General features: G+C 70.2%; 37 protein-coding genes and 1 pseudogene (1 of these 38 running past the window's edge). 15 read left to right on the plus strand and 23 right to left on the minus strand.

The features are described 5' to 3' along the window. From AB0395_RS18225 to AB0395_RS18245, 5 genes are all read right to left on the minus strand, one after another. A partial coding sequence (locus AB0395_RS18225; protein WP_366281921.1) for an SDR family NAD(P)-dependent oxidoreductase occupies window positions 1–7,535 on the minus strand: 7,535 nt, incomplete at its 3' end. A 79-nt stretch (window positions 7,536–7,614) separates the two neighbouring features. Then, a complete protein-coding gene (locus AB0395_RS18230) occupies window positions 7,615–17,955 on the minus strand; it encodes a type I polyketide synthase (RefSeq protein ID WP_366281922.1) in 10,341 nt (3,446 codons plus the stop codon). A gap of 37 nt (window positions 17,956–17,992) precedes the next feature. Then, window positions 17,993–19,135, minus strand: coding sequence for a cytochrome P450 (locus AB0395_RS18235; RefSeq protein WP_366281924.1), 1,143 nt, complete (start codon window positions 19,133–19,135; stop codon window positions 17,993–17,995). Between the two features lie 47 nt (window positions 19,136–19,182). Further along, a complete protein-coding gene (locus tag AB0395_RS18240; RefSeq protein ID WP_366281926.1) occupies window positions 19,183–20,361 on the minus strand; it encodes a cytochrome P450 in 1,179 nt (392 codons plus the stop codon). A gap of 445 nt (window positions 20,362–20,806) precedes the next feature. Further along, window positions 20,807–22,045, minus strand: a complete 1,239-nt coding sequence (locus tag AB0395_RS18245; protein WP_366281928.1) for an amidohydrolase family protein — start codon at window positions 22,043–22,045, stop codon at window positions 20,807–20,809. Between the two features lie 117 nt (window positions 22,046–22,162). Between AB0395_RS18245 and AB0395_RS18250 the strand changes: the two genes are divergently transcribed. Next, window positions 22,163–22,666, plus strand: coding sequence for a MarR family winged helix-turn-helix transcriptional regulator (locus tag AB0395_RS18250; RefSeq protein ID WP_366281930.1), 504 nt, complete (start codon window positions 22,163–22,165; stop codon window positions 22,664–22,666). Between the two features lie 154 nt (window positions 22,667–22,820). On the opposite strand, the gene AB0395_RS18255 is transcribed toward AB0395_RS18250, so the two are convergent. Then, the gene (locus AB0395_RS18255) at window positions 22,821–23,840 is read right to left on the minus strand and encodes a DUF4037 domain-containing protein (protein WP_366281931.1); all 1,020 of its coding nucleotides are present in this window, start codon (window positions 23,838–23,840) and stop codon (window positions 22,821–22,823) included. A gap of 182 nt (window positions 23,841–24,022) precedes the next feature. Here AB0395_RS18255 and chrA point away from each other — a divergent pair, with 182 nt between their 5' ends. Then, window positions 24,023–25,195 (plus strand): chromate efflux transporter, encoded by a 1,173-nt coding sequence (gene chrA / locus AB0395_RS18260; RefSeq protein WP_366281932.1) that lies wholly within the window; start codon window positions 24,023–24,025, stop codon window positions 25,193–25,195. Window positions 25,196–25,254: 59 nt separating this feature from the next. Here chrA and AB0395_RS18265 read toward each other — a convergent pair whose 3' ends face one another. After that, complete coding sequence (locus AB0395_RS18265; RefSeq protein ID WP_366281934.1) at window positions 25,255–26,349, minus strand: winged helix DNA-binding domain-containing protein; 1,095 nt, start codon at window positions 26,347–26,349, stop codon at window positions 25,255–25,257. 125 nt (window positions 26,350–26,474) lie between these two features. Here AB0395_RS18265 and AB0395_RS18270 point away from each other — a divergent pair, with 125 nt between their 5' ends. After that, complete coding sequence (locus tag AB0395_RS18270) at window positions 26,475–27,065, plus strand: TetR family transcriptional regulator C-terminal domain-containing protein (RefSeq protein ID WP_366281936.1); 591 nt, start codon at window positions 26,475–26,477, stop codon at window positions 27,063–27,065. Window positions 27,066–27,108: 43 nt separating this feature from the next. Beyond that, on the plus strand, window positions 27,109–28,002 hold the full coding sequence (locus AB0395_RS18275) for a haloalkane dehalogenase (protein ID WP_366281938.1): 894 nt from the start codon (window positions 27,109–27,111) through the stop codon (window positions 28,000–28,002). Between the two features lie 15 nt (window positions 28,003–28,017). On the opposite strand, the gene AB0395_RS18280 is transcribed toward AB0395_RS18275, so the two are convergent. The 3 genes and pseudogenes from AB0395_RS18280 to AB0395_RS18290 all read right to left on the minus strand — a co-directional run bounded on the left by AB0395_RS18280 (window position 28,018) and on the right by AB0395_RS18290 (window position 29,377). Further along, window positions 28,018–28,359: a hypothetical protein gene (locus AB0395_RS18280; RefSeq protein WP_366281939.1), complete on the minus strand. Its 342-nt coding sequence runs from the start codon at window positions 28,357–28,359 to the stop codon at window positions 28,018–28,020. A gap of 139 nt (window positions 28,360–28,498) precedes the next feature. Beyond that, window positions 28,499–28,612: pseudogene (locus AB0395_RS18285) on the minus strand (FAD-dependent monooxygenase); the annotation flags it as partial. A 42-nt stretch (window positions 28,613–28,654) separates the two neighbouring features. After that, a complete protein-coding gene (locus AB0395_RS18290) occupies window positions 28,655–29,377 on the minus strand; it encodes a TetR/AcrR family transcriptional regulator (RefSeq protein ID WP_366281941.1) in 723 nt (240 codons plus the stop codon). A 355-nt stretch (window positions 29,378–29,732) separates the two neighbouring features. On the opposite strand from AB0395_RS18290, the gene AB0395_RS18295 reads away from it, so the two are divergent. Continuing rightward, entirely contained in the window at window positions 29,733–30,959 is a 1,227-nt protein-coding gene (locus AB0395_RS18295; protein WP_366281943.1) for an epoxide hydrolase, read from the plus strand. A gap of 25 nt (window positions 30,960–30,984) precedes the next feature. On the opposite strand, the gene AB0395_RS18300 is transcribed toward AB0395_RS18295, so the two are convergent. Then, window positions 30,985–31,971, minus strand: a complete 987-nt coding sequence (locus AB0395_RS18300) for an AraC family transcriptional regulator (protein WP_366281945.1) — start codon at window positions 31,969–31,971, stop codon at window positions 30,985–30,987. Window positions 31,972–32,048: 77 nt separating this feature from the next. Between AB0395_RS18300 and AB0395_RS18305 the strand changes: the two genes are divergently transcribed. Next, on the plus strand, window positions 32,049–32,930 hold the full coding sequence (locus tag AB0395_RS18305; RefSeq protein WP_366281947.1) for an NAD-dependent epimerase/dehydratase family protein: 882 nt from the start codon (window positions 32,049–32,051) through the stop codon (window positions 32,928–32,930). Window positions 32,931–33,085: 155 nt separating this feature from the next. Then, entirely contained in the window at window positions 33,086–34,444 is a 1,359-nt protein-coding gene (locus AB0395_RS18310) for a serine hydrolase domain-containing protein (protein ID WP_366281949.1), read from the plus strand. Window positions 34,445–34,463: 19 nt separating this feature from the next. On the opposite strand, the gene AB0395_RS18315 is transcribed toward AB0395_RS18310, so the two are convergent. The 3 genes from AB0395_RS18315 to AB0395_RS18325 all read right to left on the minus strand — a co-directional run bounded on the left by AB0395_RS18315 (window position 34,464) and on the right by AB0395_RS18325 (window position 38,770). Then, complete coding sequence (locus AB0395_RS18315) at window positions 34,464–36,707, minus strand: ATP-dependent RecD-like DNA helicase (RefSeq protein WP_366281951.1); 2,244 nt, start codon at window positions 36,705–36,707, stop codon at window positions 34,464–34,466. Between the two features lie 127 nt (window positions 36,708–36,834). Beyond that, complete coding sequence (locus AB0395_RS18320) at window positions 36,835–37,578, minus strand: hypothetical protein (protein WP_366281953.1); 744 nt, start codon at window positions 37,576–37,578, stop codon at window positions 36,835–36,837. Between the two features lie 259 nt (window positions 37,579–37,837). Continuing rightward, window positions 37,838–38,770, minus strand: a complete 933-nt coding sequence (locus AB0395_RS18325; protein WP_366281955.1) for a DUF5996 family protein — start codon at window positions 38,768–38,770, stop codon at window positions 37,838–37,840. Between the two features lie 267 nt (window positions 38,771–39,037). Here AB0395_RS18325 and AB0395_RS18330 point away from each other — a divergent pair, with 267 nt between their 5' ends. After that, a complete protein-coding gene (locus AB0395_RS18330) occupies window positions 39,038–40,393 on the plus strand; it encodes a serine hydrolase domain-containing protein (protein ID WP_366281957.1) in 1,356 nt (451 codons plus the stop codon). On the opposite strand, the gene AB0395_RS18335 is transcribed toward AB0395_RS18330, so the two are convergent. Next, complete coding sequence (locus AB0395_RS18335; RefSeq protein WP_366281960.1) at window positions 40,336–41,220, minus strand: LysR family transcriptional regulator; 885 nt, start codon at window positions 41,218–41,220, stop codon at window positions 40,336–40,338. The two genes, AB0395_RS18330 and AB0395_RS18335, sit on opposite strands and share 58 nt — an antisense overlap. Before the next feature lie 76 nt (window positions 41,221–41,296). On the opposite strand from AB0395_RS18335, the gene AB0395_RS18340 reads away from it, so the two are divergent. From AB0395_RS18340 to AB0395_RS18355, 4 genes are all read left to right on the plus strand, one after another. Then, entirely contained in the window at window positions 41,297–42,004 is a 708-nt protein-coding gene (locus AB0395_RS18340; protein ID WP_366281962.1) for a hypothetical protein, read from the plus strand. Between the two features lie 208 nt (window positions 42,005–42,212). After that, window positions 42,213–43,475 (plus strand): MFS transporter, encoded by a 1,263-nt coding sequence (locus AB0395_RS18345; protein ID WP_366281963.1) that lies wholly within the window; start codon window positions 42,213–42,215, stop codon window positions 43,473–43,475. 191 nt (window positions 43,476–43,666) lie between these two features. After that, complete coding sequence (locus tag AB0395_RS18350; RefSeq protein ID WP_366281965.1) at window positions 43,667–44,320, plus strand: helix-turn-helix domain-containing protein; 654 nt, start codon at window positions 43,667–43,669, stop codon at window positions 44,318–44,320. 2 nt (window positions 44,321–44,322) lie between these two features. Continuing rightward, window positions 44,323–45,078 carry an SRPBCC domain-containing protein gene (locus AB0395_RS18355; RefSeq protein ID WP_366281967.1) on the plus strand — a complete coding sequence of 252 codons (756 nt, stop codon included), beginning with the start codon at window positions 44,323–44,325 and terminating at the stop codon, window positions 45,076–45,078. 45 nt (window positions 45,079–45,123) lie between these two features. Here AB0395_RS18355 and AB0395_RS18360 read toward each other — a convergent pair whose 3' ends face one another. Then, complete coding sequence (locus tag AB0395_RS18360) at window positions 45,124–45,861, minus strand: TetR/AcrR family transcriptional regulator C-terminal domain-containing protein (RefSeq protein WP_366281969.1); 738 nt, start codon at window positions 45,859–45,861, stop codon at window positions 45,124–45,126. 171 nt (window positions 45,862–46,032) lie between these two features. Between AB0395_RS18360 and AB0395_RS18365 the strand changes: the two genes are divergently transcribed. The 3 genes from AB0395_RS18365 (at window position 46,033) to AB0395_RS18375 (ending at window position 50,452) form a co-directional block, all read left to right on the plus strand. Next, window positions 46,033–47,199 (plus strand): NAD(P)/FAD-dependent oxidoreductase, encoded by a 1,167-nt coding sequence (locus tag AB0395_RS18365; protein ID WP_366281970.1) that lies wholly within the window; start codon window positions 46,033–46,035, stop codon window positions 47,197–47,199. Between the two features lie 133 nt (window positions 47,200–47,332). Next, the gene (locus AB0395_RS18370; RefSeq protein ID WP_366281972.1) at window positions 47,333–48,526 is read left to right on the plus strand and encodes a helix-turn-helix domain-containing protein; all 1,194 of its coding nucleotides are present in this window, start codon (window positions 47,333–47,335) and stop codon (window positions 48,524–48,526) included. A gap of 123 nt (window positions 48,527–48,649) precedes the next feature. Continuing rightward, a complete protein-coding gene (locus tag AB0395_RS18375; RefSeq protein ID WP_366281974.1) occupies window positions 48,650–50,452 on the plus strand; it encodes a long-chain fatty acid--CoA ligase in 1,803 nt (600 codons plus the stop codon). Window positions 50,453–50,490: 38 nt separating this feature from the next. Here the strand turns inward: AB0395_RS18375 and AB0395_RS18380 are convergent, their stop codons facing one another. From AB0395_RS18380 to AB0395_RS18410, 7 genes are all read right to left on the minus strand, one after another. Then, complete coding sequence (locus tag AB0395_RS18380; RefSeq protein WP_366281976.1) at window positions 50,491–51,165, minus strand: class I SAM-dependent methyltransferase; 675 nt, start codon at window positions 51,163–51,165, stop codon at window positions 50,491–50,493. Between the two features lie 28 nt (window positions 51,166–51,193). Further along, window positions 51,194–52,489 carry an MFS transporter gene (locus AB0395_RS18385; protein WP_366281978.1) on the minus strand — a complete coding sequence of 432 codons (1,296 nt, stop codon included), beginning with the start codon at window positions 52,487–52,489 and terminating at the stop codon, window positions 51,194–51,196. 56 nt (window positions 52,490–52,545) lie between these two features. After that, window positions 52,546–53,847: an aminotransferase class III-fold pyridoxal phosphate-dependent enzyme gene (locus AB0395_RS18390; protein WP_366281980.1), complete on the minus strand. Its 1,302-nt coding sequence runs from the start codon at window positions 53,845–53,847 to the stop codon at window positions 52,546–52,548. Beyond that, on the minus strand, window positions 53,844–54,932 hold the full coding sequence (locus tag AB0395_RS18395) for a methyltransferase (protein WP_366281982.1): 1,089 nt from the start codon (window positions 54,930–54,932) through the stop codon (window positions 53,844–53,846). The genes AB0395_RS18390 and AB0395_RS18395 overlap by 4 nt, the downstream gene beginning before the upstream one ends. Window position 54,933: 1 nt before the next feature. Beyond that, window positions 54,934–56,181: a cytochrome P450 gene (locus tag AB0395_RS18400; RefSeq protein ID WP_366281983.1), complete on the minus strand. Its 1,248-nt coding sequence runs from the start codon at window positions 56,179–56,181 to the stop codon at window positions 54,934–54,936. Window positions 56,182–56,505: 324 nt separating this feature from the next. Beyond that, a complete protein-coding gene (locus AB0395_RS18405; protein WP_366281985.1) occupies window positions 56,506–57,477 on the minus strand; it encodes an amidohydrolase family protein in 972 nt (323 codons plus the stop codon). Then, window positions 57,474–57,671 carry the end of an amidohydrolase family protein gene (locus tag AB0395_RS18410; protein ID WP_366281987.1) on the minus strand. The gene runs 774 nt beyond the window's last position, so 198 of the gene's 972 nt are visible here — the last part of the coding sequence; its start codon lies beyond the right edge, outside the window; it ends in the stop codon at window positions 57,474–57,476. Before AB0395_RS18410 ends, AB0395_RS18405 begins: the two co-directional genes overlap by 4 nt.

Below are 57,671 nucleotides of genomic sequence, written 5' to 3' on the forward strand. Positions count from 1 at the left end.
GCCATCCGCTCAGCGAACACCGGCGACGAGGCGAGCAGCTCACGCCCCATACCGATCCACTGCGCCCCCTGCCCAGGAAACACAAAAACCGGGCCACGAGTGCGGGATGCCGTGCCGAGTACGGTCGTGGGGTCCGGTTCGCCGAGAACCGTTGCGGTCAGTGAGTCGATCAGCTGAGCGGTGTCCTCGACGAGGTGGACGGAGCGGGACTCGAAGGCCGAGCGCTGGGCCAGTCCTCGTGCCACGTTCGCCACCGGCTGTTCCGGGTGCGCACGCAGGTGGGCGAGGAGTGCGCCGGTCAGTTCCAGTAGCGCCCGATCGGTCCGTGCGGACAGCGGAACGGGCACCGGCGCCGTCTCGCCCGGGCTCTGCGGCTGTTCGGGCTCGGGCCCCTGTTCGAGGACGATGTGCGCGTTGGTTCCACTGACGCCGAACGAGGACACGGCGGAGCGACGCGGACGGTCGGCCGACGGCCACGGGATCTGCTCGGTGGCCAGCATGACCTGTCCCGCATGCCAGTCGACCTGGGTGGTCGGCGAGTCGGCGTGCAGTGTGCGGGGCACGACGCCGTGCCGCATCGCCATCACCATCTTGATCACACCGCCGACCCCCGCGGCGGCCTGCGAATGCCCGATGTTCGACTTCAACGACCCCAGCCACAACGGACGATCACGATCCTGGCCATAGGTCGCCAGCAACGCCTGCGCCTCGATCGGATCACCAAGACGCGTGCCCGTGCCATGCGCCTCCACCACATCGACCTCCGAGGCGGACAGACCGGCATTCGCCAGCGCGGCGCGGATCACCCGCTGCTGCGACGGCCCGTTCGGCGCGGTCAGCCCGTTCGACGCGCCATCGGAGTTCACCGCGCTACCGCGCAGTACGGCCAGCACCGGATGACCGTTGCGCCGCGCGTCGGAAAGTCGCTCCAGCACGAGCACGCCCGCACCCTCGGACCATCCGGTGCCATCAGCGGCGTCCGAGAACGCCTTGCACCGGCCATCCGCGGACAGCCCGCCCTGGCGAGAGAACTCAACGAAGATCTCCGGGGTGGCCATCACGGTCACGCCGCCGGCGAGCGCGAGTGAGCACTCCCCCGACCGCAGCGCCTGCGCCGCCAGATGCATCGCCACCAGCGAGGACGAACACGCCGTGTCGACGGTCAAGGTGGGGCCTTCCAGACCGAACGTGTAGGCGATCCGCCCCGACAGCACGCTGGAGGCACGGCCGGTCCCCATGTGCCCGGCGAGCTCGGCCGGTGTTTCGAACTGCGTGCCGTACTCCTGCGCGAACGCGCCGACGAAGACACCGGCCGCCGAACCGCGCAGCGACGACGGATCGATCCCGCCCCGCTCCAACGCCTCCCACGCCACCTCAAGCAGCAACCGCTGCTGCGGATCCATCGCCAGCGCCTCACGCGGCGAGATCCCGAAGAACCCCGGGTCGAAGTCGGCGGCGTTGTGCAGGAAGCCGCCGAACCGGGTGACGCTGGTGTCGACGCGGTCCGGATCGGTGTTCGCCAGCCTCGTCAGGTCCCAGCCGCGGTCGGCCGGGAACGGCGTCACCGCGTCCACACCGTCACGTACCAACGCCCACAACTCCTCCGGCGACCCCACACCCCCGGGGAACCGGCACCCCATCGCCACAATCGCAACCGGCTCGTCCACCCGCGCCACCGGCGGCACGACCGCAGGCGGCGCCGCCGGGCTGGGAGCATCCAGCAGCGAGCCCACATGGTCGGCGACGGCGTGAGGAGTCGGGTGGTCGAAGACGGTCGTCGCGGGCAGCCGCAGGCCGGTGGCGGCGTCGAGACGGTTGCGCAGTTCCACCGCGGTCAGCGAGTCGAAGCCCAGTGAGCGGAACTCCCGTGCCGGATCGATGCCGCTCGCGTCCCGGTGCCCGAGCACCGTCGCGGTGATCTCCACGACCAGGTCGAGCAGAACCCTGTCCCGCTCAACCCGCGACATGGCCGGAAGCCTGCCCGCCAGGGACGTCGTGGTGGCGCGCTTGGCGCGCCGGTGGGCAGTGTGCGGCAGCGGCGAATCCTGAGCGGACCCGTCGATGACGATGGGCACCAGTACGGCCTCGTCGCGGCCAAACGCCTCGTCGAACAGCTCGAGTCCCTCTGCGGCGGACAGCGGGACGACACCGATGCGGGCCAGCCGCGCGCGGTCGGCGTCCGACAGCGAGCCCGCCATCGAGCCCTCGACGTCCCACGGTCCCCACGCGAGAGAGCGCGCCGGCAGCCCTTCGGCCCTGCGCCGCTGGGCGAGGGCGTCCAGCGCCGTGTTGGCCGCGGCGTAGTTGGCCTGGCCCGGGTTGCCGAGGATGCCGGATCCAGAGGAGAACAGCACGAACTGGGCCAGGTCCATGTTCGCGGTGAGGTCGTGCAGGTGCTGGGCCGCGGTCGCCTTCGGTGCGAGCACGTCGTGCAGACGCTGCGGTGTCAGCGATTCGACCAGCCCGTCGTCGACGATGCCTGCGGCGTGCACCACGGCGGTGAGCGGGTGTACGGCCGGGACGCGCGCGAGTACGGCCTTGAGCGCTTCGCGGTCGGTGACGTCACACGCGACGACGTCGACCTCGGCGCCGGGCAGCTCCAGCGGGTGTCCGCCCCGGCTGAGCAGCAGCAGCCTGCGCACCCCGTGCTCGGCGACCAGGTGCCGGGCCAGCAGGCCGCCGAGCGCGCCGGTACCGCCGGTGATGAGCACGGTGCCGTCCGGGTCGAGCGGGGCGGGCACGGTCAGCACGACCTTGCCGATGTGTTTCGCCTGGCTGAGGTGGCGGAACGCGGCGGGTGCGCGCCGGATGTCCCAGGTGGTGATCGGAAGCGGCGTGAGCGCGCCGGACTCGAACAGTCCGACGAGCTCGGTGAGCATCACGGCTACGCGGTCGGGCCCGGTTTCGGTGAGGTCGAACGACTGGTAGCGGACGCCGGGATGGGTGCGGACGACCTCCTGCGGGTCGCGCAGGTCGGTCTTGCCCATCTCGATGAACCGGCCGCCATGCGGCAGTAGGCGCAGCGAGGCGTCAACGAACTCTCCGGCCAGCGCGTCCAGCACGACGTCGACACCGTGGCTGAACCGCTGCTCGAACTCCAAGGTGCGCGATGAGGCGATCCGATCGGCGGGTACGCCCAGCGCACGTACCGCGTCCCACTTGGCCGGGCTGGCGGTGGCGTACACCTGGGCGCCGATGTGGCCGGCCAGCTGCACCGCGGCCATGCCGACCCCACCGGCCGCGGCGTGGATCAGTATGGACTCCCCGCGGCGCAGGCCGGCCAGCCCGAGCAGCGCGTGGTGGGCGGTCAGAAAGGCGATCGGCACGGACGCGGCCTTCGCGAACGACCAGCCGCACGGGACGCGGGCCAGCATCCGCCGATCCGCCACCGCGCTGGGACCGAACGCGCCGGGCACGATGCCGAACACCCGGTCGCCGACGGCCAGGTCCGACACTTCGGGGCCGATCTCGGTGACCACCCCGGCCGCTTCGTTGCCCATCTCGGCGGCGCCAGGGTAGACGTCCAGCGCGATCAACACGTCACGGAAGTTCAGCCCGGCCGCGCGGACCGCGATCCGCACCTGGCCGGTCCCGAGGGGCTCGCGGTCGGCCGCCGTGAAGGTCAGACCATCCAGCGTCCCTCTCGGAGCCACGTCCAGACGCCAGCACTCGTGGCCGACGGGGAGCCGCAGCACGTCGTCGTCCGTCACGGGTACCAGCCGGGGCACGAGGACGTCGCCCCGCCGGACAGCGATCTGCGGTTCGGCGCAGGCCACCGCACGGGCGATCGCCGCGGTGGAGTCGGGGTTTCCGTCGTGGTCGAGCAGGACGAAGCGCCCGGGTTGCTCGGCCTGCGCCGTCCGCAGCAACCCCCAGATCGGCGCCGCGTCGACGTCGACGGCCAGGTCCGTGTCCCCGGTTGAAACGGCGTTGCGGGTGGTGACGACGAGGGTGCCGCTCGGCTGCTTCAGCCAGTTCTGCACGAGTTCCAGTGCCTCGTCCACGGACCGGGGTTCCACGATGGCGGGTTCGACCTCGGCACGGTCGGACTCCGCGGCCGGGGCCGCGGTCCACTCGACGCGGTACAACCGCTGGTCGTCGCGTCGGACGGCGCGCAGCGCCAGTGCGGACACCGAAGCGACCGGAACGCCGGTCGGGTCCGCGAGCTCGACCGCGATGCTCTGGCCATCCGTCGGTGACAAGCGCACACGGAGCATGTCGGTGCTCGGGGCGTGCATGGTGACGTCGGTCCAGGAGAAGGGCAGGTGTCCGGTGGTGGTGCCGCCGAGCAATCCGGCCGCGTGCAGAGCGGAGTCGAGCAGCGCCGGGTGCAGGCCGTACCGGGTAGTCGAGACGCCGTTGTCGAGGCTCACCTCGGCGAACACCTCGCCATCGCGCCGCCAGGCGCGTCGCAGTCCCTGGAAGGCGGGACCGTAGTCGAACTCGGCGGCGGCCAGCGTCGGGTAGAGATCGGCCACATCGACGGGTTCGGCGCCGGGCGGCGGCCACGCCGTGAGGTCGGCAACGGTACGGTGCTCGGCAGCCGGGGCGAGGGTGCCACTGGCGTGACGGATCCAGGGATGGTCGCCGCGGCGCGCGTGTACGGTAAAGGCGCGGTGGCCCGACTCGTCGGGCTGTTCGACCCAGAACTGCCACTGCACCGGGCTTTCGGCCGAGAGCGCGAGGCGCGCCTCGACGATCAACTCCGCAACGCGGGGACAGCCGGTGCGTGCGCCCGCGTACAGGGCCGCGTCGAGGAAAGCGGTGGCGGGGACGAGGATCTCACCGGCCACAACGTGATCGGCCAGCCATCCCGGCGCCGTATCGGACAGCGTGCCACGCAACAGGGTGCCGTCGGCGCCGGGCAGGTCGGACACCTCGGGGAGCAGCGGATGACCGTCGCGGTCCCGCTGGCGGGAGGGGGTCAGCCAGTGGCGTTCGCGTTGGAAGGCGTATGTCGGGACGTCGACGACGTTCCCCTGCCCCAGCACCTGGCGCCAGTCAACGTCCACACCGCGGACGAAGAGCTCGCCCACCGCGGCGAGCAGTGACTCCGCCTGGGGGCGATCGGCCCGCTGCGCCGGGATGGCTCCGGTCAGTCCCGACAGCACCCCGTCGGGCCCTATCTCACACAGTACCGAGGCGTCCGATGCCTCGACGCCGTCGGCAAACCGCACCGCGGCCCGCACGTGCTCCACCCAGTAGCCGGGTGTGCAGATCTGTTCCGGATCGGCGATCCCACCCGTCACGTTCGACACCAAAGTCAGGTGCGGCGGATGAAACTCCACCCGCCGCATGACCCGGTGGAACTCCTCCAGCATGGGTTCCACCAACGGTGAGTGGAAAGCGTGCCCCACCGCCAGGCGGCGCCACCGCTCGAACCGGCGAGCGACCGCCAGCACGTCCTGCTCCGCGCCGGAGATCACCACCGATTCCGGGCCGTTGACCGCGGCGATCGACACCCGCCCCGCCAGCACCGCCCGTACCTGCTCCTCCGGCACCGGCAACGCCACCATGATCCCCGGCTCCAGCCCCTGCATCAGCCGCGCCCGCTCCGACACCACCAGACACGCGTCCTCCAGCGAGAACACCCCCGCCACATAGGCGGCGGTGATCTCCCCCAGCGAATGCCCCATGACCGTGTCCGGCCGCACCCCCCACGACTCCAGCAGCCGGAACAACGCCACCTCGAACGCGAACAACGCCGGCTGCGCCACCTCCGTCCGCGACACGTCCCCCTCAAGGCACGGCCGTCCCGTGACCCGGCCAAACGTCTCGGTGACAACGCCGAACGCCTCCGCGAACACCGGGAACACCTTGGCCAGCTCACGCCCCATGTCCGCCCGCTGCGACCCCTGACCCGCGAACAACACCGCCAGACGGCCGCCGATGGCCTTGCCTGTCACCACACCGGCCGCCGCGTGCCCGCCGAGCACAGCGTCAAGTCCGGCAACCAGTTCGCCGCGGTCCGCGGCGACGATCACCGCGCGGTGTTCCAGCGCGGCACGGGCGGTCGCCAGCGACCATGCCACATCCCGCAGGCCGACCTTGTCGGTGGCGAAGTCCCGCAGCTTCCCGGCCTGAGCTGTCAATGCCTCCGCTGTACGCCCGGACAGCACCACCGGCACCGGGCCAGGCTCCGGCACCGGCCCGACCGCCGCCTCCTCAACCGACTCCAGCACGACGTGCGCGTTGGTCCCGCTCACCCCGAACGCCGACACACCGGCACGACGCGGACGCCCCGGATCCGGCCACTCCACCGGCGACGTCAGCAAACTGATCGCCCCCGACGACCAGTCCACGTGCGGCGTCGGTTCGGCGGCGTGCAGAGTCCGCGGCAGTTTTCCCTGCCGCATGGCCATGATCATCTTGATCATGCCGCCGATACCCGCCGCAGCCTGTGCGTGCCCGATGTTGGACTTCAGCGAGCCGAGCCACAGGGGACGGTCACGGTCCTGGCCGTAGGTCGCCAGCAGTGCCTCCGCCTCGATCGGGTCGCCCAGCGCGGTTCCCGTGCCGTGCGCCTCCACCACGTCGACGTCGGAAGCGGACAGCCTGGCCGAGTCCAACGCCGCCCGGATCACTCGCTGCTGTGCCCGGCCGTTCGGCGCGGTCAGCCCGTTGGACCGGCCGTCGGAGTTCACCGCGGACCCGCGGACCACGGCCAGCACCCGGTGCCCCAGCCGCCGCGCCTCCGACAGCCGCTCGACGAGCAGGACGCCGACCCCCTCGGCCCAGATCGTGCCGTCGGCGTCCGCGGAGAACGGCTTGCAGCGGCCGTTCGCCGCCAGCCCGCGCTGCCGGGAGAACTCGATGAACGGCAGCGGTGAGGACATCACCGACACACCCGCGACCAATGCCGCGGTGCATTCCGCCGACCGCAGCGACCGTCCGGCCATGTGCAGCGCGACCAGCGACGACGAGCACGCCGTGTCCACGGTGATCGCCGGGCCCTCCACGCCGAGGACGTACGCCAGCCGCCCGGACGCCACGCTGCTGCCGATGCCGGTCAGAACGTAGCCGTCGACCTCCTCCGGAGCCTGTCCCGGATCGCCGCCGTACTCCTGGTGCGCGGCGCCGACGAACACACCGACCCGGCTGCCGCGCACGGACCTCGGGTCGATCCCGGCGCGCTCGAACACCTCCCACGAGGTCTCCAGCAGCAGCCGCTGCTGCGGGTCCATCGCCAGCGCCTCACGCGGCGAGATCCCGAAAAAGGCCGCGTCGAACTCGGCGGCGTCGTGCAGGAAACCGCCCTCCCGGACATAGGTCGTGCCGGGGCCGCCGTTCGGATCGTAGATCCGCTCGGTCGCCCACCCCCGGTCGGCCGGGAACGGGGAGATCGCGTCCCGGCCCTGCTCGACCAGTTCCCACAGCTGTTCGGGCGATGCCACGCCGCCTGGGTACCGGCAGCTCATGCCGATGACGGCGAGCGGTTCGGTCTGGGCGGCGGTGATCTCGGCGATCTCCCGGCGCAGCCGCTCGGTTTCCTTCATGGCGGCGCGCAGGGCCGCAGCGACTCGGTCCTCAGCCATGGTCGTTGCTCCATCACAGGGAATCGGGTGGCCTGCTCACAGGGACTTGCTCATGAGAGCTTGCGCACAGGGGGGTTACTCACCGGGGCTTGCCGTCGAGCGCGGCCCGCACCAGGTCCTCGAGGTCCATCGTGTCGATGTTGTCGTCCTGCGGCGCGGCGCCCTGGGCGTCCCCGGCCGCGAGGCCGAGCAGCCGGTCGAGCAGTCCCGCTTCCCGCAGCCGGGAGATCGGCAGGCCGGCCAGCAGCGCGCGGATCTCCGCGTCTTCGGCCGCCTCTTGCGTGGTCTGCGTGTCGTTCCCACCGAGCAGTTCGGTCAGGTGACCGGCCAGCGCGAGCACCGACGGCCATTCGAACGCCACGGTCACCGGCAGCGGCACCCCGATACGAGAGCTGAGTGCATTGCGCAGGTCAACCGCGGCCAGCGAGTCCATGCCCAGCTCGGAGAACGGCGTCTCCACGTCGATCGCCTGCTCACTGCCGTGCCCGAGCGTGTTCGCGACCTGGCTGCGCACCAGCGAGCGCAGCCGTACCGTCCGGTCGGCCCCGCTGAGCGCGCACAGCTCGCCACGTTCACCCCGCACGCTGTCGTCCTCGCCGGTCCGCGCGGGTACGGGCGCGAACGCGGCGAGCAACGGAGAGGGCCGGGCGGACGTGAACGCCTGTAGGAAGCGATCCCAGTCCACGTCGGCGACGGTCACCTCCGAGCCGGCCCCTTCGACGGCCTCGCGCATCGCGTGCAGCGCGATGTCCGGCCGTAGCCCGCGCAGGCCGCGACGGCGCAGGTAGTCGGCCAGGTCGTCGTCCTCGCCCATGCCCCGGCCCGCCCACGGTCCCCACGCGATGGACACCGCGTGCACACCCGCCGCGCGGCGCAGCGTGGCAAGGCCGTCGAGGAAGGCGTTCGCGGCCGCGTAGGCCGACTGGCCACCACTGCCCCAGACCCCCGCGATGGAGGAGAACAGCACGAACGCGTCGATCGAGTCGTCGTCGAACAGCTGGTCCAGGAACACTGCGCCGATCACCTTGGCCGCGGTGACCCGGGCGAACTCGGCCAGGTCGAGGTCGGCGATCGGCGTCTGCTGCGCGAGCCCGGCGGCGTGCACGACGGTACGGAAGTCCGCGCCCTGTTCACGCGCTTGGCGGATCACCGTCTCCAGCGCGGCGTAATCGGTCACGTCGCAGGCGACGGCCTCGGCTTCGGCGCCCAGTTCCGTCAGCTCTGCCAGGAGTTCGTCGACGCCGGGGGCTTGCGGTCCGGAGCGGCTGACCAGCAGCAGGCGTTCGGCACCGTTGCGGGCGAGCCAGCGTGCGACCTGCGCGCCCAGCCCCCCGGTGCCACCGGTGATCAACGCGGTGCCACGCGGACGCCAGGCTCCCTTGGCGGCACCGCTCCTGACGGCACGGGCGATCCGCCGCCCGTACACGCCGTCGGCGCGGATGGCCACCTGGTCCTCGCCGCCGCCGAGCACGGCGATGAACCGCTGGGCCGCACGGTCGTCGAACGTCGCGGGCAGATCGACCACGCCACCCCAGCGGAACGGGTGTTCCAGGGCCGCCACCCGGCCGAGTGCCCAGACACCGCACTGTTCGACGGCGTCGAGGGGTTCGTCACCGACCCTGACGGCGCCACGCGTGCCGAACCACAGTGGCGCCTCAACCTCGGCGTCGCCGAGCGCCTGGATGAGCAGGTGCGTGAGCGCTCCGCCCACGGCCAGGCCGGGGTGCGCCGGGTGCAGGACGGTGTCGAGCGCCAGCAGGGAGAAGACGCCTGAGGGCGCGGGAATCCCACGGAGACGCTGCGCGATCGACGCACGGTCGTCGTCCGCGCCGACGAACAGTTCGACGGTGCCGGTGCCCAACCGCGTCGCACAGGCACGGATCAGGTCGTGCTGCTCGAATCCGATCGGTGCGATCAGCAACCATGGTCCGCCGGTCTCGGTGGGGGGTTGGTCGTCCAGCCGCTCCCAGGCGAGGTGGTACAGCAGGTTGTCCGTGGATTCCGTCGTCCTGCGCCCGGATTCGAGCCAGTAGCGTTCGCGTTGGAAGGCGTACGTCGGGACGTCGACGACGTTCCCCTCCTCCAGCACCTGGCGCCAGTCAACACGGACGCCGCGAGCGAAGAGTTCACCCATCGCGGCGAGCAGTGACTCCACCTGGGGACGATCGGCCCGCTGGGTGGGGATCGCCCCCGTCAGCCCCGATAGCACGCCGTCGGGCCCGATCTCGCACAGTACCGCGGCGCCTGCCGCCTTGACGCCGTCGGCGAACCGCACCGCGGCCCGTACGTGCTCCACCCAGTAGTCGGCCGTGCAGACCCGTTGCGGATCGGCGATCTCGCCGGTCACGTTGGAGATCAGGGTGAGGTGTGGCGGGTGGAACTCCACCCGCTGCATCACCCGGTGGAATTCGTTCAGCATGGGTTCCACCAGTGGTGAATGGAAGGCGTGTCCCACGGGGAGACGACGCCCTCGCCCGAAGTGGCGGGCGACGGTGAGGACGTCGCCTTCGGCGCCGGAGATCACCACCGATTCCGGGCCGTTGACCGCGGCGATCGACACCCGGCCGGCCAGCACGGGGAGTACGTGTTCCTCCGGTACCGGCAGGGCCATCATCGCGCCCGGTTCCAGTGCCTGCATCAGCCGCGCCCGCTCCGACACGACCAGGCAGGCGTCCTCAAGAGAGAACACCCCCGCCACGTGGGCGGCGGCGATCTCACCCAGCGAGTGCCCCATCACCACGTCCGGCCGCACGCCCCACGATTCCAGCAGCCGGTACAGGGCCACCTCGAAGGCGAACAACGCGGGCTGGGCGAACTCCGTCCGCGACACGTCCCCCTCGACACACGACCGCCCCGCGACCGTGCCGAACGTCTCGGTGACGGCGTCGAGCGTCTTGGCGAACACCGGGAACGCCGCCGCCAGCTCACGCCCCATGTCCGCGCGCTGCGAGCCCTGACCCGCGAACAACACCGCCAGGCGGCCACCGGTGGCCTTGACACCGTGCGCGTTGTCCAGTCCGGCCAGCAGGTCCTGCCGTGTCGCGGCCACGAAGGCGGCTCGGTACTCGAAAGCGGTTCTGGCCGTCGCCAGAGACCAGGCGAGGTCCCGCACGTCCACACCGGACGCGGCGAAGTCCCGGAGGCCCCGGATCTGGGCCGCCAGGGCCCGCGGGGTGCGCGCGGACAGCAGCACGGGCACCGGCGCGTCGCGGGACGGCGTGGCGGGATCCGGCGCAACAGACTCCAGCACGACATGCGCGTTGGTCCCGCTCACCCCGAACGCCGACACACCGACACGACGCGGACGCCCCGGATCCGGCCACTCCACCGGCGACGTCAGCAAACTGATCGCCCCCGACGACCAGTCCACGTGCGAGGACGGGCTCTCCGCATGCAGCGTGCGAGGCAGCACGCCGTGCCGGAGCGCCATCACGGACTTGATCACACCGGCGACACCGGCCGCCGCCTGGGTGTGCCCGATGTTCGACTTCAGCGACCCGAGCCACAGCGGACGGTCACGGTCCCGGCCGTAGGTGGCCAACAGCGCGTCCGCCTCGATCGGGTCGCCCAGCGCGGTTCCCGTGCCGTGCGCCTCCACCATGTCGACGTCCGAGGCGGCCAGACCGGCGTTCGCGAGCGCGGCCCGGATCACCCGCTGCTGAGCCAGGCCGTTCGGCGCGCTCAGACCGTTGGACGCGCCGTCGGAGTTCACCGCCGATCCACGCACCACCGCCAGCACCCGATGTCCCAGCCGCCGCGCGTCCGACAGCCGTTCCAGCACGAGCATCCCCACACCCTCGGACCAGCTGGTGCCGTCCGCGTCGGCGGAGAACGCCTTGCACCGGCCGTCCGCCGCGAGCCCACGCTGCCGCGCGAACTCCACGAACACACCGGGGTTGGCCATCACGGTGGCACCGCCCGCGAGCGCGAGCGAGCACTCTCCGAGCGACAGAGACTGCGCCGCCAGGTGCAGTGCCACCAGCGAGGATGAGCACGCCGTGTCCACGGTGATCGCCGGCCCCTCCAGGCCGAGCACATAGGCGATGCGGCCGGACGCGACCGCGTTGATGGTGCCGGTGAGCAGGTGCCCCTCCTGGTCAGGTGAGGACTCGTGCAGCCGCGGGCCGTAGTCCTGGGCCACGGCGCCGACGAAGACGCCGACCCCGTCGCCACGCAGTGTCGTGGCGTCGATCCCGGCCCGTTCCAGCGCCTCCCACGAGGTCTCCAGCAGCAGCCGCTGCTGGGGATCCATCGCCAGCGCCTCACGCGGCGAGATCCCGAAGAAACCCGCGTCGAACTTGGCGGCGTCGTGCAGGAAACCGCCGTATCGCACCGACTCCGGGAGCCGGTCGAGGTCCCAGGCGCGGTCGGTGGGCAGGCCCGTGATCGCGTCCGCACCTCGTTCGAGGAGATCCCACAGCTGCTCCGGCGAGCTGACTCCGCCGGGGAACCGGCAGGCCATGCCGACGATGGCGATCGGCTCGCCGGACACCACCGCCGGTGGCGCGCTCACAACGGCCGGCTCGGCTCCGCCGAGGTAACGGGCGAGGTCGTGCACCGTCGGGTGGCTGAAGATCGCCGTGACCGGTACGGTGATCCCGGTGGCCGCGGTGAGCCGGTTGCGTAGTTCCAGCGCGGTCAGGGAGTCCAAACCGAGTTCCTTGAACGCCTTGCCCGGGTCCACGTCGCCGGCGTCCGCCACACGGAGCACATCGGCGATCTGGGCGCGGACGACCTCCACGAGGTCCTGCGGGGCGGCCGGTCGTTCGGCACGCGGCCGTCGCGCGGCTGTCACGTCACGCCGGGCACGGGAGTCGCCGCCGGTCAGCCAGTAGTGCGAACGCTGGAACCCGTAGGTGGGCAGATCGACGCGCGTACCGCCGGAGCCGAGTACGGCGGTGGTGTCCAAGGCGAAGCCGTTGGTGTGCAGCCATGACAGGGCGGCGAGGAAGTTCCGCAGGTCGCCCTCGTCGCGGCGGAGCGTGCCGTTGGCGAGCACGTCCACGTCGGCCTTCTCGGCGATGGCCTCGATCATCGGCGTGAGCACCGGATGCGGCGAGATCTCGACGAACACCCGGTAGCCCTCGCTGACCAGCAGGCCGGTCACGTCGGCGAAGCGCACGGTGTGGCGCAGGTTGCCGTACCAGTACTCCGGGTCCAGTCCCGCCGTGTCGACGGCCTCGACGGCGACGCTGGAGTAGAACGGCAGGCCGCATGAGCGGGGCCGCAGGCCCTCCAATCGCGCCAGCAGCGGTTCCCGCAGCACCTCGACGGCGGGCGAGTGCGACGCGAACGCCGCGGGGATCCGGCGCGCCTTCACACCCTCGGCCGACAGCTCATCGATCAGCTCGTCCAGCGCCGGACCCTCACCGGAGACCGCGACCGAGGTGGGGCCGTTGATCACTGAAAGCCACATCCGGCCGTCCCAGCGGGCCAGCCGGGGGCGCAGGTCGTCGGCGGACATCGCGATGATCGCCATGCCGGTGTCGTCCAGGCTCTCGACGGCGATTCTGCTGCGCACGACGATCACGCGCGCCGCGTCCTCGAGTGAGAGCGCGCCAGCCACGCAGGCGGCGGCGATCTCCCCCTGGGAGTGGCCGACGACGGCCTCGGGCTCGACGCCGTAGGACCGCCACAGCTCGGCCAGCGACACCGCGATGGAGAACAGCACCGGCTGCAGGACCTCGGTTTCGGCGATGGACGGCGCGCCGGGCTCGGCGCGCACCACGGAGAACAGGTCCCAGCCGACGAGGGGCCGCAGCGCCTGCGCACACTCGGCCATCCGCGCGCCGAACACCGGGGCCGTGTCGAGCAGGTCGACGGCCATCCCCGGCCACTGGCCGCCCTGCCCGGAGAACACGAACACCACACCGGAGCGGGGCCGAGCCAGTCCGGTCACCGCGTTCTGCGGAGTACGGCCCCGCGCGAGGCCGTCCAGCCCGTCGAGCAGTTCGTCCCGGTCGGTGGCGATGACGGCAGCGCGCTGGTCCAGGTGGACACGCGTGGTCGCCAACGATCGGGCGAGGTCGGGCAGCGGGATCGTGTCGTCGGCGTCGAGGTACTCGCGCAGCCGCGCGGCCTGGGCCCGCAGTGCGGCGGGTGTGTGGCCGGACAGCAGGAACGGACGCGGTCCCGGCTCCTCTGCGTCTGTGGGCACCTCGTCCGGAGCGGGCGGCGTTTCCTCGATGATCACATGGGCGTTGGTGCCGCTGATACCGAATGAGGAGATGCCCGCCCGGCGGGGCCGCAGGCCCGCGGGCCACTCGGTGGTCTCGGTGAGCAGTCGGACCGAGCCCCGGCTCCAGTCCACCGCGGGTGTCGGTGCGTCGACATGCAGGGTGCGCGGCAGCTGCCCGGCCCGCAACGCGCACACCATCTTGATCACACCGGCGACACCGGCCGCCGCCTGGGTGTGCCCGATGTTGGACTTCAGCGACCCGATCAGCAGCGGACGCTCCCGGTCGCCGCCGTAGGCGTCCAGCAGCGCCGACGCCTCGATCGGGTCGCCGAGCGCGGTTCCGGTGCCGTGCGCCTCGACGGCGTCCACATCGGACGGCAGGAGTCCGGCGTCGGCCAGCGCATGGCGGACGAGGTCGCGCTGGGCGGTGCCGCTGGGGGCGGTCAGACCGTTGGACGCGCCGTCGGAGTTGATCGCCGAGCCACGGACGAGGGCCAGCACGGGGTGCCCGCGGCGGCGGGCGTCGGACAGCCGCTCGACCAGCAGCATGGCCACGCCCTCGGCCATGCCCGTCCCGTCGGCCGCGGCGGCGAACGCCTTGCACCGGCCGTCGGCGGCCAGGCCGCGCTGCCGGGAGAACTCGATGAAGATCTCGGGCGTCGACATCACCGTCACCCCGCCGGCCAGGGCCATCGAGCACTCGCCCGACCGCAGCGCGCGGACCGCGAGGTGCAGGGCCACCAGCGAGGACGAACATGCGGTGTCCATCGCGATCGTCGGTCCCTCCAGGCCGAAGGCGTAGGCGATCCGGCCGGCGTTCACGCTCGCGGAGTTACCGGTGAGCAGGAAGCCCTCGACACCGCCGGCCTCCTCGTTCCAGCGGGGGCCGTAGCGCTGGTCCATGACGCCGACGAACACCCCCGTCCTGGTGCCGCGCAGCGAACCGGCGTCGATCCCGGCGCGCTCGAACGCCTCCCACGACGCCTCCAGCAGCAGCCGCTGCTGCGGGTCCATCGCCAGCGCCTCACGCGGCGAGATGCCGAACAGCGCAGCGTCGAACTCGCCCGCGTCGTAGAGGAAGCCGCCCTTGTCCGTGCTGGACCGACCGCTGCGCTCGGGGTCGGGGTCGTACAGCTCCGCGGCGTTCCAGCCGCGGTCGTCGGGGAAGTCGCCGATGGCGTCACGGCTCTCGGCGAGCAATCGCCAGAGTTCCTCGGGCGAGCGGACGTCGCCGGGCAGGCGGCAGCTCATCGCGACAATGGCGATCGGATCGTCCTGGGGGGTTGTGCCGCGTGCCTCATCGGCCGCGCCGGGGCGTCCGTCCGCGATGCCCGCGAGGTAGTCGGCCAGCCGTTCGCTGGTCGGGTGGTCGTAGAGCAGTGTGGCGGGCACGGGAACACCGGTGGCGGCGGTGAGACGGGCGCCGATCTCCGTGGCGACGGCCGAGTCCACGCCAAGCTCGCGGAAGGTGCGATGCGCGGGCACGGCGTCCGGCCCGTCATGGCCCAGCGCGGCGGCGACGGTCGAGGTGACCAGGCGTTTGGTGATCCGCTGACGTCCCCTGTCGGCGATGCCCGTGACCTGGGCCGCGACGTCGGCGGCTGGGTGGTCGACGGGCTCGGTGAGGTCACCGTGGAGCCAGTAGGGCCGGCGCTGGAAGGCGTACCCCGGCAACGGGATCGTTGTGGCACCGCTGCCTGGCCAGACCGCCTGCCAGTCGATCTCGACGCCGTGCACGTGGGCCGCGCCGAGCGCGGCGTGCCACCGGCCCAGGCCGCCCTCGTCACGGCGCAGGGTCGGCAGCACCATGGCGTCGTAACCGGCGGCCTGCGCGGTCTGCTGTATCGGGACGGTCATCACCGGGTGCGGGCTGACCTCGATGAAGGTGTCGATCCCGTCGGCCAGCGCCGCCGCCGTCGCCTGCTGGAACCGTACGGGCGCACGCAGGTTGCGGTACCAGTACGCGCTGTCCAGCACGTCGGTTTCGGATCGGCCGCCGGTCACGCCCGCGTAGAACGGCACCCGCCCAGAAACGGGAGTGAGCGTTCCGAGCCTGGCCAGCAGCGGTTCACGGAGCGGCTCCACCATCGGCGAGTGGGAGGCGAAGGCCGCCGGGACGCACTGGGCCCGTACGCCCTGGGCCGTCAGCTCCTCGACCAGTTCGCCGACGGCCGCCGCCTGCCCGGACACGACCACCGACCCCGGCCCGTTGATCGCCGACAGCCACAGGCGCCCCGGCCGGCGTTCCAGTCGGGGACGCAACTCGTCGGCGGACATCACGACCGAGGCCAGAGCGCCCTGACCGGCGAGCAGTTCGGTGGCCAGGGCGCTGCGCACCGACACCACGCGTGCCGCCTCCTCCAGCGACAGTGCGCCCGCGACACAGGCGGCGGCGATCTCGCCCTGGGAGTGGCCGATCACCGCGGCGGGCCGGACGCCGTGGGCCTGCCACAGCTCGGCCAGCGCCACGGCCACCGCGAACAGCACGGGCTGTACGACGTCGGTGGATTCGATGCCGGGTGCGCCGGGTGCGCCGCGCAGCACCGAGATGACGTCCCAGCCCGTGTAGACGGCCAGCGCGTCGGCGCAGCGGCGCATGGCGGCGCGGAAGGTCTCGTCGGAGTCGAGCAAGTCGACGGCCATGCCCGGCCACTGCCCGCCCTGGCCGGGGAACACGAACGCGACCCGCCGCGGCGCTCCGGCGATCCCGGTGCGTACCGCGGCCGACTGTTCCCCCGCCGCCAGCGCGTCGAGCCCGGCGAGCATGCCGTCGACGTCGTTCGCGGTGACGACGGCACGGTGGTCGAAGGCGGTCCTGGTCGTGGCCAGTGAGAATCCGACATCGCCCAGCCTGGGCCTGTCAGCGTCGCGGACGTGCTCGGCGAGCCGCGACGCCTGCGCGGCGAGCGCCTGCCCGTCCCGTCCGGACAGGATCCACGGACCGGGGGCGTCGGCGGTTTCGGGTACCGTGGGCTGCCGGTACTCGGAAACCACGACGTGGCAATTCGTCCCCCCCATGCCGAACGCGCTGACGCCGGCCACCCGGGGCTTACCGTCGGGCCAGGGCTCGGCGTCGTGCAGTACACGCAGGTTCAGCTCGTCGAGCGGGATCGCCGGGTTCGGCGAGCGGAAGTTCCGGCTCCTGGGCAGCAGGCCGCGGCCGACACTCAGCACCGTCTTGATCAGGCCGGCGATTCCGGCCGCGCCCTCGAGGTGACCGATGTTGGTCTTGACCGAGCCAACCGGCACCGTGGTGGTGGCACCGGTCCTGGCAGCGCCGAGAGCCGCGGCTTCGGCCGGATCGCCCACCGCGGTGCCGGTGCCGTGCAGTTCGACGTAGCCGAGCTGGTCCGTGCCGACACCGGCCGACCGCCAGGCCGACCGCACAACCTCCTGCTGCGCCATGGGGTCGGGCGCGGTGAGGTGCTCACCGCCGCCGTCGTTGTTGACGGCGCTGCCGAGGATCACCGCGCGGACCGGGTCGTTGTCGGCGAGCGCCCGCGCCAGCGGCTTGAGCACGACGATCCCGCCGCCCTCGCCGCGCACGAACCCGTTCGCCCGGGCGTCGAACGTGAAGCACCGCCCGTCCGGGGACAGGCCGCCGAAGGCCTGGGCCCGCGCCGCCACGTCCACGGCGAGGTTCAGGTGCACACCGCCCACCAGTGCCAGCTCGGACTCACCGGTGCGCAGGCTCTCACACGCCATGTGCACCGCCACCAGGGACGAGGACTGCCCGGAGTCGACGGTCAGGCTCGGTCCACGGAGGCCGAGCGCGTAGGAGACACGGTTCGCGATCATGCCGCGCTGCACACCGGCCATGGAGTGGCTGGTGACCGAGGCGAAGCCGCGCGTGGCGAGCAGAGTCGCGTAGTCGTCGGCGATGGCGCCGACGAACACCGCGGCACGGCGCCCTCGCAGCGTCGCGGGCACCATCCGCGCGTCCTCCAGCGCCTCCCAGGCGAGCTCCAGCGCGAGGCGCTGCTGGGGATCCATTGCGGCGGCGGCCCTTGGCGCGATGCCGAAGAAGCCCGCGTCGAACCCGGTCACGTCGTCGAGGAAACCGCCGCGCCGTGCCCCGGCGGGCGCCTCGGCCGTACTGGTGCGGAACCGTGCGCCGAGGCGCTCGGCCGGGATGTCGCCGACCGCGCCACGCCCCTCGGCGAGCAGTCGCCAGAACTTTTCCGGAGTGGCCGCCCCAGGCAGCCGACAGGACAGGCCGATGACCGCGATCGGCTGATTCATCTCGTTGGACAATGAGATCGCCCCCCGCTCGAACGGATCACCAGGTGACATGCAGGCGGCGCACGCCGTAGACGAACATGTCGTCCTGGAACCGCACGTGATCGATGTCTTCGGCGAGCGCGAGTCCGGGCAGCCTGCGCACCAGCGTGCCCATCGCCACCTGGAGCTCTAGCCTGGCCAGCCCCTGCCCGATGCAGTGGTGCACGCCGTGTCCCAGCGCCAAGTGGCCCCGGGCATCACGGCGGACGTCGAACCGGTCAGGGTCGGGGAACACCGACTCGTCGCGGTTCGCCGAGGGCAGCAGCACGATCAGCCCCTCGCCCGTGCGTACCAGGGTGCCGCCCACCTCAACGTCGGCGGTGGCCGCGCGGCCGATACCCCACTGAGTGATCGTGTGGAAGCGCATCATCTCCTCGACGGCGCCCTCCACCAGTGTGGGATCGGCCGCGAGTGCGGCGAGTTGCCCGGCGTCCCGCAGCAGCGACAACGCGCTCAGGCCGATCACGTTGGCCGTGGTGTCCAGCCCACCGGCCAGCAGCAGCAGCGCGAACGCGACGAGTTCCTCCTGGCTGAGTTCACCGGTGCGCACCCGTTCGACAACCAGCCTGCCGACCAGGTCCTCGGTCGGCTCGGCAGCCTTCGCGGTGACCAGCGCCTCCATGTAGCCGAACAGCGCCTGGTTGGCCTCCTCGTGCGCCGATACCGGAACGTCCCGCCGGTGCAGCGTCTCCGTCCAGCCCAGGAACAGTTTCTGGTCGGCGGCAGGCACCCCGAGCAGTTCGCAGATCACCAGCGCGGTGACCGGGCGGGCGAAGCCTGCGACGAGGTCGGCCGGGGCGGGCCCGTCCGACAGAACGTCCAGCGTGGTGTCCACGATCTCCTGCACACGCGGGCGCAGCGCCTGCATACGGCGGGTGGTGAACTCTCGCACGAGCATGGCGCGTAACCGGGTGTGTTCGGGCGGGTCGAGGGCGATGAACGCGCCGGGCAGGATCAGCGGCGGCACGAAGATCTTCGGATAGCCCGGCGCGGTCATGTCAGAGCTGAATCGGACGTCACCTAGCACAGCACGCGCGTCCTCGTGCCGGGTGACCAGCCACGCCTCGTCCCCTACCGCCGGTCGCACCTTGACCAGGCCCTGCCGGGCGCGCCACTGGCCGTACTCCGGCGCCAGGTCCATGGGGCAGCCCGCAGGACGGGGCTGTGGGAACGGCACCGCCTCCGCGCTTACCACGTGACCGGCAGTTCGCGCGGGCTGAAGACCAGCGAGTTGTCACGGTAGGGTAGTTCGGCGGCGGGCACGGCCAGGCGCAGGCCGGGGATGCGCCGGACCAGCGTGCCGATGGCCACCTGCAACTCGACACGCGCCAGGAACTTGCCGACACAGTTGTGGATGCCGTGCCCGAAGGTCATCGGATCGAGTCCCTGGCGACCGATGTCTAACTCGTCGGGCCGCGCGTACGCCTTCTCGTCCCGTCCGCCGGAGGGGGTGAGCAGAATGACGCCCTCTCCAGCGCGGATGAGCCGGCCTCCGAGTTCCACGTCTTCGACGGCGACTCGTCCAATACCGAACTGCAGTGTGTTCTGGTACCGGAAGATCTCCTCAACCGCCGACTGAATGAGAGAAGGGTCGTTCCTCAGGCGGTCGAGCTGGGATGGGTTCTCCAGCAGGGACAGTACCCCCAGTGCGATAGAACTCGCCGTCGTGTCAAATCCCGCCGCCAGCAGCATCAGACCGATGACGACGACCTCCTGCCGGGTCAGCTCACCCTGCCGGATCTGCACGCCGGCCAGCTGACCGAGCAGATCATCGGTCGGCTCGGCCTCCTTGGCGGCGACCAGGGCGTACATGTATTCGAAGAGGTTGCCGAACGCCTTCGTTTGCTGTTCTGCCGTGGCGTCGCGTTCGATCAGCGTGAGAATCCACTTACCAAACCGGTCACGATCGGGAAAGGGAACGCCGAGAAAGTCGCAAATGACCGCAGCGGGAAGCAATGACGAGAAATTCGCAATGAGATCGACCGGCCGCGGGCCCGTGAGCAGGTCATCGACGAGACCGTCCACCATCTCCTGGATACGCGAACGTAATTTCTCGGCGGCACGGCTGGTAAACCAACTCGCAATGGTACGCCGATAACGGGTGTGCTCGGGAGGGTCCATCGCCACGAATGCGCCTGGCTGGCGTTCACCAGGCACATAGAATCGCGGATAGCCGGGGTGGGTCATGTCCGAACTGAACCGCAGGTCGCTGAAGGCGAAACGAATATCGTCATACCTGGTCACCAGCCACGCGAGGTCCCCCGTAGGGGTAACGACCCTGGTGACGGGGGCGGCGCCGCGAAGGTCCTCATACTGTGACGGCAGGTCCAGCGGGCTTACCGCGGCGCGGGCAAAGGGAAAGTTCATCGATTCAACGCGAGACGCAGGCATGATTCATCATTTCCTAGAGCCGGCATAACAAAATGGTGGCGGCATATATTTTCAGCGAAATGAAGTAAGCCGGTAACATCCGAAATCGATGTCAGCACATGACAACTCCTCGACTTTACAAGCCGATATATGCCCCGTCAACCCCCATCGACGCGGCGGCAACACGTTTTCTCAAAGAACTTTGCAAGATCCTGTCACTTGACATCTTCACTTTACGGACAGTCCCTAACTCTCGGGTAAACAGATGTCAACTTCGCTTGAAACGAGGGCGACAGAATCGTTCACCTCTTCCGACTGGGGAGAATGAGCACGGCAGATACCCATCGGGGGTATTCAGCCCGAGCGCCGCGGCCGGCGGGCAGACGGTGCTCGTCGACCTCGGGACCACCCCGAGGAAACGGGCACGAGATGGCGTGTTCTCTCACCTCGAGGGGCGCACCGCGAGGCGGGTGCCGCGGCGCCAGATGGCGCGGGTGTTGAGTGTGTCGGAGATGGTCTGCGTGGGGTCGCCGTCGACCAGCAGGAGGTCGGCGCGCAGACCCTCGGCGATGCGGCCACGGTCGGTGAGGGCGAAGCGGCGGGCGGTGGTGGCGGTCGCGGCGCGCAGGGCCTGGGACGGGGTGAGCCCTGCCCGGACGAGATGCTGAAGTTCGTGGTGGACGCTGGCACCGTGCGCGACACCGCCCAAGAACGGAAACGCCATAGAGGAGTCGGTGCCCGCCAGCACGTCAACGCCCGCGTCGCTGAGAGCCTTCACCGTGTTCAGGACGTCTTGGAGTTTGCCTTGCGGGTAGCGGTTGAAACTGGAGCGCAGCGTCTCGTCCCAGGCCGGGTCAAGGCGGGCGGCGACTCGTGGGTCGTCGGCGAATTCGCTGCCGGTGATGCCCATGAGCGAGGCATTGAGGACGACGCACGGGACGACGAACATTCCGGCGTCCTTGATCATGGTGATGATCTCATCGGTGTGGGGCCGGTCCATGAACAGGTGAGCCAGGCCGTCGACACCGGCCTCGATGGCCATGCGTGTGGCGTCCACCGTCAGGGCGTGGGCGACGGTGAGCGCGCCATACCTGTTCGCCTTGGCCACGCCGGCGTTCAGGGTGGCCTGGTCGAGCATCGGCAGGCCTGGGTGCCCCTCGACGCCGCCGTCGTCGATCATGAACTTGATGTAGTCCGAGCCTCGCGCGATCAGCTGCGGGACGAAGGCGGCGGCCTGCTCCGGAGTCGTGGAGAAGGGCCGCAGCGGAGGCTCACCGGCGTCCGGCCCCCTACCCTCGGGGAAGGGGGCGAACCCGTCGGGGAACAGCTCGCTGGGATGCCCTCCTGGCGGAGTGATGGCGAAACCCGCGGACCGCACGTCGGCCACGGTGTCGTCCTCAGTGATGTGGGCCCGCCTGTCGCGGGTGTTGGTGCCCTGCATCTCCAGCTCGGTGGTCACCCCGAAGCGCAGCGCGAGCGCGAGGCTCTCCTTGCCGGTGTGGACGTGTGCGTCGATCAGGCCCGGCATCAAAGTCGCTCCGGTGCCGTCGACGACCTCACTCCCGTCCGGGATCTCGCCGCCGATACGGACGATTCGCTCGCCGTCGATGAGCACGGTGGTCACACCCAGCGTCTTCTCGCCGTCGAAGACACGGGCACCGGTGATGGCGGTCACGGTCATTGTGTAAGACCTCGCTCTCGCTAAACGGTGGACTCCTCTCGAATGTATACCTAAAGCTATGGATATAGCTATCGATATGATTATGTGAAGGTGGATGCACCTCTTAGAATGACTTCCATGGTCAGCCCGCCGCCCTGCCCCGAACCCGATGACAAGACCCTTCTGCACCAGGTCGGGCCTGCGCTGTCACGCCTGCGCCGCCGGGCACCCGCAGATCGCAGAGACCTGACACGCAACATCGTGTTGAACGTGATCGCGGACGCGCCCGAAGAGATCACCGTGGGCGCGGTCGCCGCCGAGATGGGTGTCACCCAGCCCGTCGCCAGCCGCGCCATCTCGGCCTGCATCGCCGAGGGACTGCTGCGCCGTACCGCTTCCCAGGCCGATGGCCGGCGCACAGTCCTTGAACTCACGCAGGCCGGAGAAGTCGAACGGCGTCGTTTCGCGTCCGAGCAAAGCGACGCCTTCGAATGCATCACCTCGGCGTGGGATCCCGCCGAACGCCGCCAGTTCGCCCAGTTCCTGATTCGGTACAGCCACGACAGCGCCAACTGGTCCGCACGCCGCCACCGCCGCGGCGGCCAGGGGGACGATGAGCGCCCCGCCCAAGACCCGGCGTGAGCAGCCGGGCCCGCGTCAGCGCCGCGACATTGGGCTTTTCGATCGGGACAAGCCCGACATCGCAGGCTTTGGCCATGATTTTTCTACGGCGGCAGGGGCGCGTGGCCGATGTCCGCGCCACGGATGATGCGCCCGTCCTGCCTGCGGGCCGGTCTCACAGGCCCAGTACGGCCCGCATCGCCGCCCGGCAGCGTCGCGGGTCGGTGAGCAGGTCGGTGGAGCCGCCGAGCTGGTCGGCCGAGCCGATGGGGGGAAGCTCCCGGATCTCGGAGGCGGTGATGCCGCGGGTGAGCGCGTCAGCGAAACGCTGGGCGCCGATGACCTGGAAGGGCCGGTCGTGGAAGCCCCGGGTCGTGACCGGTAGTGCCTCGCTCAGGCCCAGCCGGTTGTGCAGGGCGGCCACCCGCTGGTAGGCGTCGCTCAGGTGCCGCTCACGGGTGCGCCAGTCACCAGCGGCGACGGCCTGCGACAGCGCCTCGCCCAGTTCCGCCGTTCCCGACAGGCGGGCGAAGGCGCCGCCGACCCATTTGGGATACGGCGGGTAGCGGCGACGCATCAGCAAGACCAGCCGCATCAGCTCGCCGGCCAGGGTGGCGGTGAGCACGGCGGAGCCGAGGTCGTCTCCGGTCTCGCCACACCGGCCGGGGAAGGCCTCCAGCTGGGCCAGGCGTCTCCACTGGCAGGCCAACACGTAGCGTTCCAGATCGGGCGGATACCAGCGCAGCGCGGAGCGGGCGTCGTGCAGGACGCCCAGGCCATCGTGGAAGACCTCGCCGGAGGTGACCTCGGCCAGCCTCTGCCAGGGGGCGGCCAGCCAGTCCAGCGTGGTGACGGCCCGCAGCGGGTCGAAGCCCAGCTTCTGGGTGAACCAGGTGGCGACGTCGGTGACGTGGGTGCCGCCGTTGCCGTCCGGGATGACCGGGTAGCCGCAGAAAGTGCCCGGCAGGCCGCGGGCGAGAGTGGCCCCGATCTGCCCGACCTGGCCGGGGGCGACGAACAGCACCACCCTTGGACCCCAGTCGTGGTCGGTTGAGCGTTCGGTGTCAAAGGCCAGCACCTCCGAACCGGGTCCGATCAGCGCCGCGCTGTGTGGCACATCGGCGACGATGGGCTGCACAACCTGCGTGTAGAAGTCGCGTGAAAGCTGCAGACCAGGGACGAAACTGGACATCATTTCGTTCACTTTGCCTGGCGGAACGGCCTCGCGCACCCGGTTTTCCGTGCGGGGAAGAGGTTGGACGAGCGAAGGTGCCCTCGCTCAGGAAGGCCTGGACGGCGTACCCGTTGTTCACATGAGACCGGTAGGGTCACACCGCCCGGCACCGACCACGGCGTACGGCGACAAGAAGGAGCCGGGTGAACAGCGAGCAGGAGTCCACGGCCGAACATGTGGGACTGGGCACGCTCGCCCGAGAGTGGGGCCGGATCGGCTGCATCGGATTCGGTGGCCCGCCCACCCATATCGCCCTGCTGCGCCGGCTGTGCGTCGAGCGCCGCGCCTGGATGTCGGCAACGGAATTCGAAGACGGGATCGCCGCGACGAACCTGCTGCCCGGGCCTGCCTCAACCCAGCTGGCGATCTTCATCGCCTGGCGGCTGCGTGGTCTGCCCGGCGCCCTGGTCGGCGGACTCTGCTTCATCGTCCCCGGCCTGGCACTGATCCTTGCCTTGGCCGCGCTGTTCCTGGGCGGCGACCCACCCCTGTGGGTGCGTGGGGCGACAGCGGGCGCCGGATCCGCGGTCGCCGCGGTCGCCGTGCAGGCGGCGGCCCACCTGGTTCCGGACAGTTGGAAGCGGGCCGGGACCAGAGCCGCCGGGCGCTCACGGTGGATCGCCTACGCCCTGGTCGGCGCGGTCGCGGCCGCGGTGACCGGCCCCTGGCTGGTTTTGATCCTGGTCGCGACCGGTCTTTGGGAAGTCGCCGTCCGTGCCCGCCACAGCCCTCGGCAGGCGGCGCTGTGGCCCTTACCGCTGACGGCCGCCGCTCCGGCGGCCGGAGGCCTGCTCGCCCTGGCATGGGTGGCCTTCAAGGTCGGCGCTCTGTCCTACGGCGGTGGCTTCGTGATCATCCCGCTCATGCAGGCCGACGCCGTGCACCATTACCACTGGATGACCGACGGCCAGTTCCTCAACGCCGTCGCCCTGGGCCAGATCACCCCCGGGCCGGTCGTGCAGACCGTTGCGGTGGTCGGCTACGCGGCCGCCGGGATCACCGGCGGCCTGCTGGCGGCCGCCGTCGCCTTCACTCCCTCCTTCCTGTTCGTCATCGTCGGCGGCCCCCGATTCGCCAGAATCCGGGCTCATACCGGTGTGCAGGCGTTCTTCGCCGGTGCCGGTCCGGCGGTGATCGGCGCCATCGCCGGCTCGGCGATCCCCCTGGCCCTGGCCCTGCACCACGTCTGGCAGTACGCCGTCCTCGCCTGCGCCGCGGCGTGGCTGCTGACCGCCCGCCGGAATGTGGTCCCCGCGCTGCTCGCCGCCGCCGCCCTCGGCGTCGCCGCCGCTCTGGCCGGCTGGCCCGTCACCTGATCCCGCCTCTCAGCACGATCACCTCGCCCGCCGGGAGGCGTCCATCCACGTCCTCACTGTCAGGTCAAGCGGACGTCGCAGACCTTCGCCTCGGGAGCGACGAAGCCCAGCAGCCGCATCCCCTCCTCCTGCAGTGCCTGGCGCTCCCGCGCCGCCACCGGCTCGAACAGCTTCACCTCGAGCACCGCTTCTTCGCGTGTGGAGGTCGCCTTCCACATGCCTCGCACGAACCCGTCGACCAGCACCACCGCTCTGATGATGCCGTTGACGGTGAAAACCCTCGCACGGTACGGATCGTCCATGATCCGGGTTCGGGTCTGCTCTCCGAACGACAGCAGCATGTTGTCGAACTCCGACAGGTAGCGCACCGGGGCGATCGTTTCGGCGTCGGGCAGGACGGCCTCCGGCAGGTCGAACAACCGCACGCCGTCCTCGGTCACGAAGGGGCGCAGATCCATGCCGCGCACGACCTCGGTCAGCCGTGTCATCCCCGACCACCGCTGGATGTCCATGACCGTCGCCGGGCCGTAGGCGGCCAGGTAGCGGCGGATCGTCTCGGCGGGATCCGGCGTGCTGTCCAGGGGGCGCCCCAACCACGCCTCCGCACTGGTGTGGGCGGGCTGGCCGCCCACACCCCAGATGCCCCGGGGCGGCACCTGCACCAGCGCCACCGTGTTGCGCACGCCGTTGACCAGATCGGCCGCCACCCGATCCGGCCACCGCTCCAGCAGACGCCGCCCCAGCTCACCGAAGGTGAGGGGCCGCTCCTCCACCAGTGCCCTCCCCGTCTCCGCCAGCTCCGCCAGGTCCAGCCCGGCCAGCCCCTTGCCCTGTGAGCTCCGCAGACCGCGGATCAGCATCGGTTGCAGCAGCGGCCGCAGGGCCAGGCAGTCTTCCGCGGCGACCAGGTGGATGGTCGAGCGCATCAGCACGACCCTGACGGCCAGCCGCTCATGCAGCAGCCGCGCGAGATCTTCGTGCTCGAAGTCGGCGAGGCGGCTCCACAACCCGATGTAGGGCGGGTTCGGAGCCTGGGCCTGCATGCCGTACAGGTGCCGGACCGCCTCTAGCGCGGTCAGCTCGGCCCGCGCGAGCAACAGCTGACGGTGCAGGGTGGCCCGGTTGAGCGCACGCCTGCTGAGCACCTCGGGCATCCGTTTCCCCTCATCTCGTATTTTCGGTCCAGACATCATATCAGAACGGAATAGTTCGTTCCCAACGATTCGACGTCGCGATATGGAACTTGACATTTTCAATACGAACGTACATATTGATTGCTATGGCGAGACCATCGAAGAAGGACCAGATCCTCGACAAGGGGATGCAGACCGTCCGCCGAACGGGCCTGGTGGGTGCGAGCGTCCGCGACATCACGGCGGCGGCAGAGGTGCCGCTGGGGTCGTTCGGCAACCACTTCTCCTCCAAGGAGGCATTCGGGCTGGCGGTGATCGACCACTACTTCGCCGACGTGCGCACGGTCGTCACCGCGACGCTGGAGGACACCTCCCTGCCACCGCTCGCCCGGCTGCGGGCCTACTTCGACGCGATCACCGAGCGGCTCGAAGCGCGCGAGTGGCACGACGGATGCCTGATCGGCAACACCAGCGCGGACTCGACGGAGACCAGCGAGGCGATCCGCACCCACCTGTCGGCGGTGTTCGCCGACTGGCACGAGCCGTTCGCGCGCTGCCTCGACGAGGCGGCGCGGTCGGGCGAGATCGCGTTGCCGCTGCCGGCGCTCGACCTCGCGGACTTTCTGATGGCCTCATGGCAGGGGGCGATGCTGCGAATGAAGGTCGAGCGCTCGCCCGAGCCACTGGAGCGGTTCAAGACGGTCGTGTTCGGCACGGTACTCGCACCGCGCGGCTGACCCCCACACACTCACGACAGTTTTCGAAAAGGACAACACGACCATGAGTACGCACACGCATGTTCCCGCCCACGTCGCGACGGCCGATCCGCACCCCCGGCGAGAAGTCGAGGTGCTGGGCACGCACATGAGCTACGTCGACACCGGGCACGGCGATCCGGTGGTGTTCCTGCACGGGAACCCGACATCGTCGTACCTGTGGCGCAACGTGATCCCGTATCTCGCCGACGCGCGCCGGTGCCTGGCACCGGACCTGGTCGGGATGGGCACCTCGGGGCCTGCGCCCGACGGGGCCTATCGCTTCGCCGACCACGCCCGGTACCTGGACGCGTGGTTCGACGCGGTGCTGCCCGAGGGGCAGATCACACTGGTGCTGCACGACTGGGGATCGGCGCTCGGGTTCCACTGGGCGCACCGGCATCCGGAGCGAGTCAGCAAAATCGCCTACATGGAGGCGATCGTGCAACCGCGTCTCTGGGCCGACTTCCCCGAGGGCCGCGACACACTGTTCCGCGCGATGCGCGGGCCCAAGGGTGAGGAACTGATCCTGGACCAGAACTTCTTCGTCGAGACGGTGCTGCCCAAGAGCGTGCTCAGGACGCTGGACGAGCGCGAGATGGAGGCCTACCGTGCGCCGTTCCGCACCCGGGAGTCACGCATGCCCACGCTGGTCTTCCCGCGCGAACTCCCCATCGACGGAACACCACAGGACGTGGCCGAGACGATCGAGGCGTACGGCCGCTGGCTCGCGCAGAGCCCGGTCCCGAAGCTGCTGATCTCCGCGGAACCGGGAGCGATCCTGGTCGGACGGGCCTTGGACTTCGCGCGGACATGGCCGAATCAGCGCGAGGTTGCGGTGCGCGGCATCCACTACGTGCAGGAGGACTCCCCGCACGAGATCGGGTCGGAGGTGAGGGAGTTCGTCCTCCGGTCCTAGGTTCCGTCTCATGGATCATCTGAGCCGGCGCAGCAGGCAGGCGATACTCACCGCCGAGTGGTGCGCGGTGAGCTTGTCGTGGCGGACAGCGATGCCTCCGACGTGCTTGAGCCCGGCTGAGGTGGCGTCCGGGGACGGCTGCGTACGGCTCGCGGTGGCATGGCGAGTGGCGAACGACACCTGACCTAGCGCCGCGGTCAGCGTGTCGGCCGGTTGGATGGGCAGGTCGCGGGAGCGCCAGGCGATGTAGCCGTCCGGCCGGATGAGGGTCGCGCCGTCCCGGGAGAGCCCGAAGGCGCGAAGGAACTCTCCCGGCCCGTGCGGCCGAAGCCGGTCGCCGATCCGTTGGTGGTCCACTGTGACGCCGGTCCGCTCGGTGGCTTCCCCAGCCGCAGGTCGGCCGGCACCTGCGGGATGTGCGCCCCCAATCCGACTGCTCGAAGGAGTTCCATCGTTCTGGGGTGTAGCCGACCGCGCGTGGATGCGGCGAACTCGCGGTACGGCGCTCGACCACCAGCGCGGGAACCCCGCACCAGGACAGGAACACCGCCGCCGACAGGCCTACCAGCCCACCGCCGAGGACCAGCACCGATGTTGATTCCGTTTGCATGACCCTCCTCGGCCCGCGCGGGTTCAAGAACCGCCGGGTGCTTTAAGACGGCGCTGCAGATCCGCCGATGTTCCCGATGCCGGTGTGCAGGATGTCGAGTGCCCGGCCGACCGTTTCGGTCAGGGCGGCGATGATCTGTTCGGGCGACCGGCCCGCGGCCCGCAGCCGTGCCGCCTCGTCGATCATGGCGGTGACGGTGGTCAGGATGAAGGCGGCGATCGCCCGCGCCGCGACAGGGCCCAAATGCGCAGGCACCCGGTCGGACAGGATCGCCGCCAGGTCCTCCTGGTAACGAGAGCCGCGCAGCCGCAACGCGTCCTGCAGCGCGGGACTGTTCTGGATGACGGTGAAGACACCGGCGAGTCGATCGTCGGCCACGGTCCGGGGATCTCCGCCGTCCGGCGCCTCCGGCATCTCCGGCAGGTGGGCGAACAGGCGCGGCAGCTCGTCCTTGAGGAATTCCGGCAGCGAGGTGCCCAAGGGAAGCTGGTCGATCAGGTCGATCACATCGGCCTCGACCGGGCGGTGCCAGGCGAGGAGGAGGTCCTCCTTGGCCGGGAAGTGATTGACAACGGTCTGTTTCGCGACGTCCGCGGCTTCGGCGATCTCGGCGATGGTCACGGCGTCGTAGCCTCGCTCGCTGAACATGGCCAGTGCGGTGTTGGCGATCCGCTCCCTGGTCTGGCGCCGCCGCCGTTCGTGCCGGGACCTTACGGGCTCTTCCTGAGGCTGTGGCTGGCCGCTGCCTCCTGTACCGGTACTCATATAGGTACCGTAACAGACTTAGGTCGGTATCAACATTGGTATCAGACTAATATTCGATCGCTCCCACGGCGGCGCGGCACCGTGGAAGGCGATCCCGGCCCGGTCCCGACGCTCACCGGTTCGTCCAGGATCTTCCGGCGCCGCCGACGCCCGGCGGTTCGTGATCACCGAGAGCATCGCCGCCCCGGAGACAGGTGATACATAAGTAACTTAAATAAAGAGGTGATATATTCTCCCCGTGATGCCGAGGAGCTCCGTGGTGACCTCACCATGGAGGAGTTCACCAGGATCCTCGTCTCTCAACGGCCGGCCCCGACCGGGCGCCTCGGGCGTCCCGCTTGCGAAGGGAACCCCCATGGCGAACACGAACCTTCCGTTCGAGCCAACGCCGATCCACGTCGCCGACAGCGTGCTCGACGACCTCAAGTCGCGGCTGCGGCTCACCCGCTGGCCCGTCGACGCGGGCAACGACGACTGGTACTACGGCGTCAGCCGTGCCTACCTGGAAGAGTTGGCCGACTACTGGCTCCACCGGTACGACTGGCGCAAGGCCGAGGCCGCGATCAATGCCTACGAGCACTACCGGGTGACCGTGGACGGCGTGCCCGTCCACTTCATGCGCAAGCCCGGCGTGGGCCCCGACCCTGTCCCGCTCATCCTCACCCATGGCTGGCCCTGGACCTTCTGGCACTGGTCCAAGGTCATCGACCCCCTCGCCGACCCCGCCGCCTTCGGGGGCGACCCCGCCGACGCCTTCGACGTCATCGTTCCCTCTTTGCCCGGCTTCGGTTTCTCCACCCCGCTACCGGACAACCCGGACATGAACTTCTGGAAGGTCGCAGACCTCTGGCACACCCTGATGACCGACATGCTCGGCCATCGGAAGTACGCCGCCGCGGGGTGTGACATCGGAGCCCTGGTCACCGGCCAGCTCGGACACAAGTACGCCGAAGAACTCCACGCGATCCATATCGGCTCCGGCCAGAAGCTCACCTTCTTCAACGGTGACCGCGCCTGGGACCTCAGCGGCGGCCTGCCCATTCCCGATGGCCTGCCCGAGAGCGTCCACAGCCGGATCGTCGCCCTGGACCGGCGCTTCGCCGCACATCTCGCCGTCCACGTCCTCGGCTCCAGCACCCTCGCCCACGGCCTCAGCGACTCGCCCGCGGGTCTGCTCGCCTGGATCCTGGAGCGCTGGGCCAAGTGGAGCGACAACCACGGCGACGTCGAGAACGTCTTCTCCAAGGACGACATCCTCACCCACGCCATGATCTTCTGGGTTGGCAACACCATCGGCACCTCGATGCGCTACTACGCCAACGCGAACCGCTACCCGTGGACCCCGTCCCACGACCGCCTGCCGGCCATCGAAGCCCCAACCGGCATCACCTTCGTCGGATACGAGAACCCGCCCGGCGTCACCACCGACCAGCGCGTCCAGAACTTCCTCGACTCCGAACGCGCGGACTGGTACAACCACGTCAATCTCACCGTTCACCACGACGGCGGCCACTTCATCCCCTGGGAAATCCCCGACGGCTGGGTCGCCGACCTGCGTCGCACCTTCCGCGGACGACACTGAATCCCGCCCGCCGGATGCCCGAGCGCTATTTGAACGCCCCGGCTTCCCCTGGGACGTCCTCCCGTGGACCCTCCGACACCGCGGCGCGGTATCCGCCGGGCGGCAGGCCGACGACCCTGCGGAACGCGGCGCTGAACGCGAACTCACCGCTGTAGCCGACGGACGAGGCGACCTCGCCGAGGGTGAGGCCCGGACGCTCTCGCAACATCGTCTTCGCCACCTCCATGCGCCATCGGGTCAGATGCGCGAACGGGCTCTCTCCCACGAGTTCGCGGAACCGGTGCGCGAAGGCCGCCCGGCTCATGCCGGCCGTACGCGCGAGGGTGACGACGCTCCACGGGCGTTCCGGCGCGCCGTAGAGCGCGTCCAGGGCCCGGGCGATGCGCTCGTCGGTCAGCGCGGCACGCCATGAACCGGCAGCCGCGGGCCGCTCGAGTTCCTCGCGGATGCCTTGCAACAGCAGCAACTCGGCCAGCCGGGCGGCGATGAGCGGCGAGCCGCGCCGCGGCTCGCGTACCTCGTCACGGAGGAGATCGAGGAGCCGGCCGAGCCCGGCTACCGGCTCGCCTGAGCCGCCCGCGGGAAAACGCACCACCGTCGGGAGCGCCCGCATGAGCAGCGCCCGGGCGGCACCCACCATGCTCAGTTCGGCACACAGCAACACGGTCCTCGCGCCGCCGCCACCGTGGCGACGTCTCATGGACAAAGCACCCGGCGTCGCGGGTGCCTGCCAGCTCGCCTCGTCTTCGACCGGGGCACCCGGTTGATGCCTCAACGCGTACGGTGCGCCGTGCGGGAGGATCAGGACATCTCCCTGTCCGATACGGGTTTCGCGCCCGTCCAGTTCCAGCCACATCTCGCCCTCGAGCAGGTGGTGCAGCGAGACGGTGTCGCGCGGGCCGAGTTTCGCACCCCAGGGCGCGCCGAGCTCGATCCGCCCGAACACGCCCGTGGTGATCCGCACATGACGCAGCAGCGCGCCGAGAACGTCTGCCACCGGACGATCACGCATGGCACCTGGACTCTGACGCATACCCAGTGGACTCGCCGCTTCCTAAGGTGAATCATCCCCTCACCAAGGAGACAACGTTGGACATCTTCATCACCGGCGCGAGCGGATTCATCGGCTCAGCGTTGACACGCGTCCTCGTCACCCGTGGACACCGCGTTCGCGGCCTGGCGCGCGACGACGCAGCCGAAGCCAAGGTTCGCGCCGCAGGCGGACAGCCCGTCCGCGGCAGTCTAACCGACCTCACCGTGCTCGCACGCGAGGCGGACGCGGGTGACGGCGTGGTGCACACCGCGGCGAGCAACGGTGACGACCGTCCCGCGATCGACGCGGCAGCGGTCACCTCGATGCTCGCGTCGATGGCCGGCGGCGCCTTCGTGACGACCACCGGAGCGCCGCGAGCGCGGTCGTCCCGGGTGCCGGTCACCGAAGACGACACCGCGGACGCGGTCGGGCCGCTCGCCTGGCTCGCCGAGGCGGAGTCCCGGGTGCTCGGCGCCCAGGGCGTTCACGGGGCCGTCGTACGGCCTCCGATGGTCTACGGTGACGGAGCGGGTCCCGTCGCCGGACTGGTCCAGCGCGCACGCGCGGACGGCGTGGCCCGTTACGTCGGCACCGGAGAGAACCGCTGGTCCACGGTGCACGTCAGCGACCTCGCGCTCGCCTACGCGTTGGTGCTCGAGTCCGGCGCGACCGGTGTGTTCCACGCCGCCGAAGCGACACCGGTGCCGATGGCCGACCTCTTCTCGGCGATCGGGGACGCCGCCGGAGTGCCCGTGCGCTCATGGAGCCTTGCCGAGGCGCTGGAGACATACGGTTTCCTGGCGGGTTTCCTGGCGGCGGACGCGGCACTCGACGCGAGCAGGTTGCGCGGGCTCGGCTGGTCACCGAGGTTCGGAGAGACGCTGACCGGAATATGCGGCGCGCTCCGCAACCCCGCGCAGCGGTACACCGCCGCCTGACACTTCGAAGCGGGACGCCCACTCCCTCAAATGTGTCGAAAAATGATAAATTAGGTACTTTATTCCGTTTTAGTATCTTCGGCCGTGCCGCATCACTTTTCGTATCACCCCGGCTGCGGCACTGGACCGCCGAGCATGAGGGCTATGACGTCGGCATGAGGAATCCCCGAGCTGACGACGACGTCCTGAACCGTGCGCGCCGGCTGGGAGCCGGCTTCAGGGCGTCCCGTACCGCCCGCCGCATGGCTCTGCTGGCGCCGTGCGCGGCTCTGCTGATCACAGGCTGCGCCGTGCCCACAGGGGCGGCTTTCACGGCCCTCTCCGACGCGTCGGCCACACCCGCGGCGACGGCGAGCGCCTCGGGCCCCACTCCGTCGACACTGAAGCCCATTGATCCGGCCGTGTTCCAGTCCGCCGTTGCGCGTGCGGCGAAAAAGCTCATGGTTCCCGGCGCGATGGTCCTGCTCCGCACTCCGCGGGGAACCTTCCGGGCGACCGTCGGCACGACCGAGTTGGACACGACCAAACCGCCCACTACGGGCGACCACCTCCGGATCGCCTCCAACACCAAGACCATGACCTCGGCGCTGATCGTCCTCCTCGCCCAGGACGGCAGGCTCCGGCTGAGCGACCCGGTGTCCGCCTACGTTCCCGGAGTGCCCAACGGCGAACACATCACCATCGCCGAACTGCTGAAGATGCGCAGCGGACTCTACAACTACACCGACGCCCCCGAACTCGCGGCGACCATGGACGCCGTCCCAAGCAGGGCCGTGACGCCGCAGGCGATGTTGTCCATCGCGTTCCGGCACCCGCCGAACTTCGCGCCCGGCACGTCCTACGAGTACAGCAACACCAACTACGCGCTGCTGGGCCTCGTCGCCGAGAAGGCGGGCGGCCACCCGCTGGCCCAGCAGCTCCGGGACCGGCTGTTCACCCCGCTCGGCCTGGCGGGGACGTCGCTACCCGGCGCCGACGACCTGTCCCTCCCCGCCCCCTATTCACACGGCTACATGTACGGCGGTTCGGCCTACGCGCTGGTCGACCGGCCCTACCCCGCCGACATGCAAGCGGCGGCCCGGTCGGGAAAGCTCCGGCCGGTGGACTACACCCATCAGAACCCCTCCTACGCCACCGCCGCCGGAGGCGTCATCTCAACCGCGGACGACCTGGCCACCTGGATCCGGGCCCTGGTGACGGGCAAGGTCCTCAACCCCGCGTTCCAACGGCAGTGGCTGCACAGCCCGCAAGCCGAGGACCCGGCCACGCCCGATGGGAAGAAGTACGGATACGGCATCGCCTACCAGCGCTTCGGTCCGAACGCCTCGATGTACTACCACGGCGGTGAACTCCCCGGCTTCAACTCCTTCATCGGCCACGACCCGGACAACGACGTCATGCTCGTGATCTGGACGAACCTGACCCTGTCGCCCGACGGCCGGACCACTGCCATCGCCCTGCTGCCCACCGTCCTCAACCAGGTCTACGCCGGCCTCTCCCTCCCCACCGGCTAAGCGCCGCTCACGGGGTGTGTCATCGGGCGGCCATCGGCTCATGGCCGGACGAGCGCAGCCGGTGGGTGAGGCTGGTGTGGCGGCGCCCTGCGCCACGGGTCCGCACCGCCTGCGCGAGCGCCCTGCGCGAACCGACGATGACGACGAGCTTCTTGGCCCTGGTGATCGCGGTGTAGAGCAGGTTGCGCTGCAGCATCATCCACGCGCTGGTCGCCAGCGGGATGACCACCGCTGGATACTCGCTGCCCTGGGAGCGGTGGATGGACACCGCGTAGGCGTGGGCCAGCTCGTCGAGCTCGTCGAAGGCGTACTCGACGTTCTCGTCCTCGTCGGTCAGCACAGTCAACTTGTGGTCGTCCGGCTTGATGTCGACCACCAGGCCCACGGTGCCGTTGAACACCCCCGCCGCGCCCTTGTCGTAGTTGTTGCGCAGCTGGGTGACCTTGTCGCCGACCCGGAAGACGCGCCCGCCGTAACGGCGCTCCGGCATGCCCTCCCGCGAAGGGGTCAGCGCCTCCTGTAGCGCGGTGTTGAGGTTGCCGGCCCCCGCCGCACCCCGATGCATCGGCGCCAGCACCTGCACGTCCCTGCGCGGGTTGAGGCCGAACTTGCGCGGGATCCGGTTGGCCACCACGTCCACCGTCAGCGCCGCGATCTCCTCGGGCTCGTCACAGGGGAAGAGGAAGAAGTCGGTCATGCCTTCCAGCGCCGGGGACAGGCCGGTGTTGACCCGGTGGGCGTTGGTGACCACGCCCGACTCCTGGGCCTGGCGGAAGATGTGCGTCAGCCGTACGCGGGGGATCTCCTCCTCTGCGGCCAGCAGGTCGCGCAGCACCTCGCCGGCGCCGACGGAGGGCAGCTGGTCGACGTCCCCGACGAACAGCAGGTGGGTGCCCGGGGCGACGGCCTTGACCAGCTTGTTCGCCAGCAGCAGGTCCAGCATTGAGGACTCGTCGACGACGACCAGGTCGGCGTCCAGGGGGTTGTCACGGTCAAAGGTGGCGTCCCCGCCGGGACGCAGCTGCAGCAGCCGGTGCACGGTGGTCGCCTCGTGGCCGGTCAGCTCCGAGAGCCTCTTGGCGGCTCTGCCGGTCGGCGCGGCCAGGATCACCTTGGCCTTCTTCGCCCGGGCCAGGGTGACGATGGAACGCACGGTGAAGCTCTTGCCGCAGCCGGGCCCGCCGGTCAGCACCGCGACCTTCTCGCTCAGCGCGAGCCGTACGGCCTGGGCCTGTTCCGCGGCGAGCTCGGCGTTGGTCTGCTTGCGCAGCCACTCGAGGGCCACGTCCCAGTCGACGGACCTGAAGGCGCCGAGCCGATCGTGCCCCGAGTGCAGCAGCCCGCGCAACGCGCCCGCCAGCGACAGCTCGGCACGGTGGAAGGGAACCAGGTATACCGCGGGAACGGTGCTGTCACCGGCGGGCACCTCCTCACGGACCACGCCCTCCTCCGCGACGAGTTCCTCCAGGCACTGGGCGGTCAGCTCGGCCGGGACCTCCAGGATCTTGACCGCGTCGCCGACGAGGTTGGGCGCGGGAAGGTAGCAGTGGCCGTCGTCCGCGGCCTGGGACAGGGTGTAACGCAGGCCCGCCTTGACCCGCTCGGGACTGTCGTGCGGGATGCCGACGGCCTGGGCGATGGTGTCCGCGGTCTTGAAGCCGATCCCCCACACGTCATCGGCCAGCCGGTACGGCTCGCTCTTGACCACCGTGATGGAGGCGTCGCCGTACTGCTTGAAGATCCGCACCGCAATGGAGGTGGAAACCCCGACCCCCTGCAGGAAGATCATCACTTCTTTGATGACCTTCTGCTCCTCCCACGCGACGGCGATCATCTTGGTCCGCTTCGGACCGAGCCCGGGAACCTCGACCAGCCGCTCGGGCACGGTCTCGATGATCTCCAGGGTGTCGACCCCGAAGTGGTCGACGATCCGCTCGGCCATCTTCGGCCCGATGCCCTTGATCAGCCCGGAGCCCAGGTAGCGCTGGATGCCCTGCACGGTCGCGGGCAGCACGGTGGTGTAGGACCACACCTCGAATTGCCTGCCGTAGCGCGGATGGGAGCCCCACCGCCCGGTCAGCCGCAGCGACTCTCCCGGCTGGGCGCCCAGCAGCGGCCCGACCACGGTCAGCAGCTCGCTGCCCGATCGCTCCGTGGCCACCCTGGCGATGGTGTAGCCGGTCTCCTCGTTGGCGTAGGTGATCCGTTCGAGCACGGCCTCGAGGACGGCACCCGGAGCACGCTCTGCCGGAGGGGTGGTCATGCCGAGTATTCTGCCGCAGAAGCGCGACGTTTTGCCCCGGGCAGGCCACCCCCCGTGACCGCGCCGAGCCGCCCGCCCAGAGGATTCGCCTCCTGCGGGCGCCCGGCGCGCCCAGGGAGCAGGCCGCTCAGATGAGCTGGGTCGTCCTGCCGATCTGGTCGAACAACGCCTGCTGGCCGTCCTTGTCAGTGCTGAGCGTGACAATGCAGGTCTTGCCGGGAGCTTGGACGTAGTACTGCGTTCCCCTGATCTGGATCCCGCGGGACGGCAGCGTGTACACCACCCGTATCGCCGCCTTGCCGCTGTCGAGCCGCACCTCCCCGGCCTCGGAGATCTTGGCCCCGAGCTGCTCGAGCTGGCCCCTGATGTCGGTGATCATCCGGTTCACCGGGGGTGGAGTGCTTGGGCTGTCCTGGCAGAAGCCGTTGAGGTTGGTGGCGAACTTGTTGGGCGAGGTCGCGGCCGAGGCGCGGTCTGAGGCCCAGATCGCCTTGTTGGCCACCAGGGGGCGCAGGCTCCGCTTGGCCTGCTCTAGCGCCTGGCCGGACAGGCCGCTCTGTTTCAGGGTCTGGTCGAGGTCGCCCTTGGTGAGGTCGAGCGCGACCCAGTCCTTGGGAACGGCGACGGTGAGCCCGTTGGCGGGGCTGCCTACCCGGTTGAAACCCTCGGGCACGGCGGCCTTCGTCGGCGTCCCGCTCTGCGTCCCCGTTGATGTCCCCGTTGATGTCCCCGTTGACGTTCCCGACGGCGTCCCCGCGGGCGTCTCGGTCGAGGGCGCCCGGGCCATGCCGATCGACGCGACGTTCCCGCAGGCCGTGGCCAGCGCCAGGCACAGCATGCTTGCGGTCATGATGTGGTGTCGGCTACGCACCGCACTTCCCCCTTTTTCACGGCCCCGAGGCCCCCGTACTCGATGTGAGCCGCCGAACCCGCGGAGGTGGGGCAACCGGGCCCGTCACGCCGAGGCCCTGCCACCCCCCTCCAAACGGTACGTGTCGGATTGATCGCAAAGAGTAATGATTCTTGGCGATCGTGGGTCACATGACTGGTCATGCCCAGTACGACGGCACATCAGCCGATCTTCGAGCGATCCGCTTCCCGCAGACCCGCGTGAAGCGGCACGCGTCACGTCACCGCTCCTCCAGCAGCGCGTCAGTGACCCCCGGCGGACTCACGAGCAGCGCCGATTCCCAGGCCGCCCTCCTGGCCCCCGCCTGGTAGGCGCTGTCGAAGAAGTCGAGCACGGTGGCGACGGGGTCGTCGTGAGCACGCGCGTCGTCGTAACGCAGGACGGCTAGGTGACTGCCCCGCTGCGGCAGCCAGGCCGCCTGCGCGGGACGCAGCGGCTCCTCGGCGAGACCGGCGGGCTCCGGGGCCGTGTAGGAGTAAAAGGCTGGCCAGGGCATCGCGTCGTCGCCGAACCAGAACCCGCTGCTGATCACCTCACGGGAGTAGGCCTCCCTGGTGACCGGGTCCGCCTGGGGCTGAGGACCGGCCGAGCGGCCGGAGAAACGGGTCATGGCGATGTCGAAGGTGTGCCAAAAATGGTGAACCGGACTGACCTTGCCACAGAACCCCGCGGCGAAGCGTTCCAGCACCAGGTTCACCTGGGACAGGACCTGCCAGTAGCGGTTCACCAGCGCCGGGTCGTAGTCGGCGTGCTTGGTGTCCTGGGCGAACGGCGTGCCGTCGGCGAGCCCGAACGGCTCCGCCTCGATCTCCACCTCGATGCCCAACTCCCCCAGCACCTCGAACAGGGTCCGATGGAAGGAGGCGACCGAATGACCGATCAGGCCGAACGTCACACCGCGCCCGTCCAGCCGGTTGACGATCAGCTGATGGCCGACGAAGTCGAAGTCGACGGTGAAGATCGGGACGTCGCCAAAGCCTCCGGACGGACGGGTGGTGATGCCTCGCCCGGTCAGGTGGAAGGGCACGTTCCACCAGTGGTTGCGGCGGGTGCTCACGGCAAGCCGCACTTTGCCGACAATCTGGGCGAACCGGTGCACGGTCTCCTTCGTACCGATCCACTCCTCAAGCGGTATGGCGGGAAACCACTCCATCACTGCCTCCTCAATCGGCACCCCGGGCATCGCGGCCTCCGGCCCGCACTCCCCGCGGGCCAGATCACACCCACTCCAGCTTTTCGCACTAAAAGTAGTCATATCATGACTTATAGCGATCATTCGATGGGAGGTGCCCGACGGAGACCCCGCCGCGGGACAACCGAGCACGTGCCCATGACCGGGCTACGATTGCGCCAAAGATGCTCACGAGGCTCCCACGGCACTAGCCTGAGCACACATGTCGTGTCGGGGAGGGATCATCTGATGTCGCCGGTTCTGGAGAGTACGGCTCGCGCGCTGCTGCGCAGGATCGCGGTCGAGCAGGCCGAGTCGCGGTTGCCCTCTCTGACGGCGGCCATCGTGCGCGACGGGCGGCTCGCCTGGTTCGGCTCACGCGGCCGGGTCGAGGGCGCGCCCCCGACGGAGACCACCCAGTACCGGATCGGCTCGATCACCAAGAGCATGGTCGCGGCCGTGGTCATGCGGCTGCGTGACGAGGGCCGGGTCGATCTGCTCGACCCGATCGGCAAGCACGTCCCCGGCACCCCCGTCGACGAGGTGACCATCGCCCAGTTGCTCTCGCACACCGCAGGACTGACCGCCGAGCCCCCGGGGCAGTGGTGGGAGCGGACCCCGGGCATGCCGGTCGAGGAGCTCATCGGCCTGCTCGGCCCGGAGACCTCCCGGCATCGGCCGGGACGCCGCTTCCACTACTCCAACCTCGGCTTCGCCCTGCTGGGCGAGCTGGTCGCCAGGCAACGGGGGGTGAGCTGGGCACAGGCGGTGCAGGAGGAGGTGCTGGAGCCGCTGGGCATGCTCGGGACGACCACCCGCCCGCGCGCCCCGCACGCCACCGGCTACGCGGTGCACCCGTGGGCGGATGTGCTACTGCCCGAGCCTGAGCACGACGCGGTCGCCATGGCTCCCGCCGGGCAGTTCTGGTCGACCACGAACGACCTCGTCCGGTGGGCGGCGTTCGTCGCAGGAGACACCGGAGGCGTCCTGGACCCGGCGACGGTCGCCGAGATGCGCGAGCCCGCGATCGTGGACGACGGCGACGCGTGGACCGGCGGCTTCGGCCTCGGCCTGCAGCTCGCCCGCGCGGGCGGGCGCCGCCTGGCGGGACACAGCGGCTCCATGCCGGGCTTCCTCTCCACGGTGTGGGCCGACCCGTCCGACAGGGTGGGTGTGCTGTTCATGGCCAACACGACCTCGGGCATGAGCCGTACACTGCTGACCGAGCTGCTGGCCATCCTGGACGAGCACGAGCCGCGCCTGCCCGCCGAATGGAAGCCCGTGGCAGCCGACCCCGGTCTGCTGGAGCTGACGGGGCCGTGGTACTGGGGGCCGAGTGCGTACGCGCTGCGGCTGCTGCCCGACCGCGGGCTGTCGCTCACCCCGATCGGCGCCGCCGGGCGGGCCTCGAGGTTCGTCGCCCAGGCGGACGGCACCTGGCTCGGCCTGGACGGCTACTACGCCGGTGAGCGACTGAGCCTCGTCCGCGGAGCCGACGGCTCGGTCAGCCACCTCGACCTCAACACCTTCATCTTCACCCGCACCCCCTACGACCCCGCGGCCGGGGTTCCCGGCGGGGTCGACGAGGGCGGCTGGCGGAGCTGAGCTGCGAGCGCGGCGGCCTGGCCGGACGCCGCGCCGTGCAGCACCTCGACCCGATGCACCACGCGCGGCTCGGTCAGCGGCACCCCGGCCGTCACCGACGCGGGCAGCAGCGCCAGCCCGTGCCCTGCGGCGGCCAGATTCACCACGGTGTGCACGTCCTCGCCGTCGTAACCGAACCCGACGCGGAACCCGCCCGCCCCCGCGAGCTCGCGTAACCGCTCGACGGGGACGGCGGCCCGCGCCTGCAACCACAGCGCGTCTGCCAGGTCGGCCAGCGCGAGCCAGCGCCTGCGGGCCAGCGGATGGCCGTCCGGCAGGACCACGACCAGTTCCTCCTCGGCCACGCCCACCCTGACCGGCGCCCCCACGTCCGGCAGCCGCAACGGGTCGCTGGGGGCGGCGATCCCGTCGACGAGCCCCAGGTCGGCCATACCTGTCGCGACCTGCTCGGCGACGCTCTCGCGTCCAACGGTGCGCAGGGTCAGCGCGGAGCCGCTCAGCGCCAGGCCGCGTGCGATCGCCGGGGTGCACGCCAGCGGGGAGGCGGCCACGGTCAGCCGCTCGACCGGCCCCGCAGCGGCGCGCAACACGTCGGCGCGGGCCGCCCGGTGGCGCAGCAGCAACGGGCCCGCGTGCTCCAGCAGGCGCTCCCCCGCCGGGGTCGGCCGCACCGGGCGGCGGTGCAGCAACGCCAGTCCCAGGTCGGCCTCGAGCGCGGCGACCTGCTGGGAGACCGCCGACTGGGTGTATCCGAGTTCTTCCGCGGCCGCGGAGAAGGACCGCCAGTGGACGACGGTCACGAACGTACGCAGCAGATGCGGGTCCACATGCATCAGTATCTCTTATCCAGCTAGCAGTAATCATCGTTGGCGCTTACCCGGAAGGCGCCACGAGGATGAGGGCATGACTACTGCGAGAGTCGCCCTGGTTGGCGACAGGTCCCCCACGGTCCAGGCCCACACACGCGTCCCCGCCCTCCTCCAGGGGCTGCGCGAGCGCGACGGGCTCATCCTGGACGCCTACTGGATCCCCACGACGGAGGCCCAGGAGCTGGAGGGGTTCGACGGGATCTGGATGGTGCCGGGCAGCCCGTACCGCAGCGAGGCGGGCGCGGTGAACGCCGCCCGCACCGCCCGTGAGCACGGCATCCCGTTCCTCGGCACCTGCGGAGGTTTCCAGCACACGCTGCTGGAGTACGCCCGCAACGTCCTCGGCCTGTCCGTCGCGCACGCGGAGAACGACCCGGACGCGACCGACCTCCTGCTGACGCCGCTGGCCTGCTCGCTCGCGGGCCACGAGGAGGCGGTACGGCTGACGCCGGGATCGCTGGCCGAGAAGATCGTCGGCGGCACCGAAACCGTGGAGAGGTACTCCTGCAACTTCGGCCTCAACACCGGCTACCTGCCCGTGCTCGAGGCGGGCGGGCTGCGCTTCACCGGGCACGGCGGGACCGGCACCCCGCGGATCCTCGAACTGCCGGACCATCCGTTCTTCCTGGCCACGCTCTTCCAACCCGAGTTGTCCGGGGACGGCAGCAGGCCGCATCCGATCATCTCGGCGTTCGCCTCCGCCGCCGTCAGCCGAGCCGTGAAGGGCCTGGCGCTCCGCTGACCCACAGCGGAAGGATCACCCGGCCGTCTCTCGCCAGGCGGTCGGCCCGCCGCCGCACGGTCACCCGGCGCCCGGCGCCGGGCACCCGCGCCGGGCCGGGCCGGGCCGGGCCGTACGCGCAGGATCGGCATCCTAATTCACGCCTGCGGAGGCGATGTCCTCCTGACGGCGGATGTGGACGGCGCCCGTCGTCGGTGATGTTGGGAACGTGGCAGAAACGGGGGAAACAACGGACACACCCGCACGCGCGCTGTGGCGGGACCGCGACTTCGTCGTCTTCTGGGGCGCCCAGACGCTCTCCGTCTCCGGAGACTCCTTCGCCTACATCGCCATCCCGCTGCTGGTCCTGCACGTGACCGGCTCGGTCGCGCAGATGGGCCTGCTGACGGGCGTCGCGGGCGCGGCCTCGGTCCTCGCGGGCCTCTTCGCCGGAGCGCTGGCCGACCGCTTCGACCGGCGGCTCCTGCTGATCTGGTGCGACCTCGCCCGAATGGTGTTGTACGGCCTCATCCCGCTGGCCTGGTCGTTCGGCCCGCAGGTCTGGCTGCTGTACGTGGTGCTGCCGATCAGCGAGGCCGTCGGGATGGTCTTCCAGGTCACCTACGTGACCGCGGTGCGCAACCTCGTGCGCGGTGAGCGCATCACCGAGGCCAACGGCCTGCTCTACGCCACCTCGGCGGCGGCCGGGATCGCCGGTCCGCTGCTGGCGGGCCTGGTCTCCGAGCGGCTGGGCCCGACCGCGGCGATCGCCATCAACGCGGTGAGCTTCGCGGCCTCCGCGCTGGGCGTCTGGCTCATCCGGTTCGGCGAGCAGGCTCACGGCGAGGAGGAGGCCGTCCCGGCTCGCCAGGGGGCGTGGCGGGAGTTGCTTGCGGGTGCGGTCTTCCTCTGGCGGCACCCGGTGCTACGCACCCTGACCGTGTTGCTTTCCTTCTTCATCTTCCTGACACTCGGCCTGACCGACGTCCTGATCTACCACCTCAAGCACGATCTCGGCGGCTCCGACGGCACGGTCGGCACGGTCCTCGCGGTCGCGGCGGCCGGTACGGTTGGCGGATCCCTGCTGGTCGCGCCCATCCGCCGGAGACTGGGGTTCGGCCCCTCGTGGATCGGCGCCCTGGCGGTGAGCGGGCTCGCCATAGCCGGCATCGGCCTGCAGGGAGGTGTCCCGATGCTCACCGCCCTGATGGCCGTCTACCTCGCCTGCGTCAGCGTGGCCGGGATCTGCTCGATGTCGCTGCGTCAGGAGGTGACCCCGGACCACCTTCTCGGCCGCGTCACCTCCGCGTTCTGGACCATCCACTTCTCCATGGGCCCGGTCGGGGCCGCCGCGCTCACCTGGGCGGCGGGGCGGTACGGGGCCACCACGGTCTTCCTGCTCACCGGCGCCGCCTGCCTGCTGATCGCGGTGGCCGCGCTCTTCACTCCGGTACGCGGGCCCGACCCCGGGCGGCCGGGTCGCGCGGCCTGAAGGCTGAGGCCACCGCCTGTACGCCCGCGGCGACGCCACGCCGCGGAGCCGTACTCGTTCGGAGGCGGATGGTGAGCCCTGGCGCCCCCGTCGAGCCGGCTTTTGTTTTCCGGGTATGAGTCCGAACCTCCCGGCTGACCGACAACCTCGCCGTTATTGACAATAAATATTGTCGGTGAGAGGGTTGGGGCATGTTGGAAGTGGCGGTGATCGAGGATCCGGCGGCGGCCGAGGTGTCCCTGGATCCGGTGCGCGCGCGACTGCTGGCCGCACTGTCCGAGCCGGCCTCGGCGACGATGCTGGCCACCCGGCTCGGCCTGCCTCGGCAGAAGGTCAACTACCATCTACACACCCTGGAGCGGCACGGCTTGATCGAGCTGGTCGAGGAACGTCGCAAGGGCAACGTGACCGAACGGCTGCTGCAGGCGACCGCGGCCTCCTATGTCATCTCCCCCCTCGCCCTGGCCACGGTCCAGCCCGATCCCGCCCGCGCCCCTGACGGTCTGTCCGCCCGCTGGCTCCTGGCCGTCGCCGCCCGCCTCGTCCGCGAGGTCGGCGAGCTCATCGGCGGTGCGGCCCAGGCCCGCAAACACCTGTCCACCCTCACCATCGACGGCCGCATCCGCTTCGCCTCGGCCGCTCACCGCGCGGCCTTCGCCGAAGAGCTCACCGCCGCCATCGGCACGCTCATCGGCAAGTACCACGACGAGAGCGCCCCGGGCGGCCGCGACCACCGCGTCATCGTCGCCGTCCACCCCAGCGTCACCCCCCAGACCCCCCAAATCACCGAGGTCACCGAAGCGGGCGGGCCACATCCGGCCGGCCCCGAACCGAAGGAGCAGTGAAGTTGGGCCGCGAATTCGAGGTACGCAAAGAGATCGAACTCGACGCGACCCCCGAGCAGGTCTGGCAGGCCATCGCCACCGGCCCGGGAATCGACTCCTGGTTCATGGGACGCAGCGAGATCGAGCCCGGCGAGGGCGGCTCGACGAGGCTGACCGTCGGCGGTCACACCGAGGAGGCCACCGTCACCGCCTGGGAGCCGTTGAAACAGTTCGCGTATCGCACCGGCGAGGGCGATGACGGGTCGTTCATGGCGATCGAATGGCTCATCGAGGGGCGTGATCAGGCAAGCACCGTGCTCAGGCTGGTGCAGAACGGCTTCCTGAGCGGCGACTGGGAGACCGAGTACGAGGCCATGAAGTCCGGCTGGGACCTGTACCTCCACACCCTGGGCGCCTACCTCGCTCACTTCCCCGGCCGGACCGGGAAGTCCGTCTCGACGATGAGGCTCCAGGCCGCGGGCCAGGAACGCGCGTGGGAAGCGATCAAGGACGCGCTCGGGCTGGCCGGGACGGTCACCGAGGGCGACCGGGTGAGCTTCACCCCGGACGGGCTCGCGCCGATCGACGGCGTGGTCGACTACGCGAACCTGCCCTCCTTCCTGGGGGTGCGCACCGGCGACGGGCTGTATCGGTTCGTCCACTCCGGGCCGCTGCGGGGGGACGCGGTGTTCCTGGCACATCATCTCTTCTCCGACGGCGTCGACGAGGAGAAGGCCGAGCAGGCCTGGCAGGGCTGGCTCACCGGGCTGTTCGGCTAGCGGGCGCCGTCCGCCGGGCGGTCGTCCGCCGCCCGGCCGGAGCGCTCAGGGGGCGAGCCGTACGGCGATGCCGTCGAGGACGTGGCCGAGGCCGATGTCGAAGGCGGTGTCCGCGTCGGGATGGGTACCGTCACGGACGAACTTGGCCAGCGTGGGATAGCGGCCGGTGGCCAGCATCCGGCTGAGGTAGGGGCCGGAGGCGATCTGCCACTGCAGCCCGCTCATGCCGCTGGACCGTTCGGCGCGCAGCTCGGTGATCTCGCCCCTGATCGCGCCGATCACATAGGCGTCCACCGTGCCGGTGGCTCGCAGCACGGCGTCGATGTCGTCGAATCCGGGGGCGCCGTCCAGCGCGGCCAGTGACGCCTCGAGGAAGGCCAGCGCGTTGGGGCCGAGATGCGGCCGGCCACCGAGCAGGTCCGCGAACCACTCGTGCCTCAGCGCGGCCCGCCTCACGCGATGCGCGAGGAAGCGCAGGGCCGCGCGCCATTCCTCAGCGACCGGTTCAAGCGGGACGATCTCGCCGTACACCGCGTCCACCATCAGGTCCAGCAGCTCCGCCTTGGTGGACAGGTAGCCGTACAGCCGCATCGGCCCCGCGTCGAGCGCGGCGGCGACCTTGCGCAGGGACACCGCTTCGAGTCCGTCGGCGTCGGCGAGCTCGATCGCGGCACGGACGATCCATTCCCTGCTCAGCGGGCTCGGCGCCGGTCGGCTCGGCGGCTCGGGCCGCTCCCAGACGAGCGTCGGTTCGCCGTCGCCGGCATCTCGTCGTACCGCCATCGTGCCTCGTCCTCCGTCGGTCTCCACATCCAGGGCCAACAGTACATCGCGTTGCGCAATACACTGTATTTACAAATACAGTGTATTGCAGTTGACTGGACTCCCGAGCGTCCTCGGACCCGCAGCGCGTTCCCAGCGCACGGCCAGAAAACGGACAGAAAGCAGAAGCCCATGAGCATTCCCCCTCGCACCCTTCGCCCCCCTCGCATCGCCGTCGTCGGAGCCGGTCTCGGCGGCCTGATCCTCGCCCGCGTCCTGCAGATCAACGGCCGCTCCGTCACCGTCTTCGAACGCGAGGCGTCTCCCGACGCCCGCCCGCAGGGCGGCACCCTCGACATGCACGCCAGCTCCGGGCAGATCGCCCTGCGCAGAGCGGGCCTGCTCGACCGGTTCCGCGCTCTCGCCCGCCCGGAGGGCCAGGAAGTTCGCCTGCTGGACCACACCGCCGCCGTTCTGCGCCACTGGCGGCCCGCCGACGGTGACGACGACCAGCCGGAGATCGACCGGGGCCAGTTACGCGGCCTGATCCTGGAGTCGCTCACCGCGGGCACCGTCCGGTGGGGCCGCACCGTCGACAGGGCCACCCCACTCGGCGACGGCACGTGCCGCCTGCTCTTCGCCGACGGCGGCACGGAGGACTTCGACCTGGTCGTCGGTGCCGACGGCGCCTGGTCACGGGTCCGCCCCGCTCTGTCGGACGCCACCCCCGCCTACACCGGCGTCACCTTCGTCGAGATCGGCTTCGATGACGTCGACACGCGTCACACCGGCCTCGCGCGACTGGTCGGCGACGGCACCATGGCGGTTTACGGCGACAACAGGACCCTGTCCGCCCAGCGCAACAGCAACGGCCACATCCGCGTCTACGCCGCGTTCCGCGGCCCGGAGAACTGGCACGTGACCGCCGGCCTTGACCTCGATGACGCGGCGGCCGTACGGGCGTGTCTGCTGACGATGTTCGACGGCTGGGACGAGAGCCTGCTGAACCTGTTGCGGGACAACGACGGCGGGTTCGCCAACCGGTCCCTGTTCACACTGCCCGTCTCGCACACCTGGGAGCACGTCCCCGGCGTCACCCTGCTGGGCGACGCCGCCCATCTGATGCCGCCCTTCGGCGTGGGCGCCAATCTCGCCATGCTCGACGGCGCCGACCTGGCGGAGGCGCTCGTCACCGAGACCGGCGTCGACGAGGCCGTTCGCGCTTACGAGAGTGTCATGCTTCCGCGCTCGGCCAAGGCCGCCAGGTTCTGCGCGGAGGCACTCGGCGTCCTCTTCGCCCCCGACGCGCCCGAGGGCGCGCCCCGCTTCTACGACAGGCTCAATTCCTCGGGGAGCTGAACAACCACGAGGCGTCCGAGATGACGCTCTCGGCCTCTCCTGCGCAGATCCGCCGATCAACGCCTGTTTCCGCAAGAGTTAGCGCTAAGCATGCAGGCGGTGATCGGATGCACGAGGGTACGGAGGCAGGGTCATGAGCGGTGAACGGGAGCGCTGGGCTGGACACAAGGCGGGTGTGCTCGCGGAGTTGTGCTCCCAGACCATCGCCAGGAGGGTGTCGTTGTCGACGCGGGCGGCCGAGGAAATCGTGGCGTCGACTCCGCACTATCGGCAGCACGGACCGACGGTGGCCGATCTCGTGGCGACCGTGTGGGAGTTCATGGTCGGCTGGCTGACGGCGACGGAGTCGGGGGGTCCGGCCGGTCCAGGTGAACTGGCGGCCGCGCGGAGGCACGGTGCGCGGCGGGCGGCGCAGGGGATCGCGGTCGAGGATGTGATCACCGGGTTCTACGTGGGATACCGGACGCTCTGGCGGGACATGGCCGACCGGGCCGCCGAGCAAGGCGTCTCGGAGATCCTGCTGGAGGCCTCGGAGGCCTCGCTGGGCTGGATGCTGGAGATCACCACGGCGATCTCGGCCGGCCACCACGACGCGGTCGCGGGACGACGGGTGCTGACGGCGGCAGCCCGCCAGCGGCTGGTGAACCTCGCCTCGGTTCCGGGGGCGACCGGGGATGCCGAGGAGTTGCGGTTGGCGGCCGAGCAGGCGGGTCTGGACCCCGGCGCCGGTCTCCAGTGCTGGTGGGCGCCGATCGGCGCGGCGACCGGGGAGGTACAGGCCCGGATACAGGCCGGGCTGGGTCTGCTGCCGGGTGCCTTCGCCGTCGGACAGGTGACGACGGCGCTGCTGGTGTTGGGCCACGGTGCCGACGAGGAGGCGGTCGCGGCGGTGCTGGGCGAGGCCGATCTGACGTCGGTGGCGGTCGGGCTGAGACGCACCGGTCCGTACGCGGCGCGGGAGAGCTTGACGGACGCCCGCGCGGCCGCGGCGCTGGCGGCCGGCCGGGCCGGGCTGTGGCGGTTCGCGGTCCTTTGGCCACTGGTGATCACGGCGTCCGCGGGTGAGCGGCTGGAGCCGCTGCTGGCCCCGGCGGTGACCATCGCGCGGGAGTATCCGCACCTGGCCGAGGCGGTCGGCGCGTTCGCCGACCGGGGACTGTCGGTTTCGGCTGCGGCTCGCCGACTGAACGTGCATCCCAACACGCTGTCCTACCGGCTGGAGCGCTGGCAGGACCTCACCGGAACCGACGTGCGAACCGTGTCCGGGCTGACGATCTCCCGCACAGCGGTCGAGATCGCCGCCGGCAGCCCCGCCCCGAATTCGTGAATTCCCCGAATCGCCGTCTGATTCTTTCGGCACTCTGCCAATAGCCGTTCCGCAGGTGGCGAGAGCAGCCTTGGGGCACAGCACCGACAGGTGCCGCGCATCTTCCAGCCGCTTGGAGCCGCCATGCCCGACCCCGTCACCTCCGCCGTTTGCTCCGCTCCTGCGACGGTGTGCGAGGCGTTCCAACGCACCGTCACGATCATGGATCCGGCCGCGGTGGCACTGCGCAGCTCAGACGGAACGCTCACCGTCGACTGGGCCGCCTATGGGCAGACCGTACGGCGGGCCGCCGCGGGGCTGGCCGCCTCCGGGATACGGCGGGGCGATGTGGTGGCGTTGATGGCGGCCAACCGGCCCGAGATCTCCCTGTGCGACATGGCCGCGCTGCATCTGGGGGCCACGCCGTTCTCGGTGTACCGGACTCTGGCCGTCGGGCAGCTGGCGCACGTGCTGGGCGACGCCGATCCACGGCTGGTCGTGTGCGAAGCCCGCCACCTCGGTGTCCTGGCCGAGGCAGGTGTCCCCTCCGACCGGCTGGTGGTCCTGGACGAGGCTCCGGACGGCCCGCTGACCTGGGAGGGATTGCTGGCCCGTGGTGAGGCGGAGTTCGACTTCGAGGGCTCGTGGCGGGCGGTCGGCCCTGACGACGTGGCCACGCTGATCTACACCTCCGGGACCACCGGGCCGTCCAAGGGCGTGACGCTGACGCACCGTCAGATCCTCGCGCAGGTCGCGGCGACGACCGCGGTGTGGACGATACGCGGGGACGACACGTCGATCTCCTTCCTGCCGACCGCGCACATCGCCGACCGTGTGTTCTGCCACTACGCGCCCGCCGTACATGGCGGCGAGGTGGTTTTCGTGGCCGACATGCGGCAGTTGCCCGGTGTGCTGCGCGAGGTCCGCCCCACGGTTCTCGGTGCGGTCCCCCGCGTGTGGGAGAAGATCAAAGCGGGGGTGGAACAGCAGGTGGCGGCCGACGCCGATCCCGGACGGGCCGCTGAGATCACGCGGGCGTTCGACCTCGCCCGCGGCATGGTCGCGGCCCGGCTGCGCGGGGAACAGATCCCGGCGGACCTGATCGTGGCGCGCTGGGAGGCGGAGGCACGGGTGCTGGGGCCGTTGCGCCGTATGGCGGGCCTGGGGCGAGTGCGCCTGGCCATGTGCGGCGCGGCCCCGGTGGATCCAGGGGTACTGGAGTGGGTCATGGCGCTGGGCCTGGAGATCTGCGAGGGCTGGGGCATGTCGGAGGTCGCCGGCATGGGCCTGGTCAACCCGCCAGGCCGGCAGCGGCTGGGCAGCGTCGGGCAGCCGATCCCGGGTCTGGAGGTCCGGCTGGCAGACGACGGTGAGCTGCAGGTGCGCGGGACCGTGGTGACGGCCGGGTATCGGAACCTGCCCGAGGAGACCGCCCGCGCGTTCACCGACGACGGCTGGCTGAACACCGGGGACATCGCGCAGATCGACGCCGATGGATATGTGCGGATCGTCGACCGCAAGAAGGAACTGCTGATCAACGCGGCCGGCAAGAATCTGTCGCCGATCGCGATCGAACTGGCCGTCGCCACCGCCGACCCGCTCATCGGCCCGATGGTGGCCATCGCCGACGGCCGCCCCTACACCACCGCCCTGATCACCCTCGAACCCGATGCCGCGGCTCGCCTGGCCGCCGACCTCGGCCTGCCCGACGCCCACCCGGCCACCCTGGCCGCCGACCAGCGGGTGCGGGAGCGGGTCGCCGACGCCGTCGCCGAGGGAAACCGGCGGCTGTCGCGGGTCGAGCAGATCAAACGGCACCATCTGCTGGACGTCTACTGGAGCCCGGGCGGCGAGGAGCTCACCCCCACCCTCAAGACCCGCCGCAAGGCCATCACCGCCAAATACGCCGATCAGATCGACGCCCTGTACGCCCAGGTCACGGAGTGACCGTGAGCAGGACTACCGGGCATCGGGCGGCGGATCGATCATCCGGTTTCCGGACGGGCGGTGAACCAGGTGTGGTCGTCGGTGAGCCAGCGGTCGAGGCGCAACCCCGCGGAGGCCAGATCGGCAGCCAGTTCCCGCGCGCCGACGGGGTGGCGGCTGAACGCGTGCGTCCACGTCCGCTCGTCCACGTGGTAGTCGATGACGACGTCGACACGTGGCCCGTCGCGACGGACCGCCCTGACCACCCGCCGGATGCCGTCGTGCTCGTGCGCCGAGGGTTCGACCGTGTCGAACCAGCTCGGCTCGGTCTGCTGGACGACGACGACCCCTTGGGGGCCGACGTGCCGGCGGCAGGTCCTGAGGAAGGCGCGCCGCTGGGCCGGTTCCGTGTTGAGCATGGTGCTCGCGAGCAGGACAGCGTCGAAGACGCGCTCCAGCCGCAGGGTCTCGATCCGGGCGCGCACGGTCGGCAGCTCCGGGAGACGGGCGAGCATGGCGGGGGACTCATCGACGCCCAGGACCGAATGCCCGAGCTCCGCGAGGGGCCGCAGGATCCGGCCGGTCCCGCAGCCGAGCTCCAGGATCGACGCGTCGGCGGGCACGGCGGCGTGCACGATCGCGGGCTCGCCCATCGGCGGTAGGAGACTGTAGAACTCCACGGAGCAGCCGTCCGGTGTGATCTCGCCTGGGCCGGAGCCGAGATAGGTGCTCATGGTCGTTCCCTTCCCGCCTCGTCGCCGATCACTCGGCACGGGCGGCCTGTGGTGAGGCGTCCGGCTCCTCGTCGGCGAGTTCCTGGACCGAACGCATACGACGCACCGGCGAGAACCAGAGGATCACCGCGGGAACGAACAGTCCCACGCCGGCGACGAGCACCGTCTCCCGGAGCCCGATCCAGCCGCCCAGCGCCCCGCCCGCCAGCGAGCCCAGCGCCAGCGCCCCCCAGGAGACCATGCGCACGGTGGCGACCACCCGGCCGAGCAGGTGGTCGGGCGTGACCGCCTGCCGCAGGGTGATGATCGTGACGTTGTAGATCGGAACGGCGAACAGCACGACGAAGTTCGCCGCGGCGGCGGCGGGCAGCCCGATACCGCCCTCGTGGACGGCCGCGAGAGCGAGCACGCCCACCCCGGGCAGCGCGGTGGACACCAGCAACGACCGCCCGACGCCGAAGAAACGCGTGACGGGCCCCAGGCAGAGCGCGCCGCACAGCGCCCCCGCGCTCCCCACCGAGATGATCAGGCTGACTCCGCCTGAGCCGATGCCGGCGTCGCGGATGAGGAACAGGAAGAACACGGCCGTCAGGACGTCGAAGAAGAAGTTCCCGACGGCCCCGGCGATCATCGCCCAGCGCAGGATCGGATGGCGCACCACCATACTCAGGCCCTCCCGCAGCGAGGCCCGCACCGAGGGCACGGGCCCGGACGCGTGCGGCTCCGGACGCTTGTCCCGCTTGACTCCCAGCAGCGACAGGGCGGACACGAGGTAGCTGACCGCGTCGACGGCGACGACGATCGGCGGCCTCAGCACGCCGATCAGCAGGCCGGCGAGACCGGGACCCGCGACCTGGGTCAGCGACTCGGAGATCTGCAGCCTGCCGTTCGCCTCGACGAGGTGCTGACGCCCCACGAGGCCGGGCAGGAAAGCCTGGTACGACACGTCGAAGACGACCGTCATCGTGCCGACGACGAACGCCACCGCGAACAGTTGCCCCATCGACAGGAGCCCGAGGCCGTACGAGACGGGGATCGAGCCCAGCAGGAGAGCCCTGACCCAGTCGGAGCCGATCAGCAGCGGCCGGCGTTCCCTGCGGTCGACGAGCACACCGACGAGCGGCGCGAACAGGAGATACGGCAGGCGTTCGAGGAATCCGAGGACACCGGCCTGCATCGGGGTCGCGTCCAAGACGACGACGGCGGTCAGTGGCAGCGCGACGAGGGTGATCTGGGTGCCGAGCAGTGACAACGACTGGCCCGACCACAGCAGCGCGAACGACCGGTTACGGACCACCGAGTCCGGTTTGAGACCGAGCCTCATTGTGCTGTTCCCCCATCCGCTCCGGTGTCCACTCCCTCGTCCATCCTGGTGTCAGTTCACGGGCTCACCTCGTCCAGTGCCTCGTCGAGCGCCGTCACGATCTGGATCACGTCATCCTCTGAGATCACCAGCGGGGGGATGATCATGATTGCCGGGCACATCGCGAGCGCGGAGACAAGGACTCCCCTGTCCTCCATCGCCAGCCGTAGATAGCTCGAGGCCGCCTCGTGGGCGGGTTCGCCTTCCGGCCCGGCCACCTCGACGGCGTACATCAGGCCGGTGCCACGCACCGCGCTCACGTGCGGATGCCGTTCCGCCACCGCGACGAGGCCGGCGTGCAGTTCCGCGCCTCGGTGCTTCACGTTCTCCAGCACGCCGTCGTTGGTCAGCGCGTCCACCACGGCGATCGAGGCGGCCAGCCCGAGCGGGTGACCGTCGTTGGTCGAGCCGATCAGAAACTTCTGGTCGTAGTCGAGACCGAGAATCCGTTCGTAGACCGCGTCCGACAGGACCACGGCCGACAGGGGCGCGTACCCGGCGCTCAGGCCCTTGCCCAGGGTGAGCATGTCCGGCTGGACGCCGACCTGCCCGGTTCGGGTGAACGCGCCGGTACGGCCCATCCCGGTCGTCACCTCGTCGATGATCAAGTAGATCCCGTGGCCCCGGCAAAACGCCGCGAGCGCGTGCAGGTACTCATCGGCCAGTACATGGCCGCCCTCGCCCACCACCGGTTCGACGACCACCGCCGCCACGCGCTCCGGGCCGTAGGAGGTGATGAGCCGTTCGAGGTCCCCGGCCTCGCCGGGCTGCCCGGCGGTGAACGGGCCGGGGGCGTGCTCGACGTCGGGCAGCAGCGGACCGGACTGGTCGTGCACGTACGGCATGCCGGTGAGCGCACCCCCCGCCGCTCCGAGACCGTGGTAGCCGCTCCACAGGCCGAACACCGCCCTGCGGTCGGGCGCTCCGTCCACACGGTGCAGGAAGCGGGCGAGCAGCACCGCCGTCTCGACCGCCTGCGCGCCGTTGCTGCAGTATCGGATCTTGTTCATCGTGGCGGGAAGATGCGGCACGAGCGCGTTCGCCGCCTCGACGGAAATCGCGCTGGGGCGCCCGTACCCGATCAGGTTGGCGTAAGGAAGGGTGTCGACCTGCCTCTTGACGGCCTCGCCGACGGCCTGGTGGCCGTATCCCAGCGTGACGTTCCACAGTCCGGAGCGGGCGTCGAGGAACCAGCGGCCGCTCTGGTCGCGTACTCGCGTGCCGCGCCCCTCGACCAGCATGTTCCCTGGCCTGAGCATACGAAGGTACGCGCCCATCGTGGGGCTGTTCCAGAGCGGGTAGTCGGCAGGATCGATCAAGGTTCCACCTCTCCGGTGTCCGGTCCGGCCGGGGTCCGGCCCCGGCTCGCCTCAATCACGCTCATGCCAGGCGGGCCGGTGACGACCCTTTCGAACAGCCATCCGCCGCGTTCCAGCAGCCGCTGATACTCCGTCAGCGTGCGCTCCTTGGCCCCCTCGTAGAGGACCATCATGGCGACGTCGCTCCAGTTCTGCTGGGGCGAGGGGACACCGTGTTCGGGAAGCAGGTCCTCGAACAGCCGGAGACGGGCGCCAGGTGGCGCCCCGTTCGCGACGGCACGGAGAATCCGGACGGCACTGGCGTCGTCCCAGTCGTGCAGCACCCGCGCGAGCAGGTACAGATCACCCGGTGGCGGCGGTACGAACAGGTCACCGGGATGGAGCGTGCAGCGGTCGATCACCCCTTGGCTTTCCAGGTACGGAACGGCCAGGGTCAGGACGTGCGGTTGGTCGACGAGAACCACCGCGAGCTCGGGCTCTTCCACGAGCACTCCGGCGGTCAGGACGCCGATGCCACCGGCGACGTCGACGACCACGCCGCCCGCGGGCCAGTCGAGCAGCGGCAGGCACGGCAGCGACAGCAGCTGCGCCTGCTCCACCATTGCCTCGCCGAAGGCCGTCTGCTTGTCCGGCTGCGAGGCGAGGTACTCCCAGAAGCCGGTGCCAAGAACGTGAGGCGCCGCTGCGTGGCCGGTGACCAGCGTCTCGGTCAGTGCGTGCGCGACGTCGGAGATTCCCAGCGTCGCGAAAGTCGCCTGCAGCGACATCGGATGCGAGGCGCACAGCAGACGCCCGCGTCCGGTGAGCGACACCTCGTCCGCCACCGGGTCGAAGGCGACGATTCCGTGGCTGGACAGCAGCCGCAGCACGCGGCGCAACGCGTCCTCGTCGGCACCGACCTCGGCTGCCAGCAGCGGCATCGGGCGGGCGCCGCCGACGAGCCGGTCGGGCACCCGGAGCCTGCTGATGGCGCACACGCAGTGCCACGCGACACCGATCTGGTACATGTCGAAGAGCGCGCGGATGTCGGCGATCGGCTCGGTCTCCGCCTCCGCCTCCGGACGGACGCCGTTCACCTGTCGCACGCTAGATCTCCTCACCGTGCGGCTCCGGGACCATGTTGACCTCCAGTCGTTCCAGGCCGTGGAGGAAGTTCGACCGCTGCCGCACGACCTCACCGGCCAGCTCGATGGTGGAAACGCGTCGCACCAGGACACGCAGGAAGCAGCGCAGTTCGATCCGCGCCAGTGCGGCGCCGATGCAGTAGTGCGGCCCGGCGCCGAAGTTCACGTGCGGGTTGGGCCGACGGCCGATCAGGAAGCGGTCGGCCTCCGGGAACACTTCCTCGTCACGGTTGCATGACGGAAACCAGACGACGACGCGGTCGCCCTCGCGGATCTGGGCGGCCCCCAGCGTCGAGTCGGCCATCGCGGTGCGCATCGCGTGCAGGGCAGGAGAGGTCCACCGGAGGATTTCCTCGACCGCGCTGTCGATCAGGCCGGGATCCTCTTTCAGCTGTCGCCATGCCTCGGGATACCGGATGAACGCGAGAAGCGCGCCGGATATCGCGTGCGGGGTCGTCTCGAGCCCGCCGTTCATCAGGCCGTCGCAGTTGAGGATGACCTCCTCATCGGACAGGCGCCTGCCGTTCACGGTCGCCTGGGCCAGCGACGTCACCATGTCGTCGCCCGAGGCGTGCCTGCCCTCGTCGAGCCGCTCGGCGAAGTACGCGAAGACGCCGGCGTGCGCCGCCGTACGCGCCGAGGCCGCGGCCGGGCCGGAGTCCGTGTCGTCGAACGCGACGGCGATGAAACGGGCGAGTTCGTCGCGGTGAGCAGGAGGGACGCCCATCATCTCGAACAGGATCCACGTCGGGATCACGACCGCGAGGTCACCGACGGCGTCGAACGCTCCACCGCGTTCGAGGAGCGTCCGGACGAGATCGTCGGCCATCCGTTCGAGCCCGGGTTGCAGCGCCGCGACCGCACGCCCGTTGAACCATGATGCGTGGGCGGTACGGAGTGCCCGATGCTCCGCCCCGTCGGACACCACGAGCATCCGGCCGGACGCGGCCTGCACCGCGGCCGCGTTGCCGCCGAGCCTCATGCCGAGCGAGGAGCCGAACCTGCTCGGCTGTTTGACCACCTCGCTGCCGAGCCGATGCGTGGTGACCGACCAGAAACCTCCGGCGCGATCGGACTCGCACCAGGCGATCGGATGGGTGCGGCGGGCCTCGCGCCACACGTCGAGATATTGGCCGCCGGTGTAGAAAAGCGGATCTGCGAGATCGAGGCCCGCTCCCCCGGCCGTCCATGCGGGACTGCGCCAGCTCACCGTCTTCGATCTCCCCCGTCCAGGCTTCACCTGTCGTTTCCATCGATCAATCCGGCCGACCGGACCAATGCTCATAATACGGAAAACAACTATCGGGATCTACCCTTGATTTCGCTCCGTAAGTCATTTTCGCAACCAGTCCGTCGCGCCGAAGACGCCGATATCCGAGGAGCAGTCATCCCGGACGAGAAAGGCATGGAAGAACCACACGCCACACCGATACCTCTCTACCAAACAAAGGCCGTGAATACTTCACGCACTCATTTCCGCACGGCGCGGAACGACAATTCATCGACGACTGGGATCTCGGTTCCTTTCACCGTTTCAGGACACGGGAACGGGTCTGCTTCGAGCGGGAAGGACACGCAGGAGATTGCGGTGAAGGATGAGCGCGCGCTCCCTATGGGGAAGACCGGCAAGCACCTGAGGGCCGTGGACGACCTCCTCGATCAAACGCCCGAGTCCGCCGGACATTCGGTTGAGCGGCCAGTCGGTCCCAAAGATGATCTTATGGTTGAGGCCAAGACGGAAGAGGTGCCGCAGGTGGGCCGGCCAGCCGCCGGGCGTCGCCGCGCCCGCGAAACCCCCGATGTCGAGGTAGACGTTCCGCCGGAAGGCCGCGAGATAGGCGGCGACGTCCACATGTGTGACACCGCCATGGCCGAGCACGAAGTCGACCAGCGGGAAGTCCCGCGCGGCCTGGTCCACATTCAGCGGGTGCGCCGGCGCGAAGTCGAGACTCCCCGCGGTCGGGCCCGTGTGCAGGAAGACGGGCAGCGACAACGCCGCGCACACCTCGTAGTAGGGGTAGAGGGCGCGGTCGGACGGCGAGTATCCGCACGGCGGATAGAGCTTGAGTCCGTCGAATCCGTACGTGCCGACCAGACGCTCGAAAACGTCCACGCCTTCGGGCCCCCGGCGCGGGTCAACACCGAGGTACACCCAGAAACGGCCCGGGTGGCGAAGGCGAATCTCGTGGTGGCGCCGCGCCATCTCCTCGATCGAGAGCGGCGCGGTCATCCTGAGGGTGAAGTCCGGTACGAGAAGCACGGCGCGGCCGACCCCGGAGGCATCCATCTCCTTCACCAGCTGATCCGCGTGATGGTCCTGATGCTGAGCGACGTACGCGTCGACGAGACGGCTGCGCCGCGGAGCGACGCCCTCGGCCTCCAGGCGGCGGTGCACATTCCCCACGACGTCCTCGATGAACTCCGTCGGGATGAAGTCGGTCGACGCCACATGACAGTGACCGTCGTAGATCGGTACAGGTGCCGCCTCGCTCGTGCCGACGGTCATGCGAGCCCCTCCGCCGCGACCGTCATGCCGCCGTCACCCGCAAGACGCCGGATGGTTTCGGCCATGATGAGTCTGCGATGGGACTGCCTGACCCCGGCGAAGACGGTCGTCCCCTCCCTGAACTCCTTCGTCAGGGATTCAAGGGACGCGCTCATCCGAAAAGACGGCCAGCACGTCCCGAACAGGATCTTGTG

It is taken from the genome of Streptosporangium sp. NPDC051023 (genome assembly GCF_040689595.1).
GTDB lineage: Bacteria > Actinomycetota > Actinomycetes > Streptosporangiales > Streptosporangiaceae > Streptosporangium.

What these genes read in the sequence shown, in the direction of transcription:
- AB0395_RS18230 (WP_366281922.1), bottom strand. Translation starts at nt 17,955, where the DNA reads ATGAATCAGCCGATCGCGGTCATCGGCCTGTCCTGTCGGCTGCCTGGG.
- AB0395_RS18235 (WP_366281924.1), bottom strand. Translation starts at nt 19,135, where the DNA reads ATGGACCTGGCGCCGGAGTACGGCCAGTGGCGCGCCCGGCAGGGCCTG.
- AB0395_RS18240 (WP_366281926.1), bottom strand. Translation starts at nt 20,361, where the DNA reads ATGAACTTTCCCTTTGCCCGCGCCGCGGTAAGCCCGCTGGACCTGCCG.
- AB0395_RS18245 (WP_366281928.1), bottom strand. Translation starts at nt 22,045, where the DNA reads ATGACCGTGACCGCCATCACCGGTGCCCGTGTCTTCGACGGCGAGAAG.
- AB0395_RS18250 (WP_366281930.1), top strand. Translation starts at nt 22,163, where the DNA reads ATGGTCAGCCCGCCGCCCTGCCCCGAACCCGATGACAAGACCCTTCTG.
- AB0395_RS18255 (WP_366281931.1), bottom strand. Translation starts at nt 23,840, where the DNA reads ATGATGTCCAGTTTCGTCCCTGGTCTGCAGCTTTCACGCGACTTCTAC.
- AB0395_RS18265 (WP_366281934.1), bottom strand. Translation starts at nt 26,349, where the DNA reads ATGCCCGAGGTGCTCAGCAGGCGTGCGCTCAACCGGGCCACCCTGCAC.
- AB0395_RS18270 (WP_366281936.1), top strand. Translation starts at nt 26,475, where the DNA reads ATGGCGAGACCATCGAAGAAGGACCAGATCCTCGACAAGGGGATGCAG.
- AB0395_RS18275 (WP_366281938.1), top strand. Translation starts at nt 27,109, where the DNA reads ATGAGTACGCACACGCATGTTCCCGCCCACGTCGCGACGGCCGATCCG.
- AB0395_RS18290 (WP_366281941.1), bottom strand. Translation starts at nt 29,377, where the DNA reads ATGAGTACCGGTACAGGAGGCAGCGGCCAGCCACAGCCTCAGGAAGAG.
- AB0395_RS18295 (WP_366281943.1), top strand. Translation starts at nt 29,733, where the DNA reads ATGGCGAACACGAACCTTCCGTTCGAGCCAACGCCGATCCACGTCGCC.
- AB0395_RS18300 (WP_366281945.1), bottom strand. Translation starts at nt 31,971, where the DNA reads ATGCGTGATCGTCCGGTGGCAGACGTTCTCGGCGCGCTGCTGCGTCAT.
- AB0395_RS18310 (WP_366281949.1), top strand. Translation starts at nt 33,086, where the DNA reads ATGAGGAATCCCCGAGCTGACGACGACGTCCTGAACCGTGCGCGCCGG.
- AB0395_RS18315 (WP_366281951.1), bottom strand. Translation starts at nt 36,707, where the DNA reads ATGACCACCCCTCCGGCAGAGCGTGCTCCGGGTGCCGTCCTCGAGGCC.
- AB0395_RS18325 (WP_366281955.1), bottom strand. Translation starts at nt 38,770, where the DNA reads ATGGAGTGGTTTCCCGCCATACCGCTTGAGGAGTGGATCGGTACGAAG.
- AB0395_RS18330 (WP_366281957.1), top strand. Translation starts at nt 39,038, where the DNA reads ATGTCGCCGGTTCTGGAGAGTACGGCTCGCGCGCTGCTGCGCAGGATC.
- AB0395_RS18340 (WP_366281962.1), top strand. Translation starts at nt 41,297, where the DNA reads ATGACTACTGCGAGAGTCGCCCTGGTTGGCGACAGGTCCCCCACGGTC.
- AB0395_RS18350 (WP_366281965.1), top strand. Translation starts at nt 43,667, where the DNA reads ATGTTGGAAGTGGCGGTGATCGAGGATCCGGCGGCGGCCGAGGTGTCC.
- AB0395_RS18360 (WP_366281969.1), bottom strand. Translation starts at nt 45,861, where the DNA reads ATGGCGGTACGACGAGATGCCGGCGACGGCGAACCGACGCTCGTCTGG.
- AB0395_RS18365 (WP_366281970.1), top strand. Translation starts at nt 46,033, where the DNA reads ATGAGCATTCCCCCTCGCACCCTTCGCCCCCCTCGCATCGCCGTCGTC.
- AB0395_RS18370 (WP_366281972.1), top strand. Translation starts at nt 47,333, where the DNA reads ATGAGCGGTGAACGGGAGCGCTGGGCTGGACACAAGGCGGGTGTGCTC.
- AB0395_RS18375 (WP_366281974.1), top strand. Translation starts at nt 48,650, where the DNA reads ATGCCCGACCCCGTCACCTCCGCCGTTTGCTCCGCTCCTGCGACGGTG.
- AB0395_RS18380 (WP_366281976.1), bottom strand. Translation starts at nt 51,165, where the DNA reads ATGAGCACCTATCTCGGCTCCGGCCCAGGCGAGATCACACCGGACGGC.
- AB0395_RS18385 (WP_366281978.1), bottom strand. Translation starts at nt 52,489, where the DNA reads ATGAGGCTCGGTCTCAAACCGGACTCGGTGGTCCGTAACCGGTCGTTC.
- AB0395_RS18405 (WP_366281985.1), bottom strand. Translation starts at nt 57,477, where the DNA reads ATGACCGTCGGCACGAGCGAGGCGGCACCTGTACCGATCTACGACGGT.